General features: G+C 60.4%; 54 protein-coding genes (1 of these 54 cut by a window edge). 27 read left to right on the top strand and 27 right to left on the bottom strand.

Going from position 1 to position 57386, the window contains the following annotated elements:
• On the bottom strand, positions 1-1390 hold the 5' portion of the coding sequence (locus P3T18_RS02745) for an aldehyde dehydrogenase family protein (protein ID WP_429298373.1). The gene continues 41 nt to the left of window position 1, outside the view; 1390 of the gene's 1431 nt are visible here — the first part of the coding sequence; the start codon lies at positions 1388-1390; the stop codon falls past the left edge of the window.
• A gap of 155 nt (positions 1391-1545) precedes the next feature.
• On the opposite strand from P3T18_RS02745, the gene P3T18_RS02740 reads away from it, so the two are divergent.
• The gene (locus P3T18_RS02740) at positions 1546-2496 is read left to right on the top strand and encodes a LysR family transcriptional regulator (RefSeq protein WP_429298372.1); all 951 of its coding nucleotides are present in this window, start codon (positions 1546-1548) and stop codon (positions 2494-2496) included.
• A 51-nt stretch (positions 2497-2547) separates the two neighbouring features.
• On the opposite strand, the gene P3T18_RS02735 is transcribed toward P3T18_RS02740, so the two are convergent.
• Both P3T18_RS02735 and P3T18_RS02730 read right to left on the bottom strand, forming a co-directional pair.
• Positions 2548-2907: an EthD domain-containing protein gene (locus P3T18_RS02735; RefSeq protein ID WP_429298371.1), complete on the bottom strand. Its 360-nt coding sequence runs from the start codon at positions 2905-2907 to the stop codon at positions 2548-2550.
• Positions 2908-2913: 6 nt separating this feature from the next.
• Positions 2914-3798, bottom strand: a complete 885-nt coding sequence (locus tag P3T18_RS02730) for an NAD(P)H-binding protein (protein WP_429298370.1) — start codon at positions 3796-3798, stop codon at positions 2914-2916.
• Positions 3799-3872: 74 nt separating this feature from the next.
• On the opposite strand from P3T18_RS02730, the gene P3T18_RS02725 reads away from it, so the two are divergent.
• Positions 3873-4454 (top strand): TetR/AcrR family transcriptional regulator, encoded by a 582-nt coding sequence (locus P3T18_RS02725; RefSeq protein WP_429298369.1) that lies wholly within the window; start codon positions 3873-3875, stop codon positions 4452-4454.
• Between the two features lie 86 nt (positions 4455-4540).
• Here the strand turns inward: P3T18_RS02725 and P3T18_RS02720 are convergent, their stop codons facing one another.
• Together P3T18_RS02720 and P3T18_RS02715 are read right to left on the bottom strand one after the other, a co-directional pair.
• Positions 4541-5251, bottom strand: coding sequence for a pirin family protein (locus P3T18_RS02720; protein WP_429298368.1), 711 nt, complete (start codon positions 5249-5251; stop codon positions 4541-4543).
• 75 nt (positions 5252-5326) lie between these two features.
• A complete protein-coding gene (locus tag P3T18_RS02715) occupies positions 5327-6091 on the bottom strand; it encodes an SDR family NAD(P)-dependent oxidoreductase (protein ID WP_429298367.1) in 765 nt (254 codons plus the stop codon).
• A 141-nt stretch (positions 6092-6232) separates the two neighbouring features.
• Between P3T18_RS02715 and P3T18_RS02710 the strand changes: the two genes are divergently transcribed.
• The 7 genes from P3T18_RS02710 to P3T18_RS02680 all read left to right on the top strand — a co-directional run bounded on the left by P3T18_RS02710 (position 6233) and on the right by P3T18_RS02680 (position 12084).
• Positions 6233-7150 (top strand): LysR family transcriptional regulator, encoded by a 918-nt coding sequence (locus tag P3T18_RS02710; protein ID WP_429298366.1) that lies wholly within the window; start codon positions 6233-6235, stop codon positions 7148-7150.
• 168 nt (positions 7151-7318) lie between these two features.
• Complete coding sequence (locus tag P3T18_RS02705; protein WP_429298365.1) at positions 7319-7579, top strand: sulfurtransferase TusA family protein; 261 nt, start codon at positions 7319-7321, stop codon at positions 7577-7579.
• Positions 7580-7645: 66 nt separating this feature from the next.
• A complete protein-coding gene (locus P3T18_RS02700; RefSeq protein WP_429298364.1) occupies positions 7646-8008 on the top strand; it encodes a DsrE family protein in 363 nt (120 codons plus the stop codon).
• A gap of 7 nt (positions 8009-8015) precedes the next feature.
• Complete coding sequence (locus P3T18_RS02695) at positions 8016-8894, top strand: phosphate/phosphite/phosphonate ABC transporter substrate-binding protein (protein ID WP_429298363.1); 879 nt, start codon at positions 8016-8018, stop codon at positions 8892-8894.
• A gap of 1 nt (position 8895) precedes the next feature.
• The gene (gene phnE / locus P3T18_RS02690; protein ID WP_429298362.1) at positions 8896-9738 is read left to right on the top strand and encodes a phosphonate ABC transporter, permease protein PhnE; all 843 of its coding nucleotides are present in this window, start codon (positions 8896-8898) and stop codon (positions 9736-9738) included.
• A gap of 13 nt (positions 9739-9751) precedes the next feature.
• Positions 9752-10555: a phosphonate ABC transporter ATP-binding protein gene (gene phnC, locus P3T18_RS02685; protein ID WP_429298361.1), complete on the top strand. Its 804-nt coding sequence runs from the start codon at positions 9752-9754 to the stop codon at positions 10553-10555.
• The gene (locus P3T18_RS02680; protein WP_429298360.1) at positions 10552-12084 is read left to right on the top strand and encodes a 5-methyltetrahydropteroyltriglutamate--homocysteine methyltransferase; all 1533 of its coding nucleotides are present in this window, start codon (positions 10552-10554) and stop codon (positions 12082-12084) included. The genes phnC and P3T18_RS02680 overlap by 4 nt, the downstream gene beginning before the upstream one ends.
• A gap of 123 nt (positions 12085-12207) precedes the next feature.
• On the opposite strand, the gene P3T18_RS02675 is transcribed toward P3T18_RS02680, so the two are convergent.
• The 3 genes from P3T18_RS02675 to P3T18_RS02665 form a co-directional block, all read right to left on the bottom strand.
• Positions 12208-12507 (bottom strand): hypothetical protein, encoded by a 300-nt coding sequence (locus P3T18_RS02675; RefSeq protein WP_429298359.1) that lies wholly within the window; start codon positions 12505-12507, stop codon positions 12208-12210.
• A 221-nt stretch (positions 12508-12728) separates the two neighbouring features.
• Positions 12729-14147, bottom strand: coding sequence for an inorganic phosphate transporter (locus P3T18_RS02670; RefSeq protein ID WP_429298358.1), 1419 nt, complete (start codon positions 14145-14147; stop codon positions 12729-12731).
• A 138-nt stretch (positions 14148-14285) separates the two neighbouring features.
• Positions 14286-14903 (bottom strand): flavin reductase family protein, encoded by a 618-nt coding sequence (locus P3T18_RS02665; protein WP_429298357.1) that lies wholly within the window; start codon positions 14901-14903, stop codon positions 14286-14288.
• A gap of 45 nt (positions 14904-14948) precedes the next feature.
• Here P3T18_RS02665 and P3T18_RS02660 point away from each other — a divergent pair, with 45 nt between their 5' ends.
• Entirely contained in the window at positions 14949-15422 is a 474-nt protein-coding gene (locus P3T18_RS02660) for a hypothetical protein (protein WP_429298356.1), read from the top strand.
• Between the two features lie 528 nt (positions 15423-15950).
• Positions 15951-16706, top strand: coding sequence for an SDR family NAD(P)-dependent oxidoreductase (locus tag P3T18_RS02655; protein WP_429298355.1), 756 nt, complete (start codon positions 15951-15953; stop codon positions 16704-16706).
• 161 nt (positions 16707-16867) lie between these two features.
• Here P3T18_RS02655 and P3T18_RS02650 read toward each other — a convergent pair whose 3' ends face one another.
• Entirely contained in the window at positions 16868-17191 is a 324-nt protein-coding gene (locus P3T18_RS02650) for a transposase (protein WP_429298354.1), read from the bottom strand.
• 131 nt (positions 17192-17322) lie between these two features.
• Positions 17323-17688, bottom strand: a complete 366-nt coding sequence (locus tag P3T18_RS02645; RefSeq protein WP_429298353.1) for a hypothetical protein — start codon at positions 17686-17688, stop codon at positions 17323-17325.
• 187 nt (positions 17689-17875) lie between these two features.
• On the opposite strand from P3T18_RS02645, the gene P3T18_RS02640 reads away from it, so the two are divergent.
• The 9 genes from P3T18_RS02640 (at position 17876) to P3T18_RS02600 (ending at position 28655) form a co-directional block, all read left to right on the top strand.
• Positions 17876-18892, top strand: a complete 1017-nt coding sequence (locus P3T18_RS02640; protein ID WP_429298352.1) for a Crp/Fnr family transcriptional regulator — start codon at positions 17876-17878, stop codon at positions 18890-18892.
• Positions 18893-19177: 285 nt separating this feature from the next.
• Positions 19178-19765, top strand: a complete 588-nt coding sequence (locus P3T18_RS02635) for a response regulator receiver protein (RefSeq protein ID WP_429298351.1) — start codon at positions 19178-19180, stop codon at positions 19763-19765.
• A 377-nt stretch (positions 19766-20142) separates the two neighbouring features.
• Entirely contained in the window at positions 20143-21345 is a 1203-nt protein-coding gene (locus P3T18_RS02630; RefSeq protein WP_429298350.1) for an aromatic ring-hydroxylating oxygenase subunit alpha, read from the top strand.
• A gap of 3 nt (positions 21346-21348) precedes the next feature.
• A complete protein-coding gene (locus P3T18_RS02625) occupies positions 21349-22806 on the top strand; it encodes an aldehyde dehydrogenase family protein (RefSeq protein WP_429298349.1) in 1458 nt (485 codons plus the stop codon).
• Between the two features lie 10 nt (positions 22807-22816).
• Positions 22817-24220 carry an FAD-dependent oxidoreductase gene (locus P3T18_RS02620; RefSeq protein WP_429298348.1) on the top strand — a complete coding sequence of 468 codons (1404 nt, stop codon included), beginning with the start codon at positions 22817-22819 and terminating at the stop codon, positions 24218-24220.
• Between the two features lie 29 nt (positions 24221-24249).
• On the top strand, positions 24250-25566 hold the full coding sequence (locus P3T18_RS02615) for an NAD(P)/FAD-dependent oxidoreductase (protein WP_429298347.1): 1317 nt from the start codon (positions 24250-24252) through the stop codon (positions 25564-25566).
• A gap of 29 nt (positions 25567-25595) precedes the next feature.
• A complete protein-coding gene (locus P3T18_RS02610; RefSeq protein ID WP_429298346.1) occupies positions 25596-25973 on the top strand; it encodes an ethanolamine utilization protein EutQ in 378 nt (125 codons plus the stop codon).
• A 140-nt stretch (positions 25974-26113) separates the two neighbouring features.
• Complete coding sequence (locus P3T18_RS02605) at positions 26114-27010, top strand: LysR substrate-binding domain-containing protein (RefSeq protein WP_429298345.1); 897 nt, start codon at positions 26114-26116, stop codon at positions 27008-27010.
• Between the two features lie 253 nt (positions 27011-27263).
• On the top strand, positions 27264-28655 hold the full coding sequence (locus P3T18_RS02600) for an MFS transporter (protein ID WP_429298344.1): 1392 nt from the start codon (positions 27264-27266) through the stop codon (positions 28653-28655).
• Positions 28656-28806: 151 nt separating this feature from the next.
• Here P3T18_RS02600 and P3T18_RS02595 read toward each other — a convergent pair whose 3' ends face one another.
• The 7 genes from P3T18_RS02595 to P3T18_RS02565 all read right to left on the bottom strand — a co-directional run bounded on the left by P3T18_RS02595 (position 28807) and on the right by P3T18_RS02565 (position 38988).
• Complete coding sequence (locus tag P3T18_RS02595) at positions 28807-30015, bottom strand: porin (protein WP_429299024.1); 1209 nt, start codon at positions 30013-30015, stop codon at positions 28807-28809.
• 231 nt (positions 30016-30246) lie between these two features.
• Complete coding sequence (locus P3T18_RS02590; protein WP_429298343.1) at positions 30247-31587, bottom strand: MFS transporter; 1341 nt, start codon at positions 31585-31587, stop codon at positions 30247-30249.
• A gap of 35 nt (positions 31588-31622) precedes the next feature.
• Positions 31623-32969 (bottom strand): MmgE/PrpD family protein, encoded by a 1347-nt coding sequence (locus P3T18_RS02585; RefSeq protein ID WP_429298342.1) that lies wholly within the window; start codon positions 32967-32969, stop codon positions 31623-31625.
• Complete coding sequence (locus P3T18_RS02580; RefSeq protein ID WP_429298341.1) at positions 32966-34045, bottom strand: aminopeptidase P family N-terminal domain-containing protein; 1080 nt, start codon at positions 34043-34045, stop codon at positions 32966-32968. The genes P3T18_RS02585 and P3T18_RS02580 overlap by 4 nt, the downstream gene beginning before the upstream one ends.
• 4 nt (positions 34046-34049) lie before the next feature.
• On the bottom strand, positions 34050-35177 hold the full coding sequence (locus tag P3T18_RS02575) for a M24 family metallopeptidase (protein ID WP_429298340.1): 1128 nt from the start codon (positions 35175-35177) through the stop codon (positions 34050-34052).
• Positions 35174-36922 (bottom strand): hydantoinase B/oxoprolinase family protein, encoded by a 1749-nt coding sequence (locus tag P3T18_RS02570; RefSeq protein WP_429298339.1) that lies wholly within the window; start codon positions 36920-36922, stop codon positions 35174-35176. Before P3T18_RS02570 ends, P3T18_RS02575 begins: the two co-directional genes overlap by 4 nt.
• On the bottom strand, positions 36919-38988 hold the full coding sequence (locus P3T18_RS02565) for a hydantoinase/oxoprolinase family protein (protein ID WP_429298338.1): 2070 nt from the start codon (positions 38986-38988) through the stop codon (positions 36919-36921). The genes P3T18_RS02570 and P3T18_RS02565 overlap by 4 nt, the downstream gene beginning before the upstream one ends.
• A 203-nt stretch (positions 38989-39191) precedes the next feature.
• Between P3T18_RS02565 and P3T18_RS02560 the strand changes: the two genes are divergently transcribed.
• Complete coding sequence (locus P3T18_RS02560) at positions 39192-40085, top strand: LysR family transcriptional regulator (protein ID WP_429298337.1); 894 nt, start codon at positions 39192-39194, stop codon at positions 40083-40085.
• Between the two features lie 46 nt (positions 40086-40131).
• Here the strand turns inward: P3T18_RS02560 and P3T18_RS02555 are convergent, their stop codons facing one another.
• The gene (locus tag P3T18_RS02555; protein WP_429298336.1) at positions 40132-41046 is read right to left on the bottom strand and encodes a LysR family transcriptional regulator; all 915 of its coding nucleotides are present in this window, start codon (positions 41044-41046) and stop codon (positions 40132-40134) included.
• Positions 41047-41205: 159 nt separating this feature from the next.
• Between P3T18_RS02555 and P3T18_RS02550 the strand changes: the two genes are divergently transcribed.
• From P3T18_RS02550 to P3T18_RS02540, 3 genes are read left to right on the top strand one after another with little or no spacing between them, the layout of a single operon-like run.
• Complete coding sequence (locus P3T18_RS02550) at positions 41206-42528, top strand: MFS transporter (protein ID WP_429298335.1); 1323 nt, start codon at positions 41206-41208, stop codon at positions 42526-42528.
• 46 nt (positions 42529-42574) lie between these two features.
• On the top strand, positions 42575-43045 hold the full coding sequence (locus P3T18_RS02545) for a type II 3-dehydroquinate dehydratase (protein WP_429298334.1): 471 nt from the start codon (positions 42575-42577) through the stop codon (positions 43043-43045).
• On the top strand, positions 43042-43791 hold the full coding sequence (locus P3T18_RS02540) for an SDR family NAD(P)-dependent oxidoreductase (protein WP_429298333.1): 750 nt from the start codon (positions 43042-43044) through the stop codon (positions 43789-43791). The genes P3T18_RS02545 and P3T18_RS02540 overlap by 4 nt, the downstream gene beginning before the upstream one ends.
• A gap of 105 nt (positions 43792-43896) precedes the next feature.
• Here P3T18_RS02540 and P3T18_RS02535 read toward each other — a convergent pair whose 3' ends face one another.
• On the bottom strand, positions 43897-44739 hold the full coding sequence (locus P3T18_RS02535; RefSeq protein WP_429298332.1) for a MipA/OmpV family protein: 843 nt from the start codon (positions 44737-44739) through the stop codon (positions 43897-43899).
• A gap of 298 nt (positions 44740-45037) precedes the next feature.
• Between P3T18_RS02535 and P3T18_RS02530 the strand changes: the two genes are divergently transcribed.
• Both P3T18_RS02530 and P3T18_RS02525 read left to right on the top strand, forming a co-directional pair.
• Complete coding sequence (locus P3T18_RS02530) at positions 45038-45760, top strand: response regulator (RefSeq protein WP_429298331.1); 723 nt, start codon at positions 45038-45040, stop codon at positions 45758-45760.
• Positions 45757-47133: a sensor histidine kinase gene (locus P3T18_RS02525; RefSeq protein WP_429298330.1), complete on the top strand. Its 1377-nt coding sequence runs from the start codon at positions 45757-45759 to the stop codon at positions 47131-47133. Before P3T18_RS02530 ends, P3T18_RS02525 begins: the two co-directional genes overlap by 4 nt.
• 25 nt (positions 47134-47158) lie before the next feature.
• Here the strand turns inward: P3T18_RS02525 and P3T18_RS02520 are convergent, their stop codons facing one another.
• The 5 genes from P3T18_RS02520 to P3T18_RS02500 all read right to left on the bottom strand — a co-directional run bounded on the left by P3T18_RS02520 (position 47159) and on the right by P3T18_RS02500 (position 51909).
• Positions 47159-48703 (bottom strand): methyl-accepting chemotaxis protein, encoded by a 1545-nt coding sequence (locus P3T18_RS02520; protein ID WP_429298329.1) that lies wholly within the window; start codon positions 48701-48703, stop codon positions 47159-47161.
• A 34-nt stretch (positions 48704-48737) separates the two neighbouring features.
• Positions 48738-49127 carry a hypothetical protein gene (locus tag P3T18_RS02515; RefSeq protein WP_429298328.1) on the bottom strand — a complete coding sequence of 130 codons (390 nt, stop codon included), beginning with the start codon at positions 49125-49127 and terminating at the stop codon, positions 48738-48740.
• A gap of 63 nt (positions 49128-49190) precedes the next feature.
• Positions 49191-50507, bottom strand: a complete 1317-nt coding sequence (locus tag P3T18_RS02510) for an MFS transporter (RefSeq protein ID WP_429298327.1) — start codon at positions 50505-50507, stop codon at positions 49191-49193.
• Between the two features lie 76 nt (positions 50508-50583).
• Positions 50584-51573 carry a D-2-hydroxyacid dehydrogenase family protein gene (locus P3T18_RS02505; RefSeq protein WP_429298326.1) on the bottom strand — a complete coding sequence of 330 codons (990 nt, stop codon included), beginning with the start codon at positions 51571-51573 and terminating at the stop codon, positions 50584-50586.
• A gap of 18 nt (positions 51574-51591) precedes the next feature.
• Positions 51592-51909 (bottom strand): NIPSNAP family protein, encoded by a 318-nt coding sequence (locus tag P3T18_RS02500; RefSeq protein ID WP_429298325.1) that lies wholly within the window; start codon positions 51907-51909, stop codon positions 51592-51594.
• 94 nt (positions 51910-52003) lie between these two features.
• Between P3T18_RS02500 and P3T18_RS02495 the strand changes: the two genes are divergently transcribed.
• Positions 52004-52948 (top strand): LysR family transcriptional regulator, encoded by a 945-nt coding sequence (locus tag P3T18_RS02495; protein WP_429298324.1) that lies wholly within the window; start codon positions 52004-52006, stop codon positions 52946-52948.
• 620 nt (positions 52949-53568) lie between these two features.
• Here P3T18_RS02495 and P3T18_RS02490 read toward each other — a convergent pair.
• The 3 genes from P3T18_RS02490 to P3T18_RS02480 all read right to left on the bottom strand — a co-directional run bounded on the left by P3T18_RS02490 (position 53569) and on the right by P3T18_RS02480 (position 57321).
• Complete coding sequence (locus tag P3T18_RS02490) at positions 53569-54732, bottom strand: hypothetical protein (protein WP_429298323.1); 1164 nt, start codon at positions 54730-54732, stop codon at positions 53569-53571.
• 283 nt (positions 54733-55015) lie between these two features.
• Positions 55016-56047 (bottom strand): ParB/RepB/Spo0J family partition protein, encoded by a 1032-nt coding sequence (locus P3T18_RS02485; protein WP_429298322.1) that lies wholly within the window; start codon positions 56045-56047, stop codon positions 55016-55018.
• The gene (locus P3T18_RS02480) at positions 56044-57321 is read right to left on the bottom strand and encodes a ParA family protein (RefSeq protein WP_429298321.1); all 1278 of its coding nucleotides are present in this window, start codon (positions 57319-57321) and stop codon (positions 56044-56046) included. The genes P3T18_RS02485 and P3T18_RS02480 overlap by 4 nt, the downstream gene beginning before the upstream one ends.
• Positions 57322-57386 lie beyond the last annotated feature (65 nt).

The following is a 57386-nucleotide window of genomic DNA, read 5'->3' as shown; positions in this document are numbered from 1 at the left end:
AATCCACCGCCATTTTTCCCTGCTCGCGCGGACCGTAACTGGAGCCATTTCGACCGCCAAAAGGCACGTGATAATCAAGGCCGGCGGTCGCCAGATTCACCATCGTCAGGCCGCTCTTTACGTTCATGCGGAAATGGGTGGCGTACTTGTGCGACGTGGTGCAGATGCCTGATGACAAGCCGAATTGCGTGTCGTTGGCGAGTGCCAATGCCTCCTCGTAATCCGAGGCGCGAATCACCGACGCAAATGGCCCGAAAACTTCTTCACGATTGATACGCATGTCATTGGTGCCCGCCATCAGTGCCGGCTTCATGAAGAATCCGGGCGTCGCCGCGTCGACGAGTTCTCCGCCGGCCAGCAATCGCGCGCCCTCGTTCTTGCCGATTTCGATGTATCCCTGAATCGTGTCGAGTTGCCGCTGATTGATAACCGGCCCAATATCGATGCCGTCGGAGAGCGATGGGCCGACCTTCAGGGACTGCATGCGCGTAAGTAGCGCGTCGACAAACCGGTCGTAGATTTTGTCCGTCACGATCAACCGGCTCGATGCGGTGCAACGCTGTCCAGCGGAGAAGAAGGAGCCATTCACGGCGCACTCGACCGCTACATTCAGCTGGGCATCATCCAGAATCACCAGTGGATTCTTGCCGCCCATTTCAAGCTGAACGCGCGCCATATTCGCCACGGCGCGCGTTGCAATCTCGCGACCGACCCGCACACTGCCGGTAAAAGTAATGGCGTCGACACCTTCGGTCAGGGCCTGGCCGACCACCGCGCCTTTCCCGATCAAGAGATTGACCACGCCCGCAGGCAACCCATTTCGCTTCAGGATGTCGATCAACTCCCATGCGATGGCCGGCGTTTCTTCAGACGGTTTAAAAACGACGGTATTGCCGAATGCCAGCGCGGGACCGAGCTTCCAGGCGGCGATGGCAATGGGGAAATTCCACGGCGTAATCACGGACACCACGCCGACAGGCTCACGACTCGTCTGAATGCCGATGCCGGGCCTGACCGACGGCAAATTGTCACCACCATAACGAACGGCTTCACCGGAAAAGAACTGGAAGATCTGTGCAGCGCGCACCACTTCGCCGATTCCGTCCGCGCGAGTTTTGCCGGCCTCGCGCGACACCAACTCGCCGAGTTCGACTTTGCGATCGAGCAACTCGATCGCGGTTTTCAGAAGCAGATCGCTGCGCACTTGCGTCGTCGTCGCAGCCCACGCTGGGAGTGCCCGGCGCGCGGCCGCGACAGCCTCACCGACTTGTTCGGGCGTCGCGAGCGAATATTCGCCGATGGGCTCCGAAAGATTCGACGGATTGACGTTGAGTATCGAGTCGGTGCTGGTCACCCATTGACCGTCGATCAGGTTTGGCTTTGTCTCCATCTTTAGCTCCATGGATTGATTGAGTGGGAGGCGCTGCGTGGTTCTCGCAGCGGAACTCCGAGTGCATCCATGTTAAAAGCCAATACAACTGCCCGTCGAATAACATAAGATGATGGCAGCATTACTGCGCGGCATGGCGCCAAGGAGACAGGGGTATGGAGATACGGCAGATCCGAGCGTTTCTTGCGGTGGCGGATACGGGAACGGTGACGAGAGCGGCGGAGATGCTGCACGTCGTGCAGCCAGCAGTCACCCGACAGATTAAAGTTCTGGAAGAAGAGCTTGGCGCGGCCCTGTTCGTCCGAACCCGGGTCGGGATGCAACTCACCGAGGCGGGCAACCTGTTCATCGAACGCGCGCGCCGTGCGGTTCGCGAACTCGATATCGCGCGCGAAGAAATACACCCGGCAGAAGCCGGCAAGCTTTCCGGAATCGTTCGAATTGGTTTATTGCCGAGTAGCTGCGACCTGATCGCGGATGCTTTGTATGCGGCCATGCACGAGGCCTTTCCCTACATCCAAATTTCTCTCTCGGTCGATTACTCCGATCCGTTATTCAAGGCTCTTATTTCCGGCGAACTGGATGCCACGCTTCTCTATAACCCTTCCCTCGCCGCGGCTCCCGCGCTGGATATCGAGCCGCTGGTAAGAGAACCGCTGTGTCTTGTCGGATTGCCCCATGAAATAGCGAGCATGCAGCCGCGCGCGCCCGTGTCGACACTCGGCCTTTCACCGTTGATCTTGCCCGGCACTCATCACCGGTTGCGCAGTCTGGTCGAACACGCGTGCGCCGTCCATGGTGTCGACATTTCCGTCGCGGCCGAAACACACGCGCTTGCCGTGCAAAAGAGCCTTGTCATTCGAGGATTCGGCAAGTCGGTGATTCCGCGCATCGCCATCCGGGACGAACTCAAGACTTCGACCTTAGATGCGGTTCTTATCGACGAATCGGAGTTCGTCCGCACGATTGCATTGGCGCAACCGGCGCCGTCGGCACGACAAACCTCGCAGGCGGTTCGATGCACTGCTCGTGTAATGCGCGATTGCATTCGGCAAATCGTTTCGGACGGCCATTGGCCGGATGCGGAGTTGATTGCCAACGATTGAGTAGGCCGGAGAAATCACTCTCCAACGAACTTACGCGACCGCATGCGCCGATCAGGAACGGTCAGCGGGAGCCCGCCAGTTCACCTTTTCTTCGGTGAGAAGCATGAGCGTTTTCGACCGGTCCATGAAGTTCTCTTCGTCACTCATGATCGCCGTCCATTCCGGTGATCCTAGTACGGAGTACATCGTAGGCAAATCAGGCCACCAGCCCTCCACGACGCCATCGTAGGGCGCCTCGGCGACGCCGGGCGGAACGCCCGGAATGCGATGCTGTTGAACATATCGGAACGCGACCGCAGTAGCGCCAGTTTCATTCCGAATCTTCGGCCAGTGGATGTTCTGCCAATATTCGGCGAATTGCTCGGCCGTGAGATCGGAGCGCCGCGTAATAAAAAGGTTGAGCTTGATCATGTTGATTTACCTTACTCCGTGACCGCCAAAGCTGGCGAGATTCTCTTCGAGCCAGTCTTTCAACTCTCGTGGTGCATGGCCGGCAAGTTCTTTCACGGTGGCGGTGGTTTCTCCGAGAACTGAGTCCGCCATGGTCTGCTCGAGACCCAGCAGCAAATCACAGACAAACTCATTCAGCCCGGCGTTAATGAAGTGTTCGTTTTGTTGCGACTTGGAGCGATGCTGATAGTGCACGGGTTGTCCGAGTAGACCAGCGAGTACAGCCGCCACCTCGTCCATGCTCCAGGCTCGCGCGCCGGTCAGGTGGAAGACGCGTTGCGTCAGCGGCGCAATGTCCGCCAGAATCACCGCTTGCGCCGCGTCGGCGATGTCACGCGTATCGATGAAGTTCGTTTTTCCATTGCCGATGAAGCCGCCCCAACTGCCATTTGCGATGTCTTTCGCCGATCGGCTGAGCAGGTCGTTAAAGCCCGATGGCCGCAGAAGCGTATAACCGATCGGAAGACTCGCCAGATGAGCCTCGATTTGCGCGTGCCAGTCGAATGGATGACGCTTTAGCGGAATGCCAATCGCCGAGACCTTGACGATGTGGCTAACGCCGCTCGCGACGGCAGCGTCGATCAAGGCGATCTCGTTGGCGGGTTGTTGCGGCGAACTGCCTAGCGCGATGAACAGACGATCTATGCCGTCGAGCGCTGCCCGGAGAGTGGATGCGTCGGAGAAGTCGATGCCCACGGCCTCGGCGCCCACGGGCAATTTCGGTGAATCGGGATTTCGGGTGAGCGCTCTCACGGCGATGGAGCGCTCGACCAGCTTGTGAGTGAGCGCGGAGCCCACTCGCCCTGTCGCGCCTGCAATTGCTATACGGAGTGTTGAACGGTTTTCGGCCATAGTGATATTCCCAGATGATTGACGAGATTCTGGTATCATCTTGGAACGATCATTCCACATTGTCAAGAGGACACATGGCAGGCAAACCAGCCTATGACGAATCGGCCGTCCTTACGCAGGCGGTGAAAGTTTTCTGGACGCACGGCTACGCGGGGACGGCGATCTCGGATCTTGTCGACGCCACGGGGCTCTCACGATCGAGCCTGTATCAGCGGTTCGTCGACAAGGACGGCCTGTTTCTGGAAGCGCTAGCCGTCTATCACGAACGCGTCATCGCGAGAATGAAGGCGGTTGCTGAGAAAAATCCATCGAGCAGCATCGAGGCCATCTTGCGAGACTTTGCGCCTTCATCGGCGGGACCGGCGCGCCCTTCGGGTTGTTTTGTGGCGCGCAGTTGTGTCGAATCGCCCAGCTTGCCGGATGCGCTAAAGAAAGCGGCGCTCAAGTGCCTGAAGGAGCAACATGCGGTGTTTGTCGAACAACTCGAGAGGGGAATTAAACACAAGGAAGTGAAAGCCGGCACCGATACCGAAGATGTTGGTTGGTACTACTTGGGCGTCTTTCACGCGGTGCTGAATTTCTCTCTTCTCGTGGCAAAGCGCAAAAGTATCGACGGTCTGATCGATACGGCGCTGCTTGCGACGAAGCAGCGCTGATCTGGAGAGAGTTGTTATTCATCGCGGGGGGGTATTGTGAGCGCCAGCGTGAAGTCGGACACAGCACGAAACTACGGGCAGTACCCTCACGCCCCCCACAATTCAACCACCACCACATCCGTATCATCGCGCGCCGTCAACATCACTTTCTTTTCATCGCGGATCACAACACCATCCCGCGGCGCAAGCCTGATCGACCCAACATCGAGCCGCCCATGATCGGCAACCAGATACGCCGCACCCAATACGGGCAAGGTAAACTCTATCGCCGACCCTTCCCGCAGCGTCGCAATACGCACGCGTGCGTCCGCATCGATCGGTAACGCACCCGCGCGCACGTCGTCCGCATCGCCGCTCGCCAGCGTGACGAAGCGGCCCTCGCGACATTCGCGCGAGCACACGCGCGTCGCCCATCGCGGCGCGCCGCCTCGCTTGCGTGGATGCAGCCAGATCTGAAATAGCCGCGCAGACACATCTTCGTCATTGCGTTCGGCGTGGTGGATCGTTGCACCGGTACTCATCGCCTGCACGGAATCGGTGACCAACCGCGCGCGATTTCCCGCGTCGTCTTCATGCGTGATCGCGCCCGACCGCACCCACGTGACGATCTCGACATTGCGATGTGCGTGAAGTCCGAAGCCCGAATTCGGCGTGAATTCATCGTCGTTCCACACGTAAAGCGGACCGAGCGGCGCATGCTCTGCACGGCCGGTTTCGGCAACGCGGAAATGCAGTCGCGCGTCGAGCCAGTCGCTCCGGATTGCGCCGAGTGAATGAAAAGGTCGGTGTTCGATCATGATAAAAGTCCATTTGGGCGACGGGCGGTCGGAGCGCGATTAAATCTCCGCGCCCCGTGCTCACCCGCATCACACTCAGATCTGCTGCTGGCCACCGTCGACGAACAACTCGACGCCGTTCACGAAGCTCGCATCATCCGACGCGAGGAACAGCGCGGCGCCTGCGATTTCGTTGGCTTCGCCCAGTCGTCCCATCGGGATCTGCGCAGCGAGGTAGTCGGCGAGACCCTGACGCTGGGCGGCATCGTCACCGGCGAGGTCGAGCAGGCCAGGCGTGCGGGTGGCGCCCGGGCTGATCGTGTTCACGCGAATCTGGCGGTCCTTGAGGTCGAGAATCCAGTTGCGGGCGAACGAGCGCACCGCCGCTTTCGAAGCCGAATACACGCTGAATGCCGCGGTGCCCGCACTACCCGCCGTCGAGCCGGTGAGAATCACCGATGCGCCTGCGGCCAGCAGCGGCAGTGCCTTCTGCACCGTGAACAGCACGCCCTTCACGTTACGGTCGAAGGTGTCGTCGAAATGCTCTTCCGTGATGCTGCCGAACGGCAGCATCGAACCGCCACCCGCATTGGCGAACAGCACGTCGAGATGGCCTTGCTCTTCCTGAATCTGCGCATACAGCGCGTCGAGTTCGTTCAGTTTCGTGGAATCGACGCGCACGCCCGTCGCCTTGCCGCCGGCGTCATGGATGCTTTTGACGGCGGCATCGAGTTCGGCCTGACGGCGGCCCGTGAGGTAGACGTGTGCGCCTTCGGCGGCGAAGCGCTGCGCGGTGGCGAGGCCGATGCCGCTGGTTGCGCCGGTGACGAGTGCGATTTTGTTGTCGAGTTTGCGTGCCATGGTCATGCTCCTTCCGTTCGTTCAGTTGAGGGTGGTGTTCGGTGTGTCGTGCTGCGATGTAAGGAGAATATCGACGGCCCGGTCTTTTCGAAATAGAATTGATTGCAATCAAACGTTGCAAAAATGCAAAGATGAGGGGAAATGCCGAAGCTGCCGGATTTCGAAGGACTGGCGATGTTCGCGAAGGTCGCCGAGGAAGGATCGTTCGCGGCCGCGGCGCGGGCGATGAGCGTGTCGGTGGCGACGGTCTCGCGCGGCGTGGCCCGACTGGAAGACCGACTGGGCGCGCGGCTTTTCAACCGCACGTCGCGCCAGCTTTCGCTGACCGAGTTCGGCCGGACGATCTGCGAGAAGGCGGGCGATATCTACCGACAGGCCGAGGAAGCGGAAAGCGCGGCGCGCGAAATGTCGGTGCAGCCGCGCGGACTCGTGCGTCTGGCGGTGCCGATGTCATTCGGACTGCGCTGGGTCGCGCCGCTGCTGCCGGGGTTTTTCCGGGCCTATCCGGAGGTGTCGATCGACCTGCATCTCTCCGATGCGTCGGTGGATCTGGTCGCCGATGGCTTCGACGCCGCGCTGCGCATCGCCGCGCTGCCGGATTCGTCGCTGGTGGCACGTCGGCTGTGCGCGGTCACGCAATTCGTGGTGGCGTCGCCGGACTATCTGGCGCGCGAGGGTCGGCCGGCGCATCCGCGCGAACTGGCAGATCGGCCATGTCTCTCGTACGCGTTCCGCGCACGTAGCGATGTATGGCGCTTCACGAACGACGCGGGCGAGGAAGAGCCGGTCATGCCGACCGGCCCGCTGCGCGTGACGAACTCCGACGCCCTGCTGCCTACGCTGCTCGCGGGTCTTGCGATTGCGGAGTTGCCCGAATTCATCGCGGGCGAATATCTGATCGATGGACGGCTCGAAGCCATCCTCACCGACTGGTCGCTGACGAAGGGCGGTCTTTATTTCGTCACACCGTCGGCGCGCGCGCGTCCGGCGAAGGTGGCCGCGCTGTCCGATTACTTCGCCGAGCATCTTTCCGATCCGACCTGGCGTTGGCCGAAGTGAAAAGCTGGCGCGATTGACGTTAGCCCAAGAACAGGAGGGCATCGCGCCTTCCTGATCAATCAACTCCGTGCGTTATGACAATTTCCGGTGTTTCCTGCTCATTCATAAAATAGCTCAGCAGGCATAATCGGGCTTCTGTCTTCTTGCCCGCTGCATGTCTATTCAATCATGAGCATCACGAACCATTCGTCGCGAGCAGAACCCGATCCGCTGTTCGACGTGCAATGGGACGCGGGCGACATGAGTTGCGGAGAGCTGTTGATCAAACTGCGCAAGCGGTTACGTGACATGCCCGGTCAGATCATCAGGCTGGTCGCCCTCGATCCCGGCGCAATCAAGGATATTCCGTCGTACTGCCGTATCACCGGCCATCGTCTGCTGATGGCTGATCCTGAACAAGGCATCTTTTTTATTCAAGCCAAAGCCTGACGCCGTCCGTGGTGGAGCGGCGTCTGCGCTCTTTTCGTCCACCAACTGGAGAATCGGGAGAACATCGTGTCTGGAAAATTCGTGGTCAGTCTGACTCGAGCGAAAGACGACACCGACCGTGCGACGGTCGCGTTCGTGGTAGCCAATGCTGCCATCGCCAGCGAGAAAGAAGTCGTCGTGTTCCTGAATATCGAAGGTACTCGCCTGTCTCAGTCCGGTTACGCGGACGAAATCCATGAGCCCGGATTTGCGCGGCTCAATGAACTCATCACCAGTTTTGTCGACGCGGGCGGGAAGATCTACGTCTGCTCGCCATGCTTCAAAAAGCGCGCGCTCGACGAAGACAAGCTGATTCCCGGCGCGACGATTGTCGGTGGCGCCATGCTCGTCGAATTCATGGGTGAAGCCTGCCCCAGTCTCAGCTACTGAGGTTCCCATGACAACTCGCAGAATGTTCATTGCCGGTGCGGCCGGCATCGCATCGTCGTGGGCGCTCGCGCCGCTCGCTCGCGCGCAGAACCGCAAGATTCTTCGCTGCGGCGTCGGTCCGCTGCTGCCTACTGCCGACGATACGAAGAAAAGCTTCGGTCCGTTCTTCGCGTGGCTCGCGCAGCAACTCAATGTCGATTACGAACTGTCGGCGACCACGGACTGGGCGGGCATGGCCGTCGCAATGGGTTCGGGCCAACTCGATCTCGCGTGGATGGGACCGTGGGGCTACGTGATTGCCAATAACGCCACCGACTGCCAGGCGCTCGCTACCGTCAAATACGACGACAAACCGTCGTATCGCGGCATCGTCATTGGCCGTCCGGATCTTCATGTGAGCCGCTTTCCCGACGACACCAAAGGCATGTCGATTTCCTTCGCGGACGTCGGCTCGACCTCCGGCTGGCTAATGCCGACGTGGTACGCGAAAGAAGTCTGGAAGATCGATCCGAAAACTTTCTGGAAATACACGGAAGGCGCGACGCACGCCGCAAACGAAGTCGCCGTGCAGTCCGGTCAGGTCGATCTTGCAACGGACTTCGATCGCAATCGCAATGCGATGATCGACAAAGGCGTGATCAAGCCCGACGGTACGAAGATCATCTGGACCTCCGACCCCCTGCCGAACGACGCGATCGTGGTACCGCACGGCACGTCGCCGGAGTTCGTCGCGCAGATCCAGCGCATTCTGCTGTCAGTCACGCCGGAACAGGCGAAAGCTCTGCTGCCGCCGCGCTATACCGGTTTCGTGTCGGCGACGCACACGTCGTACACGATGATCGAGAAAGCGGGCGTCGCCGTCGGCAAGATTCGCGCGAAGGCCTGATATGGCACTGTCGCCATCGTCCACCGGACCAGGCTCGGCGGCAGCGACGGCGCTCGCGGCACTCGAAGCGAAGCGGGCGCATTCTGGCTTGCGCCGCTTCAGGTTCGCCGCGACGCTCGCTGCGCTCATCGCCTTTTACGCGGTCTGTTTCAGTCTCGCGCACGTCGACCCGGCGCGCCTCGCCAGAGGCATGCCGAAGCTCGCAGGCTGGCTCGTGCAGGCGTGGCCGCCGCGTGTCGACGAACTTCCACTGATCATCCAGCGCACCGCCGAGACCTTAGCCATGGCCGCCGTAGGCACGACGGCCGCCGCGTTGCTCGCGCTGCCGGCAGCACTGTTCGCGGCCCGCAATCTCACGCCGCTGCCGGCGCTCTATTTTCCCGTGCGCTGGTTTCTCAACATGCTGCGCGGCATCGACTCGTTCGTCTTCGCGCTGCTGTTCGTCGCCGCGGTCGGATTGGGGCCGTTCGCGGGCGTGCTCGGCATCGCGTTCCACACGTGGGGCAGCGCGGCCAAGCTGTTCGCCGATCAACTGGAGAACGCCAACCTCGCTGCCTACGATGCCGTGCGCACAACCGGCGCCGGCCGCTTCACGAGTATCGAGTATGCCGTGCTGCCCGACGTGCTGCCGGTGTTCGCGTCGACGGCGCTGTTCTGGCTGGAGTTCAACATCCGCGCCTCGACCGTACTCGGCGTGGTCGGCGCCGGCGGCATCGGTCAGGAGTTGAAGAACAGCATGGACCTGCTGGATTTCAACCGGCTGTTCACGATCATCGCGGTGATACTCATCGTCGTCACAGCACTCGATCAGGTCTCGGGATGGTTACGCAAAAAACTCGTATGACGGAACGACGTACATGAACCTGCCCACGCCGCCTCCACTTCAACGCGTCGCGCAACGGCCCGCGCCTTTGCATGTTTCAGCGGCAAGCAAGCGTATCCACGATGTACAGGTACTGCGCAACGTGAGCCTGACTGTCGAATCGGGCGAGTTCGTTGCGTTGCTCGGCGCGAGCGGCGCGGGCAAAACCACGTTGCTGCGCTGCGTGGCCGGGCTCGACGCGATCGACAGCGGCGCGATCGACATCGCCGGCGTGCCGGTGGCTGCACTGCGACACCGTGCGCGTCGGCAGGTTGCGGTGATCTTTCAGCGCTTCAATCTCGTGCAGCGTCTGAGCGTGCTCGACAACGTACTGGCCGGGCGACTCGGTCATGTGCCTGCATGGCGCGGAATGACACGCCGCTTTGCGCGCGCGGACCGGCTGCTCGCGCTCGAATCGCTCGAACGGGTGGGTCTGATCGATTACGCCATGCGTCGTGTCGATACCTTGTCGGGCGGTCAGCAGCAACGTGTAGCCACGGCCCGCGCGCTCGCGCAGCAACCGGCGCTGATCGTCGCGGACGAACCCGTCGCGAGCCTCGACCCCGCCACCGGTGCGGAAGTCCTGGCCGTGTTGCGGCAATGTTGCGCCGAGCAGGACGTGGCCGTGCTGTGCAGCCTGCATCAGGTGGACTGGGTGCGGCAGTTTGCGGACCGTGTCGTCGGAATAGCGCGCGGCGCAACCGTGCTCGACGTGCCCGTCAACGCGTTCGACGACACGCTCGCCCGGCGTCTCTACGCGCGCACAGCGGCACTGGAACCCTCCATGGAGCAAACATGATGGAACCGTCCATACGGCATCCGTATTCGGCCGCCGTCAAATTCGATGGCGGCGATCTCGATTGCGGCAACGGCTTGTTGCTGCTGATCCGCAAGCATATCGATCCACTCGAACGCGGCCAGTTACTCGAAATCCGTTCGACCGAAACCTCGGTCGAATCGGACCTGCCCGCGTGGTGCCGGATGACAGGCAACGAACTCGTCTCATGGACGAAGGAAGGCAAGCGGCGCAGCTTTCTCGTGAGCAAGGGCGCGTTCTTGACCGCTGCGGCAGGAACAACATCGCCCTCTTCTTCTGTGTCGCGCGTGATGCAACGCGTGAACGTCACGATACCCGCACTCTTGCCCTCTCCTGCCCCCGCGCCGGCCATTCGTCCGTTGTCGGTGATGGGCATCGGCAGTTGGCCACGTCCGCGCTGGATGTTGCAGGCCCTGCACGACCATATGGAAGGCCGACTCGACGAAGCAAGCTTTCAGGCCAGCGCAGACGACGCCGTGCAACTTTCCGTCGCCGCGCAGTTGCGCGCGGGCGTCGACGTCGTCACGGATGGCGAGCAACGGCGCGACAGTTACGCGAGCTTCGTCGGCGGCCTGCTGGACAATTGCCAGCTGATTCCACTGACCGACCTGCTGCCCTATGTCGACGATCCGCAAGCGTTCGAGCAGGAATTGCGCGCACTCGACGTGCCGGCGAGCGAGGTGCGTCATCCCGCTGTGTTCGGTCCTCTCGGACGCAGCAAGCCGCTCGCGGTTCATGAACTCGCCTACGTACGCAGTTTGACGGAGCGGCCTGTGAAAGTGGCGCTGCCTGGACCGTATCTGCTCACACGCACGATGTGGATGGAATGTATCTCCGATCGCGCTTACGCAAGCCGCGAGAAGCTGGCGGCCGATGTGGTCCGGGTGTTGCGCGAGGAACTGGCCGCCCTGCTCGCGCAAGGCGCGGCGCTCGTCCAGTTCGACGAGCCGGTGCTTTCAGAAGTTGCGTTTTCGGGCGCTACGAGCCAGCGCAGTTTCATGTGCGGCGCGCTCTCGCAGAAAGGCGATCCGCGCGATGAACTATCTTTTGCGCGCGATCTGTTGAACGCCGTGGCCGAAGGCTTTCCACAGGAACGCGTGGCGATGCACATGTGCCGCGGCAACTGGACGGCGGATGAAAGCAAGGCGATGACGGGCGACTATCGTCCGCTGGTCGACACGCTGGCTGCGTTAAACGTCGGCACGTTGTTTCTCGAACTATGTACACCGCGCGCCGGTGAAATGTCGTTCTTGCGGGAGTTGCCGGACCGGCAGCGGATTGGCGTCGGCTTATGCAACCAGAAGCACGCGCATGTGGAATCGCTCGACCACGTGTTGCATCACGCCGAAGAGGCGATTGAGTTGTTCGGCGCCGAACGTGTGCTCTTCAATCCGGATTGCGGATTTGCGACCTTTGCAGATGCGCCCGTGAATAGCCATCAGATTGCCGAGGCGAAGCTGCGGGTTCTTGTTCAGGCGTCGGAGATTTTGCGGGAGCGGTATGGACTTTAGGTAGGCGATATGCGCGGCGGTCTGCGAGGACAAAAGAAAAAACGCGCAGACCTGTCTGCGCGTTTTTAAACTACGACATCGAAACTGGAAGGCTTCAGTTGAAACGAGGCCTTCCCATTCAAATTACGAGCCGAAAAACACTGGCTTCATTCCATCGTTTGCGTCAGGGCGAACCGAACTTTGGATTTCGTGACCGACGCGGGCGACCGCGCCACGGAACGAATGGAGTTCACGGCGCACACCCGATGCCGACGAACCATCTGCCGCGCCGCCGAAGCCGCTATTCGCGACGTCCGCGCTGCTCGCGCTAACCTGTTGAGTCTGAACATGCGTCGGTGCAGCGGCATCGCTCGATTGAGCGAATGACGAGACGGCGGGAATGGCAAGAGCGGCAGCAACGATGAGCGATTGAACGAGTTTCATGATATTGACCTCCAGGCTTCATTTTGCGCAAACACCCGTTTGCGTTTCAGTGATGACACTGTATGCCGATGGTCGTTTGAAATTAAGGCACCGCAGAACAAAAGAATGTTGTCGAATTACGTACACAGGCTTAAGCCGTTTTTAAGTGTGAGCGGATAGTCGAGACGGGGCTTCGACGCCTCCCAGCGCCTTATCCACTCTGCGGGTCACCCGCAACGGCCTCAAAACTTCGGGTTTGCTAACACGTAGAAGAGACCCGCAGACAGGCCGATCGTAACGGGCAACGTCACCAGCCACGTCACCACGATCCGCACCAGCATCCCACCTTGAACGCCTTGTCCGCCCGTCACCATGGTCCCGGCGATACCGGACGTAATGATGTGAGTCGTGCTTACCGGCAATCCCGTGAAGCCCGCAGTTCCGATGAGCAACGAGCCGACGAGTTCGGCGCTTGCGCCTTGACCCGGCGTCATGTGTTGCTTGCCGAGGCGTTCGCCGAGTGTGCGCACTACCCTTCGGTAGCCGACCATCGTTCCGATCCCGAGACACAAGGCACTCAGCATGCGTACCCAGAACGGCGCGTATTCGACAGGCAGGCTCATCTGTTTAAGCAGATCCCCGGCCAGCTTTTTCTCCTGCGGGCTTGCTTCCTTGACCTCGCCGACGTGTTTCATCTGCGCCACCACGTCGTAGATGTCACCGCGCAATCTGGCTCGCGTCGCACGCTCGACTGCCAATGGCGTCGTGCCCGATTGCAATTCGGACGACTGTTTCTGCAACTCCGGTTGCGCCTGCTGCAGTTCGACCGCCGCCCGCAGTCCCTGCGACTTGACGTCGTCGCCGTATTTCTGGATCAGCGGGATGGCCTGCGTCGCGTGCTGGCTCAGTTCAGTCAGTTGACCGACTTCCTTCGGATTCAGCGCGTACGTTGCAGGCAACAAACCGATAACCGTCAGCATGATCAGACCGATACTCTTCTGGCCGTCATTGGTTCCGTGAGAAAAGCTGACAGACGTACACGTCAGAATGAGCAAGGCGCGCAGCCACCAGACCGGCGGTTGACCTTCCTTGGGTGGCTCGAACAGATGCCCCTTGCGCACGATGAGACGCAGCAAACCGTAAAGGCCGCCGGCGAGCAAAAAGCCGAGTACGGGTGAAACGGCCAGCCCTTCGAGCACGGTGATGATCTGCTTCCAGTCGACGCCATCGGTCAGACTGCGCGACTTCAATATCGCGTCCGCGGCGGCGACGCCGATCAGTGCGCCGATGATGCAATGCGAACTGCTATTGGGAATGCCGAACGCCCACGTGAGCACGTTCCAGAACAATGCCGCCGCGAAGATCGACACGAGCATCGGGACGGCTGGCGAGCCGTCGGGTGGCGTCAGCACGTCTGGCGGCAGTATTTCCACCAGTGCATAGGCGACGGCAATCCCGCCCACCAGCACGCCAATGAAATTCAACAGTCCCGACCAGACGACTGCCGGCACCGGTTTGAGCGACTGTGTATAGATGACCGTTGCAACGGCATTGGAAGAATCGTGGAAGCCGTTTGTCGCCTCGAACGCGAGAACCATGACGAGACAGACCACCAGCATGACCACGACGATGCCGGATGACGGCATGAAGTGAACGAGCATTCGCACTCCCGCAGCGGGTTGAGGAAAGTCGCGGATGTCGGCGAACTGCTCCGTGAATGCGAACGTTCGATGCTAGTCCGTCGTCGTGACGGTTTTAAGTCAGTGGTTGGCAGGTGGCTGCCACGGCGGAATCGCGGCTTAGGCGCGGAATGTTTTGCCGAGTTCTTTTCCCGCGAGCTTGAAGTAATGTCGAAAGTTGTAGATGAGCGGCGACCACTTCTCGGGGTCGATATGTTTGCCTTCCGTCACGAAGGCACGGTCCGCATGAACCCGAACGATCTCCACCTCCGCAGCAACGCCGCCGCCAAGCCGCTCGAGTTTCTCGCCACCCATACGATGGATATGACGCACTTCCGCCTCGAGGTGCATAGGGCATTCGGCGACGCGAGCGGGTTTAACGAGTTCGCTGGACATTGGCGTGAAATCGCCGGCTTCGAATTTGTCTTTCTCGAAGTGGAACTGCTTTGCTTTCAGGTCTGGCACGGGGTCTTTTCCAGTCAGCGGTGCGAGTTCTTCTACCTGCCGCCAAAGGTCGGGAGACGGAATGTTGACGACGCACTCAGGATGGCGAGCGAGGTTTTCAGCGGTCTTCGTTTCGTCGAGCAGGCCAAGCATCATGGTCCAGCCCAGCGCCCAGAACGAGGAGATAGGCGCGATGTTCGTCGACCCATCTTCGTTGTATGAACTGACCAGTGCGACGGGTGTTCCGAAGTAGAGAATCTTGGGCTCGATGGTTTGGAAGGGGGCGTCGGTCATGATTTCCTCCGCGTGGGTTGGCGGCTTTAAAACGGTCAAGGTAGCGTGGTTGAGTATGCTCCGAGTGCTATCGGCTATGTTTCAGCAGCGCATGAACTGTCGAAGCACTGCGGCGCGTCAGATTTTTTTTGCTGTTTCCTCAACGTACCTCGGTTGAATCCGGGCAACTTCGTCCAGACACGTTTCTTGCTGAGTGAATTTGTGCACGAATATGCCAACAACCTGAGATCCGTCATGAGCCTAATCGCCAAGAAAATGTTACTGCTTGCTGTTGCTCCCGCACTTGTTACGCTTGCCGTCGGCTGCAAGAAGGTGGACGACGCCAGTAAGGACACGATGAGCTCCGGCAGCAGCGGCGTGATGAGCAACTCGGCAGGTCCAAGTGGGACCGCTGGAACAAGCGACGCCGCAAAACGCGCAAGCGACTCAGGTGTCAGCGCATCGTCGACGACGACGAGTGAGCCGGCCATTTCAACTACACCGGATTCCACGGCGAGCGGCGCTTCTTCGGCACAGTGATGCGCATCTGTGTGTGAGACCGCTGGAGTGATGCTGCCGGAATTGCCGCGTTGCAATGCTAAGCAACGCGTTGGCTATGGGTGCGGTCGAGCTTTGCGTCATCTTTCCGGCGACACATCCGGTACCAGCGGATCAGTTTGAGGTTCCCTGTCGGGTGCCGGACTCGGTTGCTCATCGGGGGCTTCGGACGGTTCGTTCGGATCAGCAATGGGATCGATAGTCGGGACGGTTTGCATGTCGACACCTCGTGTCGGTGAGAAAACAACATGAGCGCTCGCAACAGGCGTTCCCGAAAAGCTTCAGACGCCTGGCGTTGACATTGCCCTCGCCGGCCACGCGACATACGACAGCACGAGAATGTCCCGACGAAACGCTGTTTATCTGCTGCGGCGTTTGGTGCCAGATAAGCCGTTCAGATCAGTGTGCTTCCGAAATGGCGACTTTGCTTGATTGCCGCTCATCTGACCCACTGGCAGAATTGGACTAAATGACACCCTGCCGCAAACCGCGAAAAATGAGAGGACACAAATGACGCTCAAACGCAAAGTCGCCATCGTCACTGGCGCGCAGCGCGGCATCGGCTACGCCATCGCAGCACGCTTTGCAGCCGACGGCGCGACCGTCGTGATCGCCGACATCAACGACGCAAGCAACGAGGCAGCTGCACTACTCGCGGCGGGATATGAGGCCTGTTCGATTCAAACCGATGTCTCACGCGAAGCGGACGTCAATTCGCTGGTCGCGGAGGTCATGAAGCGCTATGGCCACATCGATGTGCTCGTCAACAATGCGGGCATCGAGTTCGCCAAAACCGTGGTCGACACGACAGCGGAAGAATGGGACGGTCTCTTTGCGGTCAACGTGAAAGGCGTGTTCCTGTGTTCACGCGCGTGCATTCCTGTCATGGCCGCAGCCGGCAGCGGAGTCATCGTCAATGTGGCGTCGGAACTCGGTCTGGTCGGCGAGGCTAACGTTGCGGCGTATTGCGCGTCGAAAGGCGCCGTCGTGATGCTCAGTAAAGCCATGGCGATCGATCACGGCGCGCAGAATATTCGCGTCAACTGTCTTTGTCCCGGCCCGGTGAAAACTCGTCTACTCGACGAAGTCTTCGAGAGCAGCGACGATCCTGCGGCACTTCGCAAGCGTTTCGAAGACTCGACCGTTCTCGGCAGACTGGGCAAACCGGAGGAGATCGCAGCGGCCGCCGCGTTTCTGGCGAGCGATGAATCGGGTTTCATGGCCGGTGCGAACCTGGTGATCGACGGTGGGTGGACTGCGCGGTAAAGGCAACGAGGCGAACACGGAAGAGTCGAATATGCTCCAGCGCGAAACGGCCTGCATACATCGCTATAGGACATTGAGGTGGGGTCTATGAACGGCCCGCTCACTGAATGTGCTTCGTTTGAAAACGCGATGCTAACCGGCGGTCCCGGCTAACTTAAACATCACGACTCCGGCGACACTCCGCAGAAAGCTTCGTCCGGCATTCCCAGTTCTCTTGCAACCTCGGTCAACACGCCCGTCCGACGCCACTTCAGAAAGTACAGGTAGCACGTCTGCTGCGCCGGAAAAGAAGAAGGCAGCCGATTCCACTTGTTTCCATCGAAGCACACCCACAACACGGCATCGAGAATGTGACGTGCGTCGACGCGAGGACGACCCCGCTTTGACTCGCTTGTTGGAAACAGATGTTCGACACGGCGCCAGTCTTCGTCGGTGAGTCGACCTGGACCTGACGTGAAATTCAGCCGGAGTGTATCGGCGCTCATTTTTCCTCCGCGCATCGACAATGGCGCACCTCTCTGTGCGCCCGATGCATTCGACTGAACAAACACGGATTGCCCGTGTGAATAGTGAATACGCGAACCAGGCGCAAAGTCCGCCCGATTTCATTCGCGTTCTACGACGAGGGAGTACCGTCGTCATCACCGGTGCTGCTCGATGTTCCCGGCAGCACGGCCACTCCGCCTTCCGGGAAAGTGACTTCCAGTATTTGCTTCAACTGACTGACACACCGTCGCGCTTCGTGTGGCGCATTCAGATCGATGACTTCAAGCAACATAACCAGCACCGGCAGGAATGCGTCGGAAACAGGTGTTTCGCGCGCACATTTACGCAGGAATTCCGAGTAACCAAACAGCTTTCGAACAAACTCGAGTTCGTGCGCCGCAAACTGGCTGTCGTCCAGAGGTTCTGACGGGACAATCAATGTCTGCCTTGCCGCGAGGGTGTGCGGCAACCTGACGTAGGAGATGGAATCGGTCAAAGGTGGGTTTCTGAATGTGCGTAAACCGGTATCCAAAGCTTGCACCTGTGGATACGTCAGCGTGTCGAGACCAGTGGAGCATGTGCTATAACAAAACCATTTTCCGAACAGTCCGCGCTCACGGTAATCCAGTATTTCATGGCACTTGGAGCGCGTCAAATATATTTGACATTTAGGCCCCGTTTGCATGACGACTGATTGGCACGCGTTATACGACGACGTGAAGAGGCTCGGCGAGTTCAGTAGCGACGCGCAAGTCGCGGAAGGCCTCGGACTGACGCGTGCGCAGATTTCCGCCTGGCGCACGGGCAAAAGTGAGTTGGGGACGCTGGCCAAGTTGCGCATGCTGGACGCGCTCGGACAGGACTCGCTACGCGCCGCGGTGCTCAGTCTGCTACCTCACCAGAATCGCGCTCTGCTCGAAGAACAGCATCTCGCGTTTGTCGCGCGCGTCTCGCGGGGCCAACTCGATGCAGCGCTGGCCAATCGCGCAGAGGCAAAAGACGACGCACCCTTCGCCAATAGTCTGCTGGCTGCCCTGCCCGCGGAAGATCAGGCGCGTATCGCGCCGCATCTGTCGAACAAGACGCTGCCGCTCGGCGCGGTTGTGTATGAACCGGGCGATCGTCCGCAGCACATCTATCTGCCCGCGACCGCGGTGTTTTCCATGTTGCACGTCGCCGACAACGGCGCGACGACAGAGATTGCGGTGATTGGACGCGACGGTCTGCTGGGCATCGCGGCAATCCTCGGCGGCGAACCTGTTCCGAGTCGCGCCGTGGTTCAGACCGAAGGGCTCACGTATTGCCTCGACGCGGACTTCGCCAAGGAAGAACTCGCGCGCGGCGGTCAATTGCAGGACCTCGTTCTCCGCTTCTCGCAAGCGCTCATCACGCAGATGGCGCAGACAGCGATATGTAATCGCCATCACCCGGTTTTCCAGCAATTCTGCCGCTGGCTGTTGCTGAGTCTCGACCGGCTAGACACGAATGCGTTGCCCGTCACTGACGAGATGATCGCCGAGTTGCTGGGCGTCAATCCTGCAACGGTGTCCGAGGTTGCCGGCCAGCTGCAAAGCATGGGCGCTATCCGCTATGACGGGCGTCGAGTCGAAGTACTCGATCGACGCAGCATCGAAGCGCTGGCCTGCAGTTGCTATCACGTGGTCAGACGGGAATACGCGAGGCTTCTGCGCGGCGCGTGAAAGACGCTGCTTCTCGATTTACCGCGTCGCACGTCACTCATCCCATGCACACGCATTCTGCCCGCTGGCTTTAATAAAAAACTGCGGGCAGGCGCCCACACGCCCGCCTTTTATCGCCACTCGCCGTTGATCACGGCAGCGTCGATCAAGCGGGGCGCAAGAACATCCTTTCGTCTATACGAATCCTTCACGGCCGGCCCTGAGGCCTGATCCGTGTTTTCAAGCGAGTGGGAATTTCCCTATTTCTTGCCTCTTGACAGCGCAAACCAGTGATGTCAAATTTATTTGACATCAGCGCAATCACAGACGCTGGAACCTGAGAGACACATCAGGCGCCCCGGCACACGTCTGGTCGGCGCTGCCTGGTGTCGAATAGCGCTAATTTTCATCATGAATCGACCGTTGCGTAACGACGATGAAAGCATCGTCCTTTGGAATTTCAAACCCGTACCGCATGCAAGCAACGCGCGACTGATTGTCGTCCTGCATCGCGACGCGGTGAGCGGCGAGATGATCGCCGAGCGACTACAGCGCGACGGATTCGCGGCTGTTCATCACACCGAGGCGAGCGATGTCGAACTGATGCTCGGGCATTGGCAACCCGGCGTGCTCCTGATCGACATGCGCCTCGCTGCGCAAGATGTTCGGCGTCTCGTACAAGCGACGTCACACGATCCCGCGCTTGCTCGCACACTAGTCATTGCCATTACCGACCCGGCCGCCAGAGGCGAAACGACAGCGGCACGTGAAGCGGGATTCGATGGCTTATGTCACGGGCCGTGTCAGGTTTCGAGGCTGGTCGAGACACTCGAGAAGTATCTGGCTGGTGCGTTGCACGGCGCTGGGGAGTGTCGTATTCCGAGCCTTCAGTGAGATGTCTTTGTCCGTTTTCTAGCATGCAATGGCACCTACCAATCGAAATGCGTGCCGCGTTCATGGACAGAAATTTGAGCCGTCACTAACGACATGTATCGGACCGCGCACGAACAGATGGCATCGGTCGTTTGCCTAAGCTCTTTGCCCGTGGCAACGAACGGAATGCCGCTAACGCCTGACTGCGCGAAAGCGATCTCGCACCGAGCCAGCTAAGAGACACCCTCGCAAGCCCCCTCCCCACTCATTACTTTTCTCAATCAATCCGCAGCCAAAGAATCGTTTGTTGTCCCGCTGTCCCGCTTCGATAATTTTCTCCAATCGCTGCCTTCCGAGGGCCTTGGCGAAAAACTCATGCGTGCACAGGAGACAAGACAATGAACGCCCCCACCGAAATCAAATATTTTCCGTTGGCCCAGTTGCAGACGGTGCTCAAGCCGATCGATCAGGCCAGCGGCCTCAGCAATACCTTCTACACCGACAACGAGTACTTCAGGATCGAACGTGACTCGGTGCTGAGCCAGGACTGGGTGTGCATCGGTTTCGCTGACGACCTCAAGCAGAATTCCAGCGTTCAGCCGGTCGATTTCATGGGTCTGCCCCTGCTCATCACGCGCAATCGCGAAGGCGCGCTGCAGGTCTTCCATAACGTCTGCAGCCATCGCGGCATGAAGCTCGTGCAGGAAGCCGGCGAAATCCAGGGCGTCATTCGTTGCCCCTATCACTCGTGGACCTACGACCTGAACGGCACGCTCAAAGGCACGCCGCACGTCGGCGGCATCAATCAGCACAAGGACGACCGCGTCGCCTGCGAGAAGCACGGCCTCAAAGCGCTGCGCAGTCATGTGTGGATGGGCATGGTGTTCGTGAACCTGTCGGGCAACGCGCCCGCGTTCGACGAAGTGATCCGTCCGCTGACCGAGCGCTGGACGCAGTTTCTCGGCGCGGACGGCTACTCGCTGATGAACGTGCCGCGTGACGGCGGTGCGTGGTCGGTCGAAGTGAACTGCAACTGGAAACTCGCGGTGGAGAACTATTGCGAGGCCTACCACTTGCCCTGGGTCCATCCGTCGTTGAACTCATATTCGCGTCTGGAAGATCACTACAACATCATGTTCGGCGAGCAGTTCGCCGGTCAGGGCAGCTACGCATACAACCTCGCGGACGTCGAAGGCACGTCGCTGCCGACGTTCCCGGCATGGCCGGCCGATCGCATGCGCAACGCCGAATACGTCGCGCTGTTCCCGAACGTTCTGCTCGGCATCCAGGCCGACCACGCCTTCGCGATGATGCTGCAACCCTTGTCGGCAAACCGGACGGTCGAACATCTGCGATTGCTGTTCGTCGGCAAGAATGCGGCCGACGCACCGGATTACGCCGCGAGCCGCCAGGCCGTGCTGAACGCATGGCGCGTGGTGTTCTCGGAAGATATCTCCGCGGTCGAAGGTATGCAGGCCGGGCGTCAGTCGCCGGGCTTCGGCGGCGGCGTGTTTTCGCCCGAAATGGACGTGCCGACTCATTACTTCCACCAGTGGATGGCGCGTCGCGTTCTCGCGAACGGCCAGCCGTCCGCGGAGTAAGCCATGACACGTCCGATCGGTCACCACTGGCTGAACTTCATCGATGGCGAATGGGTGGATAGCCCCACGCGCCTCGACATCGCCAACCCGGCAAACGGCGAGCCCTTCGCAAGCATCGCGCTCGCGACCATCGACGACGCGCAACGCGCGCTCGATGCCGCGACACGCTGTGCCGCGGGCGGTGAGCTGACGCGGCCGCGTCCCGCCGAAAGAGTGCGCTGGCTGCTGCGCATCGCAGACGAGATTCGCGCCGTCACGGAAGAAGGCGCACGCATTCTGTGCCTCGAAAACGGTAAGCGTCTGTGCGACGCCCGCGACGAATTCGTCGAAGCGGCGCGCTACTTCGAGTACTACGCCGGCATCGCCGACAAACTCGAAGGCATCTCGGTGCCGCTCGGCGACGATTACGTCGATTTCACCCGCTACGAACCGATGGGCGTCTCGGTGCAGATCGTGCCGTGGAATTTCCCGGTGTCGATTTGTGCGCGCTCGCTCGCGCCGGCACTCGCGGCCGGCAATGCCGTGATCGTGAAGTCGCCCGAGTTGTCGCCGCTCGGCCTTTGCGTGCTGTTCGAGGCTATCGAGCGCGCCAGTCTGCCGCAGGGCGCGGCGCAATTGCTGTGCGGTCTCGGTCGCGATGTCGGGGCGCATCTGGCCGCTAGCGAACGGACCAAACAGATCGTCTTTACCGGCTCGGTGGCGACGGGTCGAGCAATTCTCGCCGCAGCCGCTCAATGGGCTACGCCGAGCGTCATGGAGCTTGGTGGCAAGTCGGCGGCCGTAGTGTTCCCCGACTCGGATCGCGCGCAGTTGCTCGCCAGCGTGAAGAGCGGCATCTTCTTCAACGCGGGTCAGGTGTGTTCGGCGATGTCGCGTCTTATCGTGCATCGCGACATTTACGACGAAGTCGTCGCGGGCGTAGCGAAGCTCGCGGGCAGTCTGACGATTGGCGCGGGCGAGCAGGACAGCGATCACACGCCACTCATCAGCGGCGGTCAGCTTGAACGCGTCGTTGCAATGTGTCAGGACGCCATCGCCGAAGGTGCGCAAGCCGTCGCCGGCGGCGAACGCGTGAGCCATCGCGCGGGCCACTTCATGCAGCCGACTGTTTTTGCGGGCGTGCAGCCGAACATGAAAATCGCGCGCGATGAAGTGTTTGGTCCCGTGCTCGCCATCATCCCGTTCGACACCGAAGACGAAGCCGTCGACATCGCCAACGGCACGTCATATGGACTCGTGGCCGGCGTATTCACACGCGACATCAATCGCGCGCTGCGTTTTTCTCGCCGTTTGCGCGCGGGACAGGTATTCGTCAACGAATGGTACGCGGGTGGTATCGAGACGCCGTTCGGTGGCGTCGGCCTGTCGGGCTTCGGCCGGGAGAAAGGGCAGGAAGCCATCTACAGCTACGTGCAAACGAAAAACGTCGCGATCCGGGTCGCGCAGAGTCCAGCGGTGTAAGGAGTCGGCAATGAAAAAATGGCTCTGTGTCATTTGCGGCCTGATTTACGACGAAGCAGAAGGATGGCCGAAAGACGGAATCGTGGCGGGCACGCGCTGGGAAGACGTGCCGGAAGACTGGAAGTGCCCCGACTGCGGCGTCGGCAAAGCGGATTTCGAAATGATCGAAATCACCGAACCGGTGGTGGCCGTCGCATCGCCTCAACCAGCGGTTTTGCCCAGGAGCTTGCCGGCCGCCGCCGTTGCGCGTCGTGAAGGACCGCTGGTCATCGTCGGTTCGGGTCATGCGGGCTATAGCCTTGCGCAGGCTGTACGGCGTCGCGACCCCGACGCGGAAATCGTGGTGCTGACGCGCGAATCGGGTCATCTGTACTCGAAGCCTGCGTTGTCGATCGCGACGTCGCAAGGCCGCAGTGCAGACGAACTGGTCGCCGAAGCGCCATTCGATATCGAGCGACGCCTGAACATCCGCGTCTATCCCCACTGCGATGTTCACGCGATCGACGCCGACGCGCACAGTCTGCGCACCAGCCACGGCACGATCCGTTACTCGCAACTGGTTCTCGCGCTGGGCGCCAGTCCAGTCCGACTCGACGTCGCGGGACGCACGGATGCGCTTTTGAGCGTGAACAATCTCGACGACTATCGCCTGTTGCGTGACAAGCTAAAGGGAGCGTCGCGCGTCGCCATCATCGGCGACGGTCTGATCGGCTGCGAATTCGCGAACGATCTGGCCGCCAGCGGCTTCGACGTGAACGTGATCGGCATTGGCAAGTGGCCGCTCGAACGTTTGCTGCCGCAGCAGGCCGGCGCGCATCTGCAACGCGCGCTCACCGATCTCGGCGTGACGTGGCATCTGCAGAACTCCGTTCGTGAAATTCTCGGCGAGCCCGGCGCCTGGGCACTGGTGCTGGCGAACGGCTCGCGAATCGACGCGGACGTTGTGATTTCGGCGGTCGGTCTCGCGCCGAACGTCGCGCTGGCAGCAAGCTGCGGCGTCGAAATTGGCCGAGGTATCCGCACAGACGCGCAACTGCATACGAGCGTCGCGGATATCTTCGCGCTCGGCGACTGCGTCGAGATCGACGGACGCCCCGCGCCCTACCTTGCGCCGATCAACTTCGGCGTCGACGCATTGGCGCGCACCGTGACCGGCGACCCGACCGACGTACGCTATCCGCCCATGCCCGTGCAGGTCAAAACGCCGGCCGCGCCACTAATTCTGTTGCCGGCGCCGGCCGCGCTCGCCAGCGGCGAATGGCGCGTCGACGAAACCGGCGACGGCTTCAGTTGCGGACACTTCGACAGCAACGGACAGATGCACGGCTTCGCGCTGATCGGACATCGGGCTCAAACGCTGCGCGGCCATTGGGTCGAGCAATGCAAGCCGCGCCCGACCCAGCAGGCTCAGTGAATAGCAGACCAACCCGCCAGGCAAATAAAATGAATCTGCCCCACGATGACAACACTTGCGGCTGGTACGCCGCCCTGCCGCCGCCGGCTCCGGCGCGGCGCCTCGCCGGCAGCCAGGTCGCCGACTATGCGGTGATCGGCGCAGGCTTCGCCGGCCTCGCCGCCGCCCGCCGTCTTGCCGCTCACGAGCCCGACGCCCGCATTCTTCTCGTCGACGCACAGCGCGTTGCCGAAGGCGCATCGGGTCGCAACTCCGGCTTCGTGATCGACTTGCCGCACAAGTTCGCGCTGGAAAATCCGGACCCCGCCTTCAAGCAGCGTCTCTTGCGTCTGAACCGCGCGGCGATCGCACAATTGCAGTCGCTGGTTGAGGAGCACCGCATCGCGTGTCAGTGGTCGCATGCGGGCAAGTATCAGGGCGCAGTCGGCGAGCGTGGGCTTGCCTACCTCGCACACTTCGAGAAACTGATGGCGGCGCTCGGCGAACCCTATCGCGCCGTCGAAGGTCCTGAACTGTCGAAGGTACTTGGAACGTCGTACTACAGCCGCGCGGTCTACACGCCGGGATGCTATCTGATGCAACCGGCCGCGCTGGTCCGCGGATTGGGCGCATCGCTGCCGGACAACGTCGAGTTGCTGGAGAATTCGCCGATCACGCGCGTCGAGCGCGACGGAAAAGGCGGCTATGTCCTGCACGGTAAAGACGGCGAAATCCGCACGCGCAAATTGCTGCTCGGCACGAGCATTTTCACGCGTGAATTCGGCTATCTGGAGAACCGCCTGCTGCCCGTGATGACGTTCGCCAGCTGGACCGCGCCGTTGACCGAGGAGCAAAGCAAACGCTACGGCGGCACCTTCGAATGGGGCTTGACGCCCGCCGACCACGCCGGCACGACCGTGCGCATGACGCAGGATCGGCGCATCATCATCCGCAACACGTATAAACACGTGCCGAAATACGGACGCAGTGTCGGCGAAGCCACGCGCGACGGCATTCGCGCAGAACACCGCAAGGCGTTCCTCGCCCGCTTCCCCGAACTCGTCGACGTGCCTTTCACCCACACCTGGGGCGGCGTCTACGCCATCTCGCGCAACTTCACGAACTTTTTCGGGCAACTCGAAGACGGCGTTTATGCGGCGGCTTGCGACAACGGCGTCGGCGCGGCATGGGGCACGATTTCCGGCACGCTGCTCGCGGACCACGCGGTCGGTGCGCAGTCCTCGCTACTCGACGACATTCACGCCGTCACCGGCATGCCGTCGCTGAATCCGCCCGAACCGTTTCTGGGACTCGGCGTGCGCACTCGCATCCGTCTGGCAGCATGGCAGAGCCGGGCCGAACTATGAGTCTTGCGCACAGCAGAGCAGCAAAGGGCGTGCAACTCGTCGACCACGCGGACCTCGGCTTCCACGTTCGCGGTGGGCCGCCAGGTGCGGCCTATGTCGCGCGCGCGATTGCCGACGAAATCTCGCCGAACCTCGGCATCGGCTTCGCGCGATGGCAAGGCGCGCGCGTCAGCTGGACGACGCTGTACGAAGAGGTGATTTTCACGATCGAAGGTTGTCTCGACGTCGAGACGGATGGACACACGCACCAGGTCAAGCCCGGCCAGGTGTTGTGGATTCCGAAGGCTACGTCGCTCGTGTACGGCGGCTTCGCGCTCTTCGGTTACGTGGTCTATCCGGGAAACTGGAAACAGACACTGCACGAAACGTGCGGCGACGAAGCGGAAAGAAAGATGCGGCGCAACTGAAATCTGCGGCAACCGGGGTAATTCGATCGCGTGCCCGGCTTGACGCCGTCTGACGTTAAGGCACAATTTCGGGTCTAACTTTCCCGCGTGCATTCGCGGGAAATCACATATAAAAGAATTCCCCGGAGACATCCTTCATCATGAGGATCCAGCCACTGCCGCCGTTCAAGGCACTGGTCGCGTTCGAAGCGACCGCGCGCCTTGGCAGCTTCACGCGCGCCGCAGACGAACTCAACGTAACTCAAGGCGCGATCAGCCGGCAAATCGGTTTGCTCGAAGATATGCTCGGCGCGCATCTGCTCGACCGCACCACGCGTTCGGTTCGCCTCACGCCAACGGGCGAGCAATACTTTCAGTCGTGCCGCGAAGCACTGCTGTCCCTCGCCGACGCGACACAACTGGTCAAACGTTGGCATGGCGACCGGCAAGTGACGGTGGCCACGAGCACGGCGCTCGCTTCGTTGTGGCTGCTGCCGCGCATTCCGGAATTCAACGAGAGTCACGAAGGCATCGACCTGCGGATCGTCGCTTACGATCACGTCAAAGACTATCGCAAGCTCGAATGCGACCTCGCTGTGTACTACTGCAAGAGTCCGCCGGAGCACATCAAATTCACGCCGATCTGCAGCGAGGAAATCTTCCCTGTCTGCAGCCCCGCGTATCTTGCGCGTCATAGCGGCGTGAGCCGCGCCGAAGATCTCGCCGCCTGTACCTGGCTCTGGCTCGACGAATCGGAGCGCGACTGGGTGACGTGGAACGACTGGTTTCGCCGCGTCGGCGCCGCGCCGGTCACGCCGCGCAACAAGATCAATCTCAACAACTATTCGATGGTCATTCAGGCGGCGTTAAGCGGACAAGGCGTCGCGCTCGGCTGGAGCAATCTGATCGATCCGTATCTGAAAGACGGCTCGCTGGTTCGCCCGGTACCTGAAACGCTGCAAACCGAGGGACAGTTTCTCGTGCTCGAACCCTCGGGGCCACACGAGCGCCGCAAGAGCGTCGGCAGTTTCAGGGACTGGCTTCTCTCGCTCAAATAGCCCGCTCAGCAAGCGCAAACCGATTGTCGCGACACAAGCGCGTTAATGCCGCGCGTGTCGTTCTCGACCGGTGGATGGCGTTCGTCCGTACCCGTCGTCTATGACAAAAATTGATGAATGTACGCACGAAATATCGTTTGTCCAGGATCAACGATTTCCACACACTCTTCTTGTAGCGCATGCAGGTCAAGGCTTCGGACAGCCCGACAACGGGACGCCTTTCGTCCGACACAAAACACAAGGAGACATCATCGTGCCCAAGGCATCCCCCTACCCTACTTCGTCGTCTGGCGCGCGCATCGGCGCGCTGACTGACAAGCAACGCAAGTTCCTCACGAAGCTGACGGTCCTTATTTCCGGCGGCATGTTCATCGACGGCTTTATTCTCGGCTGCATCGGGATCGTGATGCCGGCCATCACCAACGATCTGCACCTGACACTCGCGTGGCAAGGTCTGATCGGCGCGTCGGCGTTGATCGGCATTTTTGTCGGCGGACCGCTTGGCGGCTGGCTCGCCGACAAGGTTGGCCGCCGGCCGATGTTCACCATCGACCTCGCCATCTTCCTCGTCGGATCGGCTGCGCAGTTTTTCGTCACCGAAGCGTGGGAGTTGTTCCTCGTCCGCATTTTGATGGGGATCGCCATCGGCGCCGACTACTCGATCGGCTGGCCGCTGCTGGCCGAGTTTTCGCCGGCGCGCGTACGTGGCAAATTGCTCGCGGTGCTCGAACTGGCCTGGTACGTCGGCTATCTGATTTCCTATGCGTTGGGTTGGGCGCTGACCGAGTCGGCTGCCGCAAGTTGGCACGTGATTCTCGGCCTGAGCACGATTCCCACCGTGGTCGTATTCCTGATGCGTCTGGGCACGCCGGAGTCGCCGCGCTGGTTGATGAGCAAGGGACGTCACGACGAAGCGAAAGCGCTGGCCGCCGAGCACATGTCTCACGACGAGCAACTCGACCTGCGCGCGCAAGGTGTCGCGGGTACGCAAGGATTCAGCCGCCTCTTTTCCGCCGACTACATCAAGACGACGATTTTCGTCTCGGTGTTCTGGGCGTGCAACGTGACGCCGTACTTCGCGATCGGCGCGTTCGCACCAGTCGTCCTCCAGAAACTTGGGCTTAAAGAAGGGCTGACGGGCGGTCTGGTGCTGAACAGCGTCGCCGTGCTCGGCACGATTATCTCGGTCGTGCTGATCGAGCGCGTCGGACGACGCAAGCTCGGTATTCCGCCGTTCTTTATCTCGGCGCTTGCATTGATGAGCGTGGCACTCTTCGCGAATGCATCGCCGACCATCATCCTCGTCTGCTTCTTCATGTTCTCGCTGGTCAATGCCATCTCGACGACGCTATGTGGTGTCTATCCGGGCGAAGTGTTTCCCACTGAAATCCGCGGCATGGGTGTCGGCTTTGCGACGGCCTTCTCGCGTGTCGGCGCGGCGGCGGGCACCTTCCTGTTGCCGGTGATTATCGGGTCGTTCGGCGTGGGCACGGCCATGCTGATTGCAGCGGGTATCAGTCTCTTCGGCGGAATTGTTTCCTATGCACTGGCGCCGGAGACCAAGGGGAAGATGCTGAGCGAGGCGTCGGCGCCGCATAGGGCGAGCGCGACGGTGTCGGCTGGGGAGTTTGAGTCGGTACGGTAGGTTGGGAGATGTGGCGACGCCGGGGGATGTTTGGCGTCGCTGCTTGGGTCGGTGAGAGGCTGGGCGACGAGATTTTCGCCAGTGAAAATCAAAAAAATGGTGCCGTTACCTCGATCCTGGCGTCGGGCACCCAGCTCGCTTCCGCGGATGATCAGAACCGGTTGACGAGACCCACGGCGACCACGAACATCCTGCCCGTCGATGAAGGCGTTGCGTTGAATCCGTCACCCACGGTAGCGGTCGCCTCGATGACATGACCGATCCCCGCGGTTCCCAAAGTCTTGCCCAACGCCCGCGTGTAACCTTGCAGTGCGTAGACAAGCGTGCGCTTGGACAACGCATAAGATTCCGACACGGTAACCTCGTGATACCGGGCGCCATCGGTAATGCCGTTAGCGTTAGACGCCTTCGTGTAGTTGTATCCGGTCGCCAGCATCAACGAAGGCGTTACCTGCCAGTGCACGAGTCCGCCGAACACGTTGAAGATTTCGGTCGTGGCGAAACTCGAGCCTGTTCCCGCAATGTACTGGACATTCGAATACGAGCCGTTGATCCCAACGGTCGGTGTGATTTCGTATCCTGCCGTTACGGCAATCCGCTGTTGGGCCGCGGCGGTCTGGAAGCCGTTGTTCACGGCGGAAATGCCCGGCAATCCCGCCGAATTGACTGTCGAATCCGCACCCCACACACCTCCGCCGGGCGTGGCATTGTTCATCCGGAACACACCCGCTGCAATGCCAACCGGACCGTTCGCGTATTGCACCGCACCGCTCCAGGCTGAGCCGCGATTGAACGCGCCGGCAACGCCGCCCACGCCATACAGCGCACTGAAAGTCAGGCCACTGATATTCGGCGAGGTGTAGACCAAGGCGTTATTCACGCGATACGTGGTGTCGAATCCGTCGATATCGCCGGGGTGGGCGCCCACGCCGCCGGTCAGATATTTGATCTGCGCGTAAGGAAACAGAAGCAGGTAATAAGGTGTGTATTGGCGCCCCGCCGTGACCGTGCCGTAATGGTCGTTACTGAGACCCACATAGGCCTGACGTCCAAAAATGCCGCCAAGCGACAACGCGCCGTTGAAACCCGTAAAGCCTGTTTCGAGCCAGAAAACCGCCTTATTTCCTGCCCCGAGGTCCTCCGTGCCGCGGAAACCGAGTCGGCTGCCAATCCACACGCCAGAGGTTGCTCGTACTGCGGAGTGACCATTCGTCGTCGAGCCGAGTGTCGTTTGACTGTTCTGATACGACAGCCCGCCGTCGATGATGCCGAACAGCACGACGCTGCTTTGAGCGAAAGCGGGGGTGGCCGACGCGAGCAGCGTCGCGATTGCGGAAGTGCAGAGTAGGGTTTTCTTCATCTCATGTCTCGATTTGATTTTATTGGGCAGTACCGATCGAAACCATCGAGCGGCACTGCCGGGTAACAGCATTTCTATTCAGGCGTACGCGCACCGCACCGGAGCGGGCGAAAGCAGAGCGGTCATGGCAAATGCAAAGGGCGAGAGGAGCCACAGCATCGTCCGACATCGGCCGGAATGCTGGTCTGCGAAACGCTTTGTTTCAGCGAAGCTAGCGGCGAAAAAGTGCTACTAGGCCCTTGCTGTGACGGGCGCCGATCGTCGGCGGACGAGCAGAACCACCACGGCCAACCCGGAGGCGAGTTCGAAACCGGCAGCGACGAGCAGCACCGGAGAAAAATCCCATCCGGCTCCGACCAGCGCGCCGCCAATCGCCGGCCCGATCATCCCTCCGATCTTGCCGGCGCCCTGCGCCCAGGCCACGCCCGTGGCGCGCAACTCGGGTGGCGAGATCGACGAACAGAGCGCGTTGAGCGTGCCCCAGCCGGCGTTATAGAGAAAGCCGAGGGCTGCGAACGCGAGTCCGGCCCAAACCGAATAAACGTCCATGGTCGCGATGACTGCGACCGCCCCTGCCGCAGCCAGCAGATAGGTCGGCACGACACGCGCGGCGCCGAAGCGATCCATGACAAAGCCGCTTGTTGCAGTTCCAACGATGCCGGCAATCGAACTCATCGCCATCAGACCAGCGATGTGTTGCATCGGCATGCTGCGTGTCGTATGCAACAGCGTGGTGGTCCACGAGTTGTTCATGTAGCTGAAGATGCCCGTCGCCAGATAGGCAACCCAGAGCATCAACGTGGCGACCATGCGTCCGTTACGCAAAAGTCCGAGGGGCGAAACTCGCGTACCGTTTTGATTCGCCCGCTTCGTTTCGAATCGGTGATCCGCTTCGAACACCACCGACGGATCGAACCGCTGCAGCGTTTTTCCAATCGACGCGTCCGCCGGGTTGCGCAAGGCACGGTATTGAGCTGACTCCGGCATCCAGATCCACAGTACGATTGCCGCCAGCAAGGGCAACAGGCCGCCCACCCAGAATGCCGCCTGCCAGCCGAACGGAAGAATCCATGCCTGCACGCTTGCTCCAATCAGATTGCCGCCCGCGTACCCACAAAAGACCACAGAAACGGCGGCCGCGCGGTAGCGCGACGGTGCGAATTCCGCCGCGAGCGTGATGACCGCCGGGATCAGAGAACTGAAAAAGAGTGCGGCCGCGAAACGCATTACGTCGAGTTCGAACACGGTTCGAACCTGCGAGGTCGCCATGGTCAGAATCGCGAAAACCGGCATCGCGATCAGCATCACGCGGCGACGCCCGAAGCGGTCGAGCAACGGCCCCGACACCAGCGTGCCGATCAGCAGCGCGAGTTGCTGAAGCACGAACACCTGGGTCAGATCGGCTGGCTTGACGTGCAGACCATGTGCCAGCACGGGCAAAATCAAGCCAACCATGAAGATGTCGTAGCCGTCGATCAAGATCGCGGCGGCCAGCATCAACACGATGAACACATGCAGCCATCTGAGCGGCTGCTGTCCGAGAAACTTGTCGACATCCGTTGTGCTACTCATGTCTTCCTCCAGAACGCCTTCATTTATCTTTTTTGTTACGCCAGTACTTTGTGTCCGGCGTCTGCGTCGAAACGTTGCTTCAGCCAGCCGCATAATCGCTCCAGCGAAGATGTCCGCACTGCCGCGTCACCGGCGAGCGATACGATGCTTCTGTCGCGATGATGCCCGACTATCCTTTCGGCTTTGTCGCTCAAACCCGCTTGATCGAGCGGAAGCGATGGGTCGCCCAGACTATCCATTACACTGATTTCGTGGGTACGTCCGTTGGCCGTCACGCGCAGCCGGGCTGGAAACTGCGCGGGATAACTCGCATCCAGGGAGGCATCCGGCACCACCGACACACGTTCGACGAAACGTTGCATTTCCGCATTCCAGATAACGCTTTCGCGGCTGATATCGTCGAGCGCTGCGGGCTGCAAGGCGGCGAGCGCTAGCTGGCCCGACACGCTTACAAAACTCGCCAGCCGGCCGGTCTGTGGCGGCTCACGCACCACCATCGACGCATACGCATGAGGCACATGCACTTCGATTTTCTCGATTGCATGAGCCACGATTCCGCCCTTCATCATCGCCTGAAGCCCATAAATGGCCGCCATGGTCTGCTTGGCGCCCGGATGCGGCTTGACGCTGATTGCCGAACGGACGCCGACTGGCAGTTCGGCGCCGTACGGCCGATAGAGCACGTCCCGCACCCCGATCCGGTTTGCCCAGTTTTCATCCAGCAATGCCTTGTCGGCCTGGAATCCGTCGCGTGCCGCAAGCGCGGCCATACAGCCGGCTCGCACGGCCTCGCCGAACAACAGCCAGCGTGCGGGTTGCTGTGCCGGCGTCCGCCCGATCGGCGGTGGCGTCTGCGCGAGCGCAAGCGCCAGGGCATGTTCCATTTCGCTTTCCGAAAGTCCCAGTACCCGCCCCGCCGCAGCCGCCGCGCCGAACGGCGCGACAGTCAGTGCCGGCCAGCAGCCTTGTGACAGCAGGTTCGCGCCACCCAGCGACAACGCCAGCGACACCGCAATCTCCTCTCCGACGTGCATCGCATCGAGAACGTTCCGCGAGCCGACCGTGACCCCCGACATCGCGCAAATGGCCAGTACGGCAGGCACCACGATCGCACTCGGCGTGACGGCGGTAGCACGGTGAATGTCGTCGAGTTCGGTGAGGCGGATAGTGGCGGCCAGCGTCGCGGCTAGCGACAGCGTACCGCTGCCAAATTCACCGAAAAAACCCGCGACGCGCCGGCCATCGTTGCAGTCGGCGCCAGCAAGCAGTGCGATGAATGCGTCGGTCAATTGCAGCGTGGCCGCGTGGTCGTCGCCAGCTTGCGAGGAAACCGCAAAGCGGGCGAAGCGTGCAATGGCGTGTTGCGCGGACGGCGCGTTCATACTTTCGACCCTGCGGTGATGTCGCCGTGTCCCAGAACCACGGGTGCGCTGGCGCGCCACGGCCCATCGGGCAATTCGCATTCGATGCTCAACGTCCCGAGCGTGCCGTTTGCGATCACGCTAGCGGGCGGCCGGTCGTGCGACGAAACCACACTTAGCGGATAGACGCCCGTACAGGTTTCGAACGTCCACGACATTGGAATCCCGTCTGCTGGGGGCGTCATCGCCGGTGCATGCGGGTCGAACCTAGCCAGTTGGGCCGAAAACCACGCCTGCGCATCGTGCCAGCTTTGCGGCCGCGCACCACCGCCGCGCGCAATATCGCAGTGATTGACACGTACCCATGCACCTTTGTACGCGATCGTCACTTCGAGCGCATACCGCTCGCCGAGCACGGCGTCTCCTTCGATGCGCCGCAATGCCGTGCCTTTGCGATAGTCCGGCGCGCAGCGTAGCAGAACCTCTTCGGCACCCCCGCAGCGGGCCGCGTACTCCACCGCGCTCAGTACATGGGCCACGGTCTTCGCGTCGACCGGAATGGCGGCGATCGCATCACGCGCGATTCCGGCAGCCACGCTGGCAAGCGCGACTTCTTCCGCGTCGGCAGGCTGACGGATCGAAGCGTACAACGCGCTTGCATCGCAAAATTTGTCAGCGCCGAGCGCACGATAAAGCGGTGCGCCGACCGACCAGGGCAACGTGTCGAGACCGATCACGCCAACACGTTTCGCACCGTCATGGAGTTCCCGAAGAAATGCGACGGTGGCGTCCCCCAGTTTCGGCGCCGACCGAACTTCGGCGAGATGCGAGACTTCGCGAATCCACGGATGCACGCGCGGTGTCAGCGAAGCGAGCAACGTCGGCATGCCCGACAACGGCACAACCGCCAACGCCTCGCTCCAATACGGCACAAAGTGAGTGAGCCACTGCACCGCGCCGGGCTGGGCGAACGACGTGTAAGCCAACACGGCGTCCAGTCCCTCTTCACGCATTGCCGCCTGCAGGCGCGACACTCGCCGATCCAGCGTGGCGGACGGCACTTCTTCTTTCGACCAGGCTATCAAACCTCGACGCATCGTTTCACTCCTGCATGGCCGGCTCGTGCGCCGGCTCGGAAAACAGCTCTCGCGACGTGCGCGTCAGCACTTCGCATCCATCCTGCGTGACGCGAACCGTGTCGCCGAGCACCATGTAACCCACGGACGGGTGGTAGGTGTTCGGATGCACGATAAGCGTCATGTCCGGTTCGAGTACGAGCGTGACGTCCTCCAGTACATGCACGCCATCGACATACAGACCCACGCCGTGCCCACGAACCCGCGTATAGGCCGACGTCACGTAGTCACCCAGGCCATGCTGTCGAAACACCTTGTTCTGTGCAAACGCGATGTCGCCGTGAGTCGCGCCAGGCTTCACCGCAGCGATACCCGCTTGCAGCGCCTCCTGGAAGACGGCATACGCGGTTAATTGCATATCGCTCGGCGCCCCGATCACCAGGGTGCGACAGATCTGCGCGTAATAGCCGTCGACACATGGCGTGAGTTCGGTCGTCACCAGATCACCGGGCGCAATCCGTCTCTCGCCCGGCGGATGCATGCCGCGGACTTCCACGCCACCGGAGGCCAGAATCACGAAGTTTTCCGCGCAACCCTGAGAGCGAAACCACGCTTCCACTTCGGCAATGACTTCGTACTCGCGTCGCCCAACCCTTGCGGCCTTGCGGAAGACCGCATAGCCCGCATCCGCGAGCGCGGTCGCACGCGCCACGGCCTCGGCTTCCTCCGACGTCTTCGCAACCATCAGCCGGTCGAACCATGCGGTGGCGTCCTCGATGCCTCCACCGCCCAAGCTGCTGGCCAGTTTCGTCGACGCGACCTGCGGCGCAACCAGCGCAACCGAGCGACCGGCGCAATGCACGCTGACGTACCGCAGTGCATTCTCGACCGGATCGACCGACCAGCTCACCTCGCTTCCGGGCACTTCAAGCGACACACGGGCGGCTTCGGTCGCATTTGCCACGAACACCCGTTTTGTGTCGTCGCGTCCGATGCACGCAATCATGTGACCTTCCATCGGCGTCACGTCGATGGCGTAGCGCAGATAGTCGCTGCGCCAGGCGTCGCCCGGTACGATCAGCACATCGACACCTGCCACTTCCATGGCCTGCCGCAGCCGCGCGGCACGCGACTTCGCCAGTTGCGCACTCATCGCGCCAACTCCGGCTGCGGGCTTGTTTCGTAGCCGTAATCGCGCGATGCGTTGGCTGCGCTCACATAGCCGGACTTCAGATCGTCGGCGATCTGCTCATGCGAGCGTTCCGCAGGGTCACCGTAGCCACCGCCGCCTGCAGTCGAGAACGTGATCGTGTCGTTGGCGGCAAGCGGAATGTTGCTTTCCTTCGTGACCGAGCGCTCGGTGCCATCCGCCCGCCGGATGATCGCGACGTTGCTCGCGCCCGGACGGCCACCTTCCGAACCCCACGGCGGATCGATGATGCGTTCGAGGTTCACGTTCACCGTACTCTTTTGCAAAGCGCGGTAGCTCAGAACCACGCCAAGGCCGCCGCGATGCCGGCCCGCGCCACCGCTGTCTTCCCGCAATTCGTGCCGGTCGATCAGGAACGGATAGCGGATCTCCTGCAACTCGACCGGCGTATTGCGCACGTCGCCCTGGCAGATGGAGACCGATGCCGACGCACCGTCGCCATTCGCACGACCGCCCCACCCTCCGCCCAGGATATTCATCAACACATAGCGTTCGCCGCTTTCTTCCCGCTGTCCGTAGAACGAACAGCCACCCATGTCGCCCTTATGGGCGGCCGGAATGAAGTCGGGCAACGCGACGGCCAGCGCACGCAGCAGCGTATCGATCACGGTCGGCAATGCGATGCTCCACAAACCGAGCGCTGCCGGCGGACGTGCGTTGAGCATCGTGCCTTCCGGCGAGATCAACGTAAGCGGGCGGAAGCAGCCCTCGTTCACCGGTGCATGCGGCATGGTGATGCACTTGAATGCCACCCGCGCCGCAGAGAGCCCCCCCGAGTATCCCGAGTTCAGCGGACCCACTACCTGCTCGTTCATTTCCGAGTAGTCGATGGTCAGTTCCGAACCCGAGACGATCACTTTGACTTTCACCCGCAGCGGCACGTCGAGGCGCCGGCCGTCGCTGTCCAGACGCGACTCTGCGGTATAGACGCCGTCGGGAATACTTTCGACGACGGCGCGAGCTTCTGCCTCTGCCTGATCCCACGACGCAGCGATACAGTCGTTCACCGTCTGTACCGTATAGCGATCGAACAATTCCGCGAGGCGGCGGCTGCCGAGTTGGCAAGCCGCCATTTGCGCGCGAAGATCGCCGAGAGACGCATCCGGAAAACGGATGTTGTCTGAGATCATTTGCCAGACACCTTCGTTTCGCTTGCCGGCTTCATAGATCTTGATCGAGCGCATCTGGATGCCCTCGTGATAGATCTCGTAGGTCTGCACATTGCCAAAACCCGTGCGCAACCCACCGACGTCTGCCCAGTGCGCGCGGTTCGCGGCAAACGCAACCACCTTGCCCTCGAAGAAACAGGGCGTATAGACGACCACGTTGTTCAGATGCTGACCACACACGCCGCCGTGGTTCATGATGATCACGTCGCCGGGCGCGAAGCCATCGAGCCCGAAACGATCAATGCCATCCTGCACCGCGATACCGAGATCGGCGAGAAAAATGGGCAGACCGCCTTCGTTCTGGCAGATCATCCGACCTTGTGTATCGATCAGGCCGCAGCAGAAATCGCGTACCTCGTAAATCATCATGTTGTACGCAGATTTGCACAGCGCCAGTGCCATTTCCTCTGCATAGGCAATCAGCGAATTGCTGACAACTTCGAGCGTGACCGGATCGACTTTCGCTCGCGCGGCACTCATTGCCGGCTTGGCCAGTTTGACGGAATCGGTCGTAATCATTGTGCGTTCCCCTCGGGCAATTTGATGGACACGACCATGTGCCCGTGTTCGGTGATGCGGGCGACGTCGCCCGGGAAAATAACCGTCGTGGAATGCGGCTCCTCGATGACTGCAGGTCCTTCCACGGTGAATCCCGGCTCGAGCGACGGACGCCACAGAATGCGTGCCGGCAATGGTCGGGCCGGATCGTCGAAATACACATCGCGGGCTTGCTCGGGCTGTTTCTCGCCGGCGACGAACGGCGCGCTAATAAAGTTGTCCGCGTTTTTATCGCCGCGCACCACGCTGGCGGTCAAGCGAAGGTTGACGACCTCGATGATCTCGCCGTCGGCGGAGTGGCCGTAGCGCTGCTCGTGCAGTTCGTCGAAACGTGCGCGCATTTCGGTATTGGTCGGCGAAAGCGCGTCCGGCCCCGCCAGCGGCACGGTGATACTGTGTTCCTGCCCGCGATAGCGGAGGTCGACGGCGAAGTCCAGCTGCGCGTCGCGATCGCTCAACTCGTCTTCGACCAGTTGACGTCGGGCAGCAGCAGTCAGCTCATCGAAGGCTGCGAGAACCGCTTTCTGATCGAGCTTGCCGAGCACGCCAACCAGCGTGCGCACCAGATCGTGGCGCCACGGCGCAAGCAACATACCGAGCGCGGAGAAATTACCCGGCAGCTTCGGAATGATGAGTGTCGGAATATAGATTTCTTTGCACAGCGCCACCGCATGCACAGGACCTGCGCCGCCGAACGCAATCATTGCCGCGTCGCGTGGATCGACACCTTTGCGCACGGAGACGGCGCGCACCGCAAGTGCCATCGCCGAGTCGGCGATCCGCACGACGCCCATAGCCGCCTCTTCGGCCGACAACTCGAGCCCCTCGCCAACACGCTGACGCAACGCAGCTTTCGCGCCTTCCAGGTCGAGTGCCATACCCCCGCCAAGGAAGCGGCTCGGGTTGAGGCGGCCCAGCACGACGTTAGCGTCGGTGACGGTCGGCTCGGTACCGCCACGGCCGTAGCAAACCGGTCCCGGCGTGGAGCTCGCGCTTTGCGGACCAACGTGCAAGCCGCCCGAACGATCGCACCATGCGATGCTGCCGCCGCCCGCGCCCACTTCCACGATCGACACGACGGGCAATTGCATCGGCTGTCCGGTCGCATAGCCACCGATGTAGTAGCCGTCTTCGATCGCGGGAATGCCGTCGGTGATCAACGTCGCCTTCGCGGTCGTGCCGCCCATGTCGAAGCCGATGGCCTGCCGAATACCGAGGGTTTTCGCGACGTGTCCGGCGGCGATCATGCCGGCCACGGGCCCCGATTCCATCATCGAAACAGGCTCGGTTGCCGCGTGTGCAAGCGACATGCTGCCGCCATTCGATCGCATGATATGGATCGCGCCGCGAAACTCGCGTTCATCCAGGTGCGACTTGAGTGTGTGAAGATAACGCTGCACGCGCGGACCGACATAAGCGTTCAATGCGGTAGTCGATGTGCGTTCGTACTCGCGGAACTCGCGCAGAATTTCATGCGACAGCGTCACGAAGAGCGTGGGATGAGCTTCCCGCAGAATGCGGCCCGCGATAATTTCATGCTGCGGATTGGCATACGAATGCAGAAAACAGATCGCAATCGATTCCACGCCTTCTTCGACGAGCCGGGCGCCGAGTGATCGCACAGCGTTTTCATCCAGTGGCGTAATCACTTCACCGCGCGCATTCAGGCGCTCGGTCACTTCGAAGCGCAAATCGCGCGGAATCAGTGGTTGTGGACGCTGGAAGTGAATATTGAATGCTTCGGGACGATTGCCCCGGCCGATCTCGTAGACGTCGCGAAAACCCGCCGTCGTAATGAGCGCAGTTGCCACGCCTTTGCGCTCGAGCACCGTGTTGATCGCAATCGTCGAACCGTGCAGAAATTCGTCCAGTTCGCCAAGTTCCGCATTCGCCAGTTCCAGCGCATTGGCGACGCCGACGGTCGGGTTAGCGGGTGTCGTGAGCGTTTTGGCCAGCAGAAGCTCGCCAGCACGATAGCCGACGAGGTCCGTGAATGTCCCTCCAATATCTACGCCTATCTGATTCATTTGGTGTCCCGGGTAATGAGTAATGCCACGGCAAAATGCGATGGATGTGCGAGGACCACGAGGAGGGGAAAGGCGGGGTGTCTCCGTTCGACTCTTGCGGTCCGTGAACAAAGATTAATTGCCGCCCGGCACTGCCAGCAATCCGCCTTCAGGCTATGAGTCCATAGTAAGATGGCTATGACCTGTCAGATGGGCGTAATGTGATGCTGCCGGTAACGTTTCGAAGTCTCGAAGTATTTGTCGCTGTGATTGAATCCGGTGGATTCGGCGCCGCTGCCGCCACGCTCGGCATAGCGCAGCCGTCTGTCAGCGTTCACGTGCGCGACCTCGAAAACAAACTCGGCAGGCGTCTCTTCGACAGACGCCCAGGTGTTAACCCGGAATTAACCGACGCTGGCCGGGCGTATTACGCGTATGCACTCGAAGCGCTGGCTAAAGCGAAAGCCGCCACGTCCGACATCAGGAAGTCTCGTGAACGGCTCCGCTTCGCCGCGCAGCGTTTCGTTGCCGATCAGTTGCTGGTCAAGCCATTAGGCGAGTTCGCCGCCAAGTATCCGAATATCGAACTCGTTGCACGTTCCGGCACGTTCGAAGAAGTGCTGTCCCTGTGCCGCAGCGGTCAGGTCGACCTCGGCTTCATGCTCAGTACTGGCGAGGTGCCAGGGCTCGTCACGGAACCACTTGGACGCTACCGGCTTTCATTGATCGCCGCGCCCGACCACCCTCTGGCTTCCCAACGGAAAATCCCCATTCATAGCCTGACGAACTTTCCGTTCGTCGCGGCGCACGACACCTCGTACTTCGGCCGCACGATCGCCAGCATGCTGCGTGCAGCCGGCCTTTCGCAACTGAAGGTGGCATCGCAGGCTCAGGACATGAGCATGGTGCGCAGTATGGTGATTGCCGGGGTCGGCATCGCGTGTTCTCTACGCCGTTCCGTCGTGCAGGACCTCGCCGCTGGAACGCTGGTCGAACTCGATGTCGAGATGAGCCCGATGCATCTCGTCCTGAACTATTTCCGTAATCCCTCGGTCGCGATTAGCGAGGTCGACGCTTTGGTCGATATGGTTCAGGCAGTAGAGGTACAGAAGAACTGAACAATGCCGGCGAGTAAGCATCGCGTTGCTCAACGTTGTGTGGCTATCAGAGCTCGTCTAATTCGCGATCCGGCAGCAGCGTGCCCATTTTTCTTGCCTGCTCGCGAACGACTTCCATGAACCGCATTGCGGCGATGGAAGGCTGCATAAAGCGGGAATGGACAAAGCACGCGGTCAACGATATTTCCTCAGCCAAGGGTCGAACCAGCAGTCCGGAGTCCTGAGCGGAAAACTCGTCGACGATGGCAATTCCCAAGCCACGCTTGACCAACGCGATGCTTTGCTCCGCACGGCTCACGTCGAGCATCGACTTCAATTCGATTCCCACCTGCTGGCAAGCGCGATCTATTAACGCGCCCATCGGAATATCGCGGCGGAAAAGAATCATCGTTTCCTGTGCGAGCTGTTCAAGAGTCAGTTCGGAAAACTGTTTGAGCGGATGATGTTCCGGAACGATGCAAACCATTCGCCCGCGCATGAACGGCACGACAACCAGATTCTCGTGGACGATAGGCAACGGTGAAACCGCGATGTCGCGTGTCTTGCTCAGAAGTTGAATCGGCATCTCGCTCATGAGCGCCGTTTGCCAGTCAACGCGAATCGAAGGCAAGCTCGAATGCAGATCGACAAGCGCTTGCGCAATGAAAGTAGACAGCGAGGCCCCACAGGAAACATTCAGCAGCTGGTTCGGCCCCACGGCGAGCGAGCGCGCCAGATCGTCGACCCGCTGAGCCGCCTGATAAACCTGTTCGATCTCACGAAACAGCGTTTGTGCTTCGGTAGTCGGCGTGAGGCGGCTACCCGTGCGGTCAAAAAGACGAAGGCCCAGCGTCGTTTCCAGATGCGAGACCAGCTTGCTAACCGCAGGTTGAGAAACGAACAGCATGCGCGCCGCGCCGCTGATTGTCCCTGTCAGCATGACTGCGCGGAGCACTTCCATCTGTCTCAGTTTGAAACGCATAGTCCGTCTCGATGTGGGTATTCACCATAACCGCGGGTTATGGAGACGTCAAATCTGGAACGCGACAAACAGGCCTCTCTATCGCATCATGATTTCCAACGTGGGTCCGCCGTGATGAGCGGGCTGGAGATACAGAAAAAATTACGTCAGGAGACTAACATGTCGAGTCCAATGATACGGGAGCTCAGTCCGTCTCATGAAGATGCACAGTCGATGTCGCGACGCGCCACCATCAGCAGCACGATCGGAACGGCGCTCGAGTGGTTCGATTTCACGATCTACGGCGCGGCTTCCGCGATCGTCTTTCCCAAACTGTTTTTCCCTTCGCTCAGCCCTTCTGCCGCGCTGCTCGGATCGTTCGCAACTTTCGCAGTAGGCTTCGGCGCGCGGCCCCTCGGCGGCGTCGTGTGCGGTTATCTCGGTGATCGTTTCGGACGCCGGAATCTGCTGCTTTTCACGATGGCTCTCATGGGCCTTGCTACCGTCGGCATAGGGTTATTACCGACGTTCGCGAGTGTCGGCATTCTCGCGCCTATCCTTCTCGTATTCTTCCGGATCTGCCAGGGATTCGCGCTGGGAGGTGAATCGACCGGGGCGCAGTTAATGGCGCTGGAGCATGCCCCTGCGCTGAGACGTGGCTGGAACGGTGCACTGGTTAACCTCGGCTCGCCCATTAGCCAGGTGACGGCCAACGGCATGCTGTTCATTCTGACCGCTTTGATGCCGGAAGATGCTTTTCTCAGCTATGGATGGCGGATTCCGTTTTTGTTGAGTCTGCTGCTCGTGCTCACCGGACTCTACATGCGTCGTCAAGTTGACGAGTCGCCGGCTTACCAGGCCGTCGAGCGGCGCCAGGGGCCGGTACGTTCACCGCTCGCGACTGCCGTCACAGGACATTGGCGTCTTATCGTACGGCTTGCGCTCATCTACCTGTCTGTCTGCCTGTGCTTCTACGTGGTAGTGGTGTTTTCGCTGAGTTACATGAACCACACGCTGAAGATTCCCGCCCGCACCGGCTTCTTCATGCTCATGGTGTCCAACCTCGTTGCGCTTCCGCTGATGCTGTTAGGCGGCCGTTGTGCAGACCGGTTCGGTCGAAAGCCCACCTTCATCGTCGGCCTGATGATCTGCTTCGTGCTGGCGCTCAGTTACTTCCCGCTTCTGCAGTCAGGCAATACGACGATCATGTTCGCGGCAATGATTGCCTTCATCGGCGCGCTGGAGGCGGTGACTGGTGTGCAACCCGCGCTGTTCGCCGAGCCCTTTCCCGCGAAGGTGCGCTACACCGGTTCGGCTCTCGCCTATTCATGCGCCAATCTGTTGGGCGCGAGCCCGGCGCCCTTTGTCGCTGCCTATCTCACACAAACGTTCAACGGGAAAACATGGCCCATTTCCGTGCTGTGCGCTGTGACGATCGTGATTTCGATCATTGCGGTAGCGATCGGCAAGGAAACACGTGGCGTCGACATGACGCAGGCATAGCACAAATCCGAACAGCCACTGACTCTCAAACGCAGCGCGTCGAAATATGAAAACCGTCTATATCCTCAACGGCCCCAATCTAAACCTGCTCGGCAGTCGCGAGCCCCAGATCTACGGCTACGCCACCCTTTCCTCGATCGAGAAGCGCTGCGAAAGACTGGCGCAGCAACTCGACGTGAACATGGTTTTCCGTCAATCGAACCACGAAGGCGATCTCGTCGACTGGATTCAGGAAGCTCGTCTTGCAGCAGACGGCGTTATCTTGAATCCGGCCGGATTGTCCTTCTATTCGATCTCCGTGAAAGACGCCGTCAAGGCGCTCGGCAAACCGTGCATCGAATTGCATATGTCCAACGTGCACGCCCGCGACCTCGACGATTCAGTCGTGTCGAAGGTAGCGACCGCGGTCATTTGCGGACTCGGCGCATACGGCTACGAGGTCGCGCTTTCCGCGATGGCGGGACTTCTGAGCAGTAGCGGCAACTTCCAGAACGATCAGAAAGAGGCATCGGCATGAAAGAATCACTCGCATTCGAAGGACAAATCGCACTCGTGACCGGTGGTGCATCGGGCATCGGCGCAGCCAGCGTGGAACGACTCATCCAGGAAGGAGCCCGAGCGATCGTTTGGGACATCGACGCGGAGCGCCTTGAGCGGACGCAGGCGAAATACGGCGACCGGGTGCTGACGCAAAAAGTCGACGTGACAGATGTTTCAGCTATTCACGATGCCATCGAGATTGCCGTGCGTCACTTTGGCAAGCTCGACATTCTGGTTAACAGCGCAGGGATCATCGGACCTAGCGAACCTTTCTGGGAGCACTCCGACGCCACATGGCGCCGCGTGCTGGACATCAATTTGACCGCCGTGTTTCAGGTCAGCAAGGCGGCGGTTCGGCACTTGATGGCGAACGGGTACGGTCGTATCGTGAATCTCGCGTCCATCTCGGGGAAAGAAGGCAATGCCAATCAGGCCGCCTATTCGACTTCGAAGGCGGGTGTGATCGGCCTGACCAAGTCGATGGGCAAGGATCTGGTTGCACATAACATTCTGGTCAACGCAATCGCTCCCGCTTCCGTACAAAGCGAACTGCTGGCGCAGATGACGCCAGAGCAGATCAAGGTACTTCAGGCAAAAATCCCGCTGGGGCGCGCTGGGACCGTCGAAGAAATCGCAGCGATGGTGCGTTGGCTAGCGTCCTCCGAATGCTCGTTCTGCACGGGAGCTATTTTCGACGCATCGGGAGGACGGGCCACCTACTGAGCGGCAACACGCCCCGGACGTTATCTGCATTGGCGTCGGGGCGCGCCTCGGGGCGGGGCTTCGCAATGAAAACCCGCGACCTGGGCCTGATTGCTGGCGGTCAGACTAAAACACATAATTCGCAATGACCCCATAGGTCATCTGCGTCTTTTTCTCGACGACCGGGCTGTTGCCTACCACGCCCGGCAATCTCGATGCGACGACTCGCGCGCCGAGATTCCAATGCTTGTTCAGCGCGTAACTGGCGCCCGCCGTCACACGAACCGCCGCGATGCCCGAGCCCGGCGAGTATGCGGGTAGTTCGGACCTCACACTGTCCCCGGCATTGACGCCGAAAAACGTTTGATTGTATTGAGCGCTGCCCCAGGTTATGCCCGGCCCGGCGGTCAACGTCAGCCGGTTGACTGGGCTGTATTTCCCCATCAGATCCAGCGAAGCGGTCGTTCCTTCATGCTTGCCGGCAATATCTTGCGAGACCGCGCCGACGACCGATAGCCAATCGAGGTTATAGCTCGCAAACAGTGTCGCGTGCGCGGTGCCGTCGATGTCGGGCAAACCACTGAGATGCACGTCATCGGACGCTTTGCGCGGTTTCACGAGATCGTAGGAAAGCGCGATACCCAGGCGGAAATGATTGTCGCGGTATAGAAATGCGCCGAGGCCGAAAGGGACATTGGCGTCCGCGACCGATCCGAAGAAAAACCGGCCATAGCCGACGCCCACGATCGGCGCGGGCTGAAAGCGCGTCACACTTGCGCCCGGATATCTGGGTGTCTCGAACACGCCGAGACCAAGCGAGTATCGCCAGCCGTCGTCGGTCACTTGCGCGGCAGATGACGCGACAACCGCTGGCGTCGTGCTGGTCTGCGCGAGGACGGGACAACTGGCCAGGATAGTCGTCAAAGCGATCAAACGTCCCATATCGATGGGGCGCTTCGTGTAGAGCATGTGAATCTCCTAAGGCGCTGAGCTGAAGAGCAGGACGTCAGGCGAGCCAATTCGGGAGCGCCCTTCATACGATGTTCTCGGTCTGGAGAATCGTGTTTTGCACGGTGAGAATGGGCTTCAGTGCAGGCAGGGGCGAATTCGCGCGGATGAACGTCCAATCGAGGACCTTCAGGTTACGCAGGGGAATCGACGGTATGATGTGCCGTTTGTTTCGGCGCGGAAACACTGTGTCAGCGCTGAAATATTCGCGATGGACGACTGAAATCAGGCAGCTCTTCGTCCAGGTTAGCATTGGGAAATGACTTATATGCCGCACATCCTCGTGGTTGACGACGAAGAGGACATCAGGTCCCTACTCACCGGTTTTTTTCGCAAGCACGGCCACGAGGTCAGTGTCGCGGCCGATGGCGAAGGCCTGTTTGCCACGCTCGATCGCCAGCAGATCGATCTCGTCATCCTGGATGTCATGCTGCCGGGAGAGGATGGTTTCAGCCTGTGCCGGCAGTTGCGCGCGACGTCGAAAATCCCCGTCATAATGCTCACTGCGGTTGCCGACCACGTCGACCGCGTGGTCGGACTCGAGATCGGCGCCGATGATTATCTGGTGAAGCCGTTCGATGCCAGAGAACTCCTGGCGCGAGTGAAAGCAGTTTTGCGACGGACCACGCAGATGGGCCCCGTCACGACGAGCACCGCCACGAGACCGGTGCTTTCGTTTGCCGGGTGGCGACTCGACATCGCCAAACGTGAACTGCGATCGGCAGACAACACGCTCACCATCCTGTCGAGTAATGAATTCGATCTTTTGCTCGTGTTTGCGGAGCATCCACAACGCGTGCTGACTCGCGACCAGTTGCTCGACCTCGCTCGCGGATCGGCTTACGAAGTCTACGACCGGAGTATCGATGTTCAGGTCGCGCGCCTTCGCCGCAAACTCGACACGGACGCCGATGCCGAATCGGTCATTCGAACGGTACGGGGCGGAGGATATATGTTCACGCCACTGGTTCGTCGAGGATGAATTTCCGGCTGGGTGTCCCCGACACGATCGCATGGCGAATCGCGCTGACCGTGGGTGCGGCGATCATGAGCGTGCTCGTCTTCAGCACGCTGTTCGACCGCTTTGCGGGACCGTCGAGCGCCGAGCAGGCCGAACTGATCCGGGCCGACGACGCCGTTCGTATGATCGAAGCGGCGCCGTCCAGCCATCGCCAGAATCTGGCTAACACCGTCACGATCGCAGACAAAGTGTTCTGGTATCCGTCCGGAACATCGGTCGCCCGACAGTTAGCGCTTGCGTATCTTCGTGACCCAGATCCGAAGACCGTCGACAGCTTTCGCGACAATGGCCACGAACGGCGCAACGTGATTTTTACCGCCAGCGATCCGTTGTCCAGGTCGATCGACTTTGATCGGCTCGCCCATCCCGACGCCTATTTCATGGCGGTGCAGTTGCGCGACGACAGCTGGGTGCTGTTCATCGCCAATCAACGGCGATGGGGTGATCTGTTGCCCGGCAGACTGGCAACGACACTGGCGTGCGTCGCGTTGTTGATTCTCGCGGCGTCCATGCTTGCCACCTACTTTCTGGCGCGGCCTATCAGGCAATTCGCCGAGGAGCTTCGTCAGCGAGGCGGCGATCCCCGAGCGGGACCGGTACGCGAAGCAGGGCCGAAGGAATTGCGTTCGGCGATTGCAGCGTTCAACGGGCTCCAGGCTCAACTCCGGAAGTTCGTCGATGACCGCACGCTGATGCTGGCCGCGATCTCACACGATCTGCGAACGCCGCTCACCAAAATCCGCTTGCGTGGCGAGTTCATCGACGACGAGGAACAGCGCGCTCGTCTCTTTCGCGACGTCGACGATTTGCAGGCGATGGCGGACTCTGCACTGTCGTTCTTTCGCGACGACTTCAGGGACGAAGAAGCGACGGCGTTCGACTTCGCGGGTCTTCTTCGCACGATCGCCGACGACTATAGCGACCACGGCGCCGTGGTCCGATACGCAGGTCCGGATCGGCTCGCGTTGATCGGACGCCCCTTCTCGCTGAGGCGCGCGTGCATGAACCTGGTCGATAACGCCTTGAAATGGGGAGGAAGTGCGGATCTAGAGTTGACCTGCGTTCCGGGCGGCGTCGCTCTCACGGTCAACGACCGGGGTCCGGGCATTGCTTCCGAGGTGCTCGAACAGGTATTCGACCCGTTCTTTCGCGTCGAACAATCCCGGAACCGGTCGACGGGAGGAATGGGACTCGGTTTGACATCGGCGCTGGCCGTGATTCGCGCCCACGGCGGCGACATTGTTCTCAGCAACCGTGAGGGCGGCGGGTTGAGCGTGTGTGTGTCGCTTCCGGTGGGCTCGAAAGTGACGCAAAGCCCTGCGCCGCCCCTTTGATTGGGCGTTAAGTTCGCCGCGAAAATTACATCGCCAGCCTGAACATCGACACCGAAATCTTCAGATCGCCAGCCTGCGACTCCAGCGAACTGGCCGCCGCTGCCGCTTGCTCGACGAGCGCCGCATTCTGCTGCGTAACCTCGTCCATCTGCGTGACGGCGCGATTGATCTGGCCGATGCCTTTGCTCTGCTCGTGAGACGCAGCGGTAATCTCGCCCACGAGGTCCGTCACGCGCTTGATTTCACGCGTGATCTCGCTCATCTTGGTGCCGGCTTCGCGAACATAGCCCGCACCTGCTTGCACCCGCTCCACGGAATCCTGGATCAGTTCCTTGATTTCTTTCGATGCCGTCGACGAGCGCTGCGCCAGCGAGCGCACTTCAGACGCCACGACCGCGAAACCGCGTCCCTGCTCACCCGCGCGCGCGGCTTCGACTGCCGCATTCAACGCAAGAATATTGGTCTGGAACGCGATACCCTCGATGATCCCGACGATATTGGTGATCTTGTCCGAGCTGGCGTTGATGCCGTCCATCGTGTCCATGACGCGCGACACGACCGCGTCGCCCTCCCCTGCCACGTGAGCGGCCTGCGCGGCGAGCCGATTGGCCTGGGTCGCGTTGTCGGCGTTCTGGGTGACGGTAGCCGTGAGCTGCTCGATGCTGGCGGCGGTTTCTTCGAGCGAGGCGGCCTGCTCTTCCGTTCGTTGCGACAAATCCTGGTTACCCGCGGCAATCTGCTGTGTCGCGGTCGCGATCGAATCCGCCGACACCTTGATCGTGCCAATGGTCTGCGCCAGTTGCTCCTGCATGCGTTTCATCGAAAACAGAAGGCTCGATCGATCATCGGGCTTTGTCTGCACGACTGCCGTCAGATCGTTATTGGCGATCTGGTTGGCGATGTCCGCGGCGTAGGCAGGCTCTCCGCCCAACGAACGCAGAATGCCGCGATTGAGCAACAGCACGACGACTGAAAGTGCCGCGGCAATCACGGCGAGTTCACCGAGGCTTTCATACAGCGAAGCGCGGAACGCGGCGTCGATATCGTCCACGTAAATACCGGTCGTCAGAATCCAGTCCCACGGTTGATACGAGATGTCGTAGGCGAGTTTCGGCGCGGGCTCGTTGCTGCCCGGTCGCGGAAACGCGAATGTACGGAAACCCTGCCCGTCGCGTTTGACGAGGGCCACGGCCTCGCGGAAAAAATACACGCCGTTTGGGTCTTTGAAGCCGTTGATGTCCTTGCCGATCATGCCCGCATTGGTCGGATGCATCAGGACGATCTGCGAATTCAGAATGGTGAAGTAACCTTCGCTGCCGTAGCGGATGTTGCGCACGCTATCCGCCGCCCGTTTTTGCGCGTCCGCCTGAGACATGGCGCCGGTGGCCGCCTGATCGCCGAAAGTCTTGACGATGCTCAACGCGATTTCCGATGCGTGTTTCAGATCGGCCTTGCGTTCTTCAAGCCGGATATCTCTCGTCCGGTAAGCGCTATAAACCGACATGCCGGCAAGACACAGCAAACTCAGGACGAGCGGAAGCCAGAGCTTTTGAGCGAAAGAAAGTTTCATTGAGGTACGGATGCAACGTGTTGCGAGGTAAGAGTTAAAGAGGAGCGTCGACAATCAAAGCGGGATCGAGCAGGCGGATTCTTCTGTCGACGAAGTAGCCGCCGCCTTCGGTGTAGCGCAGGAAGTGACGTCCGCAGACGGTGCACTCCCAGACGTTGCACCGGTTGTACGGAAAATAGCGCTGCGCAATGGGTGCGTCCGCCGACCAGTACCGCGTGCCGTTCGGATGGAATTCCTCGAAGGTTGGCTCTTCTTCTTCCGACGAAACGAGCGTCGCGACTTCGCGAAGCTGCTCTTCGGGCAGCGACAACGGCATGCTTTCCCATCCGGGCACCGGCGTTTTCATACACGAGCATGCTTGCGAAGCAGCGTGTGAACGGAGCGCGAGGTCCGCGAGGGAGTGAGCGTCGAGGCGTGGCAGCATGCGGTGTCGATCCTGGTGGTGTAATGAAATGAGCCGCAGTCGACTGACGCCAGCAAGCGGCGATCAGGGAGTCGGTTCAGGTTGCAACGCGGCGTTATCCGGCTCGACGGGCGCACGGTCGGGCATCAACACGGCGATCAGTGCTGCAAGGAACGCGGCCACGGCCAGCACGATGAGCGCCGCCGAAAAGTTGCCCGTCAAATCCTTGACCACGCCGACGATCCACGGTCCGAACAGACCGCCGACCTGCCCGATGGTGTTGATCAGCGCGATACCCACAGCGACCGCGGCGCCGGTCAGGAATTCGCCGGTCAACGTCCAGAATACCGCAAGACATCCCCAGATTCCGGCGGCTGCGATGCACAGCAAGGCAAGCGCGGCCAACGGAGGCGTCACGAATGCGCAGGCCAGCAAGGCAAGTCCGCCGATTCCCATGCACACGGCGATGTGCAGTCTGCGCTCACCCACCTTGTCGGAATGGCTTGCGACGAGATACATCGACAGCGCCGCGCAGCAGAACGGCAACGCGGTGACGAAGCCAACCTGCAGATCGGAAAGCGTGCCCATGTGCTTGACGATCTGCGGCAACCACAGCAGAACACCATAGAACGCCGTCAGAAAACACACGAACAACGCGGAGAGCGACCAGACGCGCGGCATCATCGCGATCTTCACGAACGGCAGGTTGGCGGTGCGGGTGAGTTTCGACGCCTCGTCCGCGAGTTCTGCAACCAGCCAGTGACGCTGATCGTCCGGCAACCACTTTGCGTTCTCGGGGCGGTCCGTCAGCCAGAAGAATGTGAAGAAGCCGAGCACGACGGCAGGCGCGGCTTCGAGCAGCAGCATCCAGCGCCAGCCGGCGAGACCGTGGATGCCGTCGAGGCTATGCATTAGAAGCCCTGAAACGGGCGAGCCGATTGCCGATGCGATCGCCGTTGCCATGATGACGCCCGCATTTGCGCGCGAGCGGTAGCGCACGGGAAACCAGTACGCGAGGTAGGCCACAACGCCGGGAATAAACCCGGCCTCGGCGACGCCGAGCAGAAAACGCAGCACGTAGAACGATGTTTGCGTATGGACGAATGCCAGTCCCGCCGACACCAATCCCCAGGTCACCATGATCCGCGAGATCCAGATTCGCGCACCGAATCGATGCAGCATGAGGTTGCTCGGTACTTCGAACACCGCGTAGCCGACGAAAAAGATGCCCGCACCCAGTCCGAACACCGACGCGCTGAAGCCGAGATCCTGATTCATGCGCAACGCGGCAAAGCCGATGTTGACCCGGTCCAGATAATTGATGATCAGTAATACGAATAAAAGCGGAACCAGTCGCCGATAAATCCGGCTCATGGTGAGCGATTCGATTGTAGTTTTCATTTCGTCTCCTGATGAATGTGCATGCGGTCCGCACGACGTTTCGTGCGGACCGTGAAGCATTCATGTCTAGTCTCGGTCAATTCGTGGCGAGGTCGCCGGTCAGTGCTTGCGGGTTGAGGACGTTGACGGGTTTTCCCGCTTTCCACGCGAGCAACTGGTCGATCGCAATGCCGAAATAGTGCTCGTAGGTGTCTTTCTCGACATAGCCGATGTGGGGCGTCGCCAGCACGTTGTCGAGACCGAGCAAGGGGTGATCGGCGTTGTAAATCGGCTCGCTTTCGTAGACATCGACCGCCGCAAAGCCGGGGCGCCCCGCTTTTAGTGCGGCTTCGAGCGCGCCGTGCGCGATCACCTCGCTGCGGCTCGTATTGACGAACAACGCAGTGGGTTTCATTGCCGAGAGATCGGCGAGCGTGATCGATTCGCGGGTGGCAGGCAGAAGGCGCAAGTGACAACAGACCACGTCGGCCTCGCTGAAAAACTTCGCGCGATCGGTGACGGCTTCTATGCCATCGTTCGCGGCCGCCGACAGCGACGTTTCGTGATCGCCCAACGCGATGACGCGCATGCCGAATGCGCGGCCATATCCTGCGACGACGCTACCGATCTTGCCGTAGCCCGCGATGCCGAGTGTGCGGCCCTTCAGTCCGACACCCAGATGACCTTGCCACAAGCCGGCGCGAAGACGCGTCGCTTCAAGATGGACTTTGCGCATTGACGCCATCACGAGCGCCCAGGTCAGTTCCGCTGCAGCTGTCGTCGCAGAGCCTTCCGCCGACACCGCAATACCGCGCGCCGTGCACGCCGCGAGATCGACGTGGTTGGCCGCGCGGCCAGTCTGACTGATGAACTTCAGTTTAGGCAGACGCGCGAGCAGTTGCGCGGTGATCGGCGTGCGTTCCCGGACCAGCAGCAATGCGTCGGCGTCGGCGAATCGTTCGGCTTGGGCATCGAGCGACGTCACGGTGTCGTTGTGGATTTCCACATCGAAATGTTCGCTCAGCGCCGGATAGCAATCGAGCGTTCTGACGCAATTTTGATAGTCGTCCGAAATAATGACTTTCATGATGGAATCGCCAGTTGATTAGATCTTCGACCACGGGGCGGACAGCAACAGCTGATTTTCCTGCTGCTGGATGTAGCGGCCTTCCGCTGTCATCTTTTTGTAGGCAGTCCACTCGGGGTCCGCTTCCATTGCCGCGCGACGCGCGTAGCGGTCTTCCATGCTTTCGTAACCCCACAGATGAACGACCTGGTTGAGCGTCCCGACTTCGCTGATGAAATAGCCGAGCGGATCGCCCACGTGCCGACGCTGAACCGGCAATCCATACGCTTCATAAACCGCCAGATACGCTTTCAACTGGCCCGGCACAACCGTGTAACGGCGCAGATCTACCAACATCGCGATGATTCCTCGAGAAAAAACGTTGCGAGTCTAGAGGGTCGTGGGTGCAGAGTACAATCGATTAATTTCGCTTGATTCACAAGAAAAATCGATGAATGACGAAAAAGCCTCCAAGCGGCTTTCGATCCGCCATATCCGGGCGTTTGTCGCGGTGGCGAGGCATAAAAGCCTGACCCGCGCCGCTGAAACCTTGTTCGTCACTCAGTCCGCACTGAGCCTGACGATCCAGCACATCGAAGAGGACCTAGGTCTTCTGCTCTTCGATCGCTCGACGCGCCGGTTGGATTTGACGCGGGCGGGCGAAGAATTTTTGCCGTCGGCCGAGCGTCTTCTGCAGGATTTCGATTCGTCGATCCGTGCCATGCGCGCGCTCGGCAATCACGAGCGCGGCAAGGTGGGTGTGGCAACTGTGCCGTCGGTGATGGCGCTGCTGCTGCCGGAGGTGGTCGCCGCGTATATCGAGATGTTTCCGGAGATCGACGTCTATCTTCGCGAGGACAATTCCGAGGCCGTGCAGCGGCGCGTGCTGGATGGCGACGTCGACTTTGGTATATGCAGCCCATGGCAAGCCGACGCTGAACTCGCGTTCGAACCGCTATTCGAAGATTACTTCGGCGTGGTCTTCGCGGAACATCATCCGCTCGCTGCCGGTACCGGCGAGCTGACATGGCAGGAGATTGCGGAATTCCGGATCGTCGGTTTCACGCCGGATCTCGGCATGCAGCATCAGTTGAGCCAAACGGAAGGACTAAGTCGCGAAGTGCGGGAGCCTCGTTACCAGGTTTCGAATACGTCGGCCATCGAGGCGCTTTTGAGCCGCGGCGTAGGCGTATCGGTCATGTCGGCGTTGGCCGCGCAGCGCGCGCCGCTCGATCGGCTGAATTTCAGACTTCTTGGGACACCGGTTTTGAAGCGAACGGTTGGGGTCGTGCGGCGACAAGGGAAGTCGCTCTCACCTGCTGCTGCGACTTTGCTGGAACGGGTTCATGGCGCGGTGCCGCAGCTTTTACGGTTTCCGGGTTTGCAGCGGGTTTGAGGTTTGTGGTCGGCGTGGGCTCGAGGTGAGTTGGGGGCTTTGTGCCGTATCGCTTTTGCGTTCGCGCCTTTGGCGGGTTAGGGTTTCTGGGGCGTCTCCGCAGACGCGTGGTGAATCGAGCAATGGATGTTGCGATACGGCTGGGCTTAACTCAGCGAACCGTGAGGCGGAGGCGGACAGTTTGGTTGGCTGCACTCCTGTGGGACTTCGATCCGCTTGAGTTGCAGATGAACGGGCGCTTTTAGCGCATCGGATTGCGTTCCGCGCTTATCCTCACACTCGCGATTGCTAAGTGCTTCGAAATCTCCATTGGCCTGCGTAAGGTCCCAGCCCATTCAGTTCACCGCAAGATGCGCGTCAAGCGATGCTTGCGGTGATGAATCGAGCGTTTGATAGGCGGGACTGCGGTGCGTGACATCCAAAAGTCGAGCGGCCGCGCATCGGTGCTGGCTTCGTCATGGCCGTACCCGGCGGATGGGTCGTATCGTTGCCAACGCCTGTTTCGTCGCCATCAGGCTGCGAGCGTGTAAGTTCGTCGCACAGCCCTGCCGTTGGTATTGCGGCTTCTTCCGAGCGCATCTGATCGGAAAGACATCACCACCCAAATACGTCTCGCACATTTACGTTGCGGTTGATAAAGCCGGTGAGAACTTGCGCAGCGAGCGACGTAAAAGGGCCAGATGGTCTGTGACTGTCTCAGTGGCAATCCGTGGGACGTCGATCGTGCGACGGCCCGCAGCATTCGCCTGCATCCGCGCTTGTGCAAACAGTTCGAGGTCGGCGGGTTCGGCGATGCGAATCTTTCCGGTGTGAAGCGCTTCTGCAAATCGCGTCTGCCATTCACCCACGTCTCTTCGCGCGACGGTCTCGTCCACACTCAAAACGGTCAAGGTACCGTCTGCGTCGATAGTGAATTTACGCTTACCGTTTCCGTCGACGAACGATGTGCCGGCCATCGAGCGAGCCCACGATTGCGCTTCCTGCTGCGCTCGTTGAGACGCGCGGAGCGCGTCCTGTTCGGCATCGCGTGAGCGGATCTGATGGCTAAAGTCGACTGTGCTACGCAGGAGTGCTCGCAGGTAGCAGATTGGTCGTTTAGCTTTGCGCAGATGTTCCCAGGTTGCTTCGACGACATCCGATAGCCGCTTACCGCATTCGCGGGCTTCCCGCATCAGCTTGAAAATCAAAAAATCTCGAAAACCCAAGGGCAGCAGCCGTTGGAGGTCCGCCGGCACTTGCCCCGGTTGTCTCTTTTGAAAAGACGTAGGGCTAAGATCCTTATATATAGCACCGTCTGCCACCGTGTCAGACGGCTGGGTAAAACTAGCGATCTGGGTAACGGCGGCGGTAGCCTCTGGGGATTCTGCAGGCACTTCAACGAGACCGAGCAATGCGGTTGCACGTTCGGTTAAGTGCAGATACGCGCGACCAAACAGCCCCGCTTCGACATACCGGCGCTGTGCTGGCCTGTGAATTAGATCTGCTGCTTCCAGGTCTGCGAGGCTGCGATAGAACGTTCGCTCTGATTGCATCGCGCGTTCGGTGAGCAATTCACGTCGCGCGAAGATCTGGCCGTACGGATTGCTTGCATCGACGGTGCGAGCCAACGCGGCCAGCACGGCACGTGCGCGCGCGGGAATGCCATCGAGGCGTGAGGCACGGTGCACCGCGCGAAGAATTACCCAAGGGAGATTCACGGCATCGGTTGAGAGAAACCCGATATCGACGTTTTCAGCAGGGCGAGTTTCGCCCTCGCTAGCAACCAAATGTTGCGCGATAGACATGCCAATCGTCCATTTTTCAAAAAATGGATTGGAAAAACTTGACTGACGTGATCTATCCGCTACACTCAGAGCCGTACATGTGGTGCCAACCTTTGTACAGCTCGCCGCCGCCAAGCGGGGAGTACTGCGGACAGACTACTTTTTAAAGTCGTCAAGCCCCGGTGATTCAAAAGCCTCCAGCGCCAACTGGAGGCTTTTGTTTTTCTAGCGTCTGATGATCATCAAAGATCTCCGATATCTGGTCTTAAAATTTTTAAGTCCATGATTTCAAACAAATTAGTTTTTACGCATCTCGCTGAGACGCGGTGAAAGCTTCGCTTTCGGCTTCAAGCACCTTCTGCAGCGCCAACTGCACCCGGCTCGCTTCTTCATCTGACTTGAACTGCAAGCGCACGACATTTGCCGCGCGACGCATGACGCAGTAATCCGCCTTCCCTGCCTTGATCTTCACAGTCTCAGCCGTCACCGCCGGCTTCGCAGGCTTGGCCGAAGCCAATTTGACCGCTTGAGCCTGATCGATTTTTCCTTCCGCCAGTTGCCTGACTGCCGAAATCACTTCTTCGGAACGCCCCGTTTTCGCCAGACCCGCCAAGGTCTTGCCGGCATGCGAACCGATCAACGCTGGCTGCTCTTCGAGCACGGCGATGACTTCTCGCGGCAGATCGTCGAATGCCAGAATGTATGACACCAAGGCCTCCGAGAGGCCCGATTGCTCGGCCATCTTGGCCTGAGAGATCGACGGAAATCGCTCCTGCATCTGCTTGAAGCCGCGATACTTCTCGTAGTCGGTCAAGTCCGACTGCATCAGGTTCGAATAGAACGCGCTTGCTGCCGCTTCGTCGTCCGTCGATTCTTCGATGACTGCCCTGATTCGGTCCCGGCCAAGCGCCTTGTACTGATCCACGCGATTGTGGCCAGACACGATCTCAAACCGGTTGTCGGGCGTGCGGCGAATGACGATCGGTTCAACCAGCTTGTTGTGTCGAAGGTTCTCGCGCAACTCCAGCTTCTTGTCCTCCGGCTTGTACCGTCGACGGCCCGGGACTTCCACCAGCAGATCAATTTCAACCTCGATGGCAGCAGACGCTAGCTGCGATTCCAACTCCTTCAGCCGTGTTTCCGCGACATCACTCGCGCCGTTCTTCTTCTCGAGTTCGCCCTTGAGCTCCTCGATCTGCTTTCGCAGGGCGGTGATCTGCATCGTCTGCCCGGGGCCCGTCGTCGGCATGGTTTGCTTCATGGACGCCGCAGTTGCCTCGTCCTCCGCCGTGAGGGTGATTGCCAGCCCCTTCGCCATTCTGTCCTTCAAACTCATGCTCTACCTCCCATCACCCATGACGCGCTTGCCTTTTCATCGACGAAATCCACGAACTGATCGATCGGGTTGCGAATGCGCCGCAATGTTTCGAGTCCGCCTTCGTACTTGTCGATGTCGTAAATGGTCTGGAAATGCAGGTTCGTGTTACGGGCAAGGTCCGTTTCGGGGATCTCGACCGGGATCACACGCGAACCGTACAAATTCGCGATCCACTGCTGGAGCACCCGGGTAGCGGCCTTGTTGGGAGATACGCGGGTCACCAGGACGTCCACGAATTCAAATCGCTTTTTCTCCGTGTCGCCGAACTCCTCCATGCCTGTGATCAGGTCCGAGAACAGGTGCCAAAACTGCACCATCGAGGCGAACGAAAGCATGTCGGGCACAACCGGCACAATCACGCCATTGGCTGCAAACACGGCGTTGATCGTCAGGTAGCTGAGCGTGGGTGCCGTGTCGATGATGATGTAGTCGTATTCTTCAGTCAGCGCCTCGAGCCCCCGGTGCAAAACCTGCTCGAACCGCAAATCGCACTCTTTCGCCAGATTCGCCCGCGCCGGCAGCATGAACTCGGCGTTGAACAACTGGGGCGAGGCGGGGATCAAATCCAGGTTCGGCCAATACGTTTTGACGGGCAGGGTGCGCATGTCAAATTCCGTACCGTCTACATACGCCTGAATCAGCGGAATGATCGTGTCGTCTTCCTCGATTTCGGCATGCGGGTTGTAGCCGTACAGCGTCGTCGCACTGCCTTGCGGGTCGAGGTCGATATGGCAAACCTTACGGCCGCGGCGCATAGCCAGACCCTGCGCAAGCAGCGTCGAGGTCGTGGTTTTGGTGACGCCGCCCTTGAAGTTGGCAACGGTGATAACCTTGCCCTTGCCTTGACGCGGTGCAGGTTTCAACTCCGCCTTGACCCACTCGACGGCTTCTTCAATCGTGAAAGACCGAACGCCGCCGGCGCGCGTCTGTTTTCCTTGCGGCAACGACGTTGTTTGTAGCGCGTAGGCCATCCGTTTTCGGTCGATCCCGCACATTTCCTGCACGCGGGTCGACGAGACGAGTGGGGGCACCTTGCGTGGTTCGGGCTTCAGAATTTCGTCGCGGATCTTCTTGAGCATCACCGTCGACCGGTTCGCGAGCAACAGCAAATCCTCGGCCGTCGTGTCGCCGGGCGCGGAAAGCGAAAGCGTCGCAGCGTCGGCTGGCGAAGGCTTTGCGATGGCGGCTTCTTCGGCAACCGATCCGTTGGAAGAGTGCGCGGGTGATGTCATCAGGATGCTCCGTTGTCTTTTGGACAGCCAGGTGGAAAAAAGCCTGTGGCTGTCGAATTCCGTGC

It is taken from the genome of Paraburkholderia sp. GAS199 (assembly GCF_050436585.1).
In the GTDB taxonomy this organism is placed as follows: domain Bacteria; phylum Pseudomonadota; class Gammaproteobacteria; order Burkholderiales; family Burkholderiaceae; genus Paraburkholderia.
This window is presented reverse-complemented; position numbering and strand designations above follow the sequence as displayed.

Coding starts and splice junctions, on each gene's coding strand:
- P3T18_RS02555 (WP_429298336.1), bottom strand. CDS start 41,046: ATGCGTTTCAAACTGAGACAGATGGAAGTGCTCCGCGCAGTCATGCTG.
- P3T18_RS02680 (WP_429298360.1), top strand. CDS start 10,552: ATGATGGAACCGTCCATACGGCATCCGTATTCGGCCGCCGTCAAATTC.
- P3T18_RS02510 (WP_429298327.1), bottom strand. CDS start 50,507: ATGAAAACTACAATCGAATCGCTCACCATGAGCCGGATTTATCGGCGA.
- P3T18_RS02590 (WP_429298343.1), bottom strand. CDS start 31,587: ATGAGTAGCACAACGGATGTCGACAAGTTTCTCGGACAGCAGCCGCTC.
- P3T18_RS02495 (WP_429298324.1), top strand. CDS start 52,004: ATGAATGACGAAAAAGCCTCCAAGCGGCTTTCGATCCGCCATATCCGG.
- P3T18_RS02580 (WP_429298341.1), bottom strand. CDS start 34,045: ATGCGTCGAGGTTTGATAGCCTGGTCGAAAGAAGAAGTGCCGTCCGCC.
- P3T18_RS02575 (WP_429298340.1), bottom strand. CDS start 35,177: ATGAGTGCGCAACTGGCGAAGTCGCGTGCCGCGCGGCTGCGGCAGGCC.
- phnC (WP_429298361.1), top strand. CDS start 9,752: ATGAACCTGCCCACGCCGCCTCCACTTCAACGCGTCGCGCAACGGCCC.
- P3T18_RS02625 (WP_429298349.1), top strand. CDS start 21,349: ATGACACGTCCGATCGGTCACCACTGGCTGAACTTCATCGATGGCGAA.
- P3T18_RS02705 (WP_429298365.1), top strand. CDS start 7,319: ATGAGCATCACGAACCATTCGTCGCGAGCAGAACCCGATCCGCTGTTC.
- P3T18_RS02565 (WP_429298338.1), bottom strand. CDS start 38,988: ATGAATCAGATAGGCGTAGATATTGGAGGGACATTCACGGACCTCGTC.
- P3T18_RS02485 (WP_429298322.1), bottom strand. CDS start 56,047: ATGAGTTTGAAGGACAGAATGGCGAAGGGGCTGGCAATCACCCTCACG.
- P3T18_RS02505 (WP_429298326.1), bottom strand. CDS start 51,573: ATGAAAGTCATTATTTCGGACGACTATCAAAATTGCGTCAGAACGCTC.
- P3T18_RS02675 (WP_429298359.1), bottom strand. CDS start 12,507: ATGAAACTCGTTCAATCGCTCATCGTTGCTGCCGCTCTTGCCATTCCC.
- P3T18_RS02725 (WP_429298369.1), top strand. CDS start 3,873: ATGGCAGGCAAACCAGCCTATGACGAATCGGCCGTCCTTACGCAGGCG.
- P3T18_RS02640 (WP_429298352.1), top strand. CDS start 17,876: ATGACGACTGATTGGCACGCGTTATACGACGACGTGAAGAGGCTCGGC.
- phnE (WP_429298362.1), top strand. CDS start 8,896: ATGGCACTGTCGCCATCGTCCACCGGACCAGGCTCGGCGGCAGCGACG.
- P3T18_RS02615 (WP_429298347.1), top strand. CDS start 24,250: ATGAATCTGCCCCACGATGACAACACTTGCGGCTGGTACGCCGCCCTG.
- P3T18_RS02735 (WP_429298371.1), bottom strand. CDS start 2,907: ATGATCAAGCTCAACCTTTTTATTACGCGGCGCTCCGATCTCACGGCC.
- P3T18_RS02525 (WP_429298330.1), top strand. CDS start 45,757: ATGAATTTCCGGCTGGGTGTCCCCGACACGATCGCATGGCGAATCGCG.
- P3T18_RS02655 (WP_429298355.1), top strand. CDS start 15,951: ATGACGCTCAAACGCAAAGTCGCCATCGTCACTGGCGCGCAGCGCGGC.
- P3T18_RS02550 (WP_429298335.1), top strand. CDS start 41,206: ATGTCGAGTCCAATGATACGGGAGCTCAGTCCGTCTCATGAAGATGCA.
- P3T18_RS02650 (WP_429298354.1), bottom strand. CDS start 17,191: ATGAGCGCCGATACACTCCGGCTGAATTTCACGTCAGGTCCAGGTCGA.
- P3T18_RS02515 (WP_429298328.1), bottom strand. CDS start 49,127: ATGCTGCCACGCCTCGACGCTCACTCCCTCGCGGACCTCGCGCTCCGT.
- P3T18_RS02720 (WP_429298368.1), bottom strand. CDS start 5,251: ATGATCGAACACCGACCTTTTCATTCACTCGGCGCAATCCGGAGCGAC.
- P3T18_RS02535 (WP_429298332.1), bottom strand. CDS start 44,739: ATGCTCTACACGAAGCGCCCCATCGATATGGGACGTTTGATCGCTTTG.
- P3T18_RS02595 (WP_429299024.1), bottom strand. CDS start 30,015: ATGAAGAAAACCCTACTCTGCACTTCCGCAATCGCGACGCTGCTCGCG.
- P3T18_RS02605 (WP_429298345.1), top strand. CDS start 26,114: ATGAGGATCCAGCCACTGCCGCCGTTCAAGGCACTGGTCGCGTTCGAA.
- P3T18_RS02665 (WP_429298357.1), bottom strand. CDS start 14,903: ATGACCGACGCCCCCTTCCAAACCATCGAGCCCAAGATTCTCTACTTC.
- P3T18_RS02715 (WP_429298367.1), bottom strand. CDS start 6,091: ATGGCACGCAAACTCGACAACAAAATCGCACTCGTCACCGGCGCAACC.
- P3T18_RS02620 (WP_429298348.1), top strand. CDS start 22,817: ATGAAAAAATGGCTCTGTGTCATTTGCGGCCTGATTTACGACGAAGCA.
- P3T18_RS02570 (WP_429298339.1), bottom strand. CDS start 36,922: ATGATTACGACCGATTCCGTCAAACTGGCCAAGCCGGCAATGAGTGCC.
- P3T18_RS02490 (WP_429298323.1), bottom strand. CDS start 54,732: ATGTCTATCGCGCAACATTTGGTTGCTAGCGAGGGCGAAACTCGCCCT.
- P3T18_RS02630 (WP_429298350.1), top strand. CDS start 20,143: ATGAACGCCCCCACCGAAATCAAATATTTTCCGTTGGCCCAGTTGCAG.
- P3T18_RS02710 (WP_429298366.1), top strand. CDS start 6,233: ATGCCGAAGCTGCCGGATTTCGAAGGACTGGCGATGTTCGCGAAGGTC.
- P3T18_RS02530 (WP_429298331.1), top strand. CDS start 45,038: ATGACTTATATGCCGCACATCCTCGTGGTTGACGACGAAGAGGACATC.
- P3T18_RS02695 (WP_429298363.1), top strand. CDS start 8,016: ATGACAACTCGCAGAATGTTCATTGCCGGTGCGGCCGGCATCGCATCG.
- P3T18_RS02560 (WP_429298337.1), top strand. CDS start 39,192: ATGCTGCCGGTAACGTTTCGAAGTCTCGAAGTATTTGTCGCTGTGATT.
- P3T18_RS02520 (WP_429298329.1), bottom strand. CDS start 48,703: ATGAAACTTTCTTTCGCTCAAAAGCTCTGGCTTCCGCTCGTCCTGAGT.
- P3T18_RS02730 (WP_429298370.1), bottom strand. CDS start 3,798: ATGGCCGAAAACCGTTCAACACTCCGTATAGCAATTGCAGGCGCGACA.
- P3T18_RS02540 (WP_429298333.1), top strand. CDS start 43,042: ATGAAAGAATCACTCGCATTCGAAGGACAAATCGCACTCGTGACCGGT.
- P3T18_RS02545 (WP_429298334.1), top strand. CDS start 42,575: ATGAAAACCGTCTATATCCTCAACGGCCCCAATCTAAACCTGCTCGGC.
- P3T18_RS02740 (WP_429298372.1), top strand. CDS start 1,546: ATGGAGATACGGCAGATCCGAGCGTTTCTTGCGGTGGCGGATACGGGA.
- P3T18_RS02585 (WP_429298342.1), bottom strand. CDS start 32,969: ATGAACGCGCCGTCCGCGCAACACGCCATTGCACGCTTCGCCCGCTTT.
- P3T18_RS02480 (WP_429298321.1), bottom strand. CDS start 57,321: ATGACATCACCCGCGCACTCTTCCAACGGATCGGTTGCCGAAGAAGCC.
- P3T18_RS02670 (WP_429298358.1), bottom strand. CDS start 14,147: ATGCTCGTTCACTTCATGCCGTCATCCGGCATCGTCGTGGTCATGCTG.
- P3T18_RS02500 (WP_429298325.1), bottom strand. CDS start 51,909: ATGTTGGTAGATCTGCGCCGTTACACGGTTGTGCCGGGCCAGTTGAAA.